This window comes from Mesorhizobium sp. B2-2-4 (assembly GCF_006442375.1).
Taxonomy (GTDB): Bacteria; Pseudomonadota; Alphaproteobacteria; order Rhizobiales; family Rhizobiaceae; genus Mesorhizobium.
Map to the genome: position 1 here is coordinate 112,032 of NZ_VFWB01000008.1, position 53,625 is coordinate 165,656.

The window sequence follows — 53,625 nt, forward strand, 5'->3', positions numbered from 1 at the left end:
CGAGAAGGTCGGGCTGGTCGGGCCGTCCGGCGCCGGCAAGACCACGCTCGCCAACCTTATCCTGCGGCTGTACGAACTCGAAGGCGGAAAGATCGCCATCGACGGCCAGGATGTCTCGCAGGTGACGCAAAATTCGCTGCGCGCCAATATCGGCGTCGTCAGTCAGGACACAGCACTTTTCCACCGTTCGCTGCGCGACAATATCAAACTCGGCATGCCCAACGCCACCGACGCGCAGGTGATCGCGGCGGCCAGGAAAGCCGAGGCGCATGATTTCATCCTGACCTTGCGCGACAATCGCGACCGACAGGGCTACGAGGCCTATGTCGGCGAGCGCGGCGTCAAACTGTCGGGCGGCCAGCGCCAGCGCGTGGCGATCGCGCGTGTCTTCCTCAAGGATGCGCCGATCCTGATATTGGACGAGGCGACCTCGGCACTTGATTCCGACATCGAGGCGGCGATCCAGGAAAACCTGACGCGGCTGATGGAAGGCAAGACGGTCATAGCCATCGCCCACCGGCTGTCGACGATCGCCGCGCTTGACCGCCTCGTCGTGCTCGACGGCGGCCGCATTGTCGAACAAGGCACGCATGACGAACTGGTGGCGCTCGACGGGCTCTACGCGCGGCTGTGGAAGCGTCAGTCCGGCGGCTTCCTCTATCACGAGGAAGCCGTGCTGGAAGAGACGCGGCCGGCGGAGTAGCGGCATGGGCGCGACGCATGAGACCGACTATCTGCTGAAACGGCTGCGGCCGACGACACCGGCCTTCGATGCGCTGATGGAAGAGAGCCGGCGGGAAGGCTACTGGATGCTGGTGCGGCTCCGCGACGGCTGGGCAGGCGGCCGCAACAAGTTCCTGAAACAGGGGGAGGCACTGTTCGGAGCATGGCACGGCGTCGAACTCGCCGGCGTGTGCGGGCTGAACATCGATCCCTATTTCGAGGGCAGGGACCATGGCCGGGTCCGGCATTTGTTCGTCGGCGCGCGCCATCGGCGCACGGGCCTTGGCCGCATGCTGGTCGAGACCGTTGTCGACAGGGCACGCCGCTATTTCGCCGTGCTCAACACCCGTGCGCCGCAGGAAGCCTTCGGCTTCTATGAGCGGCTTGGCTTCGCGCCGGTGGCGGGCGAAGAATTCGTCACGCACCGGATGATCTTCGAGAAAGGAGGTTGAAAATGTCCCTGCGCCCGCCGTCCCGTCTGACCAGCGCCTCGGCCGCCGAAGCCGCCTTCGACGCGCTCGGCCATGAAGTCCTTGCCGAGAAGGCGGCGGCACTCGGCCGCGCCGGAGAACGCGTCGAAGAAACGCTGGCCCGGCTGCGCAACAATGGCGACGAGCAGTTGCGTCCCCGGCTGCTCAAGGAGGCGGCGGTGGCGGTGCATGGCTACTTCATCCAGCGCGAACTGTGCGGCCTTCGGAAGCACGATGCCGTCATCCGCGAATACAACATCCCGAAGGCCGTGCTGGTCAGGCTTGGCGCGATGTAAGGCTGGCGCTTGCTGCACCGATCTCTCTGTGGAATCTCGCCAGGCGGGCGGCGAGCGCCTCCGGGTTCTCATCGGCGATGAAGTGCCCGCTGTCGGCAATGATGTCGCCCTCGATATTCGAAAGCCCGGCGGCCCTGAGGCCCTCGACATAGTCGCCGACATCGCCGGACTCGGCCGAGCCCCTGAGATACAGCACCGGAATCGCTGTAGGCGTCGCGGGCCGTGCAGCATTGGCTTTGGCATCTTCGGGGAAGGCGCGATACCAATCGAAACCGGCCTGGAGGCTTTCAGGCCGGGAATAGGCTCTCGCATAGATTTCCCTGGCCTGCGCCGGAATCGATGCCCGATCCTTCGAAAGCACATTGAAGAAGAAGTCGAAATAGGTGCTTTGGTGGCCGCTCACCAGCGTTTCCGGTAGCGCCGGGACGGCATGGAAGGCAAAGTGCCAGATCCGCGGATTGCGAATGACCTCTTCCCATGGCGCGACACCTGGAACAGCGACATCCATGATCGCCGCGCCGGAAAGGATCTCCGGATGATCACGCAGCAGGGCGAACACGATCTGGCCGCCGACATCATGACCGGCCGCCAAGAGGTGCCGCAGCCCGCAGGCCTCGGCAACGCCTCTCATCAGCCTCGCCAGAGTTCTCTTGTCGCCGGCCTCAGGCATGCCTTGCGAGCCGCCGATGCAGGGCAGGTCAGGTGCGACGACACGGTACTCGGCAGCCAGCCGGCCGATCACCCCTTCGAACGCATAGGAGCTTTGCGGCCAGCCGTGCAGCAGCAGGAATGCAGGCGCTTCAGCCGGGCCCGCCTCGCGGATCGCTATGCTAAGCCCTTCGATTTCGATGTTCGAGGTTTGCATGTCCTGACCCTGCCGGCTGCCTATGCCATAGATCTAGGCGGCGATCGGAAGACCGACAGGGCTGGATTGTTTGACCCGTTTGCGGACGGAAACCGTTTCATACTTTTCCAGGAATTGCGCTTTTCCAGGAATCACCTGGTCCTGGATCACTCCAGCCACTGGGTAATGAAAGTGCCGTTCTCGTGGATGTCGGTCGTCTCCAGCGGGCCGGGGCCGAGATTGGTGAATTTGTGCGGCGTGCCGGGCGGCACGATGACGATCTGGCCGGCGGAGGCCTCGATCTCCTCACCGCCGACCGTGAACAGGCCGATGCCCTGGCGGATGATAAAGATCTCGGCGTAGGGATGGGAATGCAGGCGCGGTCCGCCGCCGGTCTCCGGCAGGTAGTTGAAGATCAGGCAGGAGTTGGAACCGTAGGGGGCACATTGCAACTCGCCCTTCCAGCGGTCGGGGCGAACAGCCCATTCCTCGCGGTCTATGACATGCGACATAGGGGCAGGATAGACCCCCCGGAGCCAGGTGTCGAGGCGAAGGTGGCCCCCGGATTCGCTACTGTTTCCCGGCTGTTTGGCGGTGTTTCACGGTCATCCGCCGCCTTGTCGCGCGGTGCCGGATTTCGTCCCCGCGACAATCTGCCCTTGTGCCTTCACCCGTCTGGACAAAAACGGGCTTCACGCATAAACCGAAGTCCAAATGCCGGAGGAATTCGCTAGCCTGTTCGCCATGCGCTGTCGGGTTGGCGTGAATGAGCGGGGAACAAGGCTCGCCCACCGGCACGGAAGAGGCGAAAGGATCAGGCACCCGTGAGCGCAACCGACACCCAGGATCCCAACCGTCGAGATTTTCTCTACGTCGCCACCGGCATGGCCGCCGTGGTCGGCGCGGGCGCCGTCGCGTGGCCGTTCATCGACCAGATGCGCCCCGATGCCTCGACGCTGGCGCTCGCCTCGGTCGAGGTCGACGTCTCCTCGCTGACGCCGGGCATGTCGCTGATCGTCAAGTGGCGCGGCAAGCCGGTGGTGGTGCGCAACCGCACCGAAAAGGAGATGAAGGACGGCGAGGCCGTCAATCTCGCCGATCTCAAGGATCCGATCGCCCGCAACGCCAACCTGCCGGCCGACGCGCCGGCGACCGACGCCAACCGCACCACGCCCGGCAAGGAAGCCTGGATGGTGATGGTTCAGGTCTGCACGCATCTGGGCTGCATTCCGCTGGGCCAGGAAGGCGATTTCGGCGGCTGGTTCTGCCCTTGCCACGGTTCGCAATACGACACCGCCGGCCGCATCCGCAAAGGCCCGGCGCCCGAGAACATGGCTGTGCCGGTATTCAAGTTCATTTCCGATACCAAGATCCTTATCGGTTGAGGCAGGGGATATTTCGATGAGCGAGGGACACTCGACCTATACGCCCAAGACCGGTATCGAGCGCTGGTTCGATGCGCGCATGCCTCTGCCGCGGCTGATCTATGACAGCTTCGTGGCCTATCCGGTGCCGCGCAACCTCAACTATGCCTGGACCTTCGGCGGCATCCTGTCGATCATGCTGGTGGCGCAGATCCTGACCGGCATCGTGCTGGCCATGCACTACACGTCCGACACCAATCTGGCTTTCGATTCGGTCGAAAAGATCATGCGCGACGTGAATTCCGGCTGGCTGCTGCGCTACATGCATGCCAACGGCGCGTCGTTCTTCTTCGTCGCGGTCTACATCCATATCTTCCGCGGCCTCTATTACGGCTCCTACAAGGCGCCGCGCGAGCTGCTGTGGATCCTCGGCTGCATCATCTACCTCCTGATGATGGCGACCGGCTTCATGGGCTACGTGCTGCCGTGGGGCCAGATGAGTTTCTGGGGCGCCACCGTCATCACCGGCTTCTTCAGCGCCATTCCACTGGTCGGCGACTGGATCCAGCAGCTTTTGCTCGGCGGTTTCGCGGTCGACAATCCGACCCTCAATCGCTTCTTCGCGCTGCATTACCTGCTGCCGTTCATGATCGCCGGCGTGGTCGTGCTGCACATCTGGGCGCTGCATGTCGTGGGCCAGTCGAACCCGACCGGCATCGAGGTGAAGTCGAAGACCGACACCGTCGCCTTCACCCCTTACGCGACCATCAAGGACGCGTTCGGCATGATCGTGTTCCTGTTCTTCTTCGCCTATTTCGTCTTCTACCTGCCGAACTATCTCGGCCACCCCGACAACTACACGGTCGCCAACCCGCTGAAGACGCCGGCCCACATCGTTCCGGAATGGTACTTCCTGCCGTTCTACGCGATCCTGCGCGCCATTACCTTCAACATCGGGCCGATCAACTCCAAGCTCGGCGGCGTGCTGTGCATGTTCGGCGCCATCGCCATGCTGTTCCTGGTGCCGTGGCTAGACACCTCCAAGGTGCGCTCGGCGGTCTACCGGCCCTGGTACAAGCTGTTCTTCTGGCTGTTCGTGGCCGATGCCATCCTGCTTGGCTGGCTGGGCTCGCAGCCGGCGGAAGGCAGCTACGTGTTCATGGCGCAGATGGCGACGCTGTTCTACTTCGCCTTCTTCCTGATCATCATGCCGGTGCTCGGCCTGATCGAGACGCCACGCAGGCTGCCGAACTCGATCACCGAGGCGGTGCTCGAGAAGAACAAGGGCGGCAGCGGGCATCCGGCGGGCGCCACGGCCGCACCTGAGACCAAGGGCTGAGCGGTAGAGAATCTAAGGGGATTTGGCATGAAAAAGATTCTCACCTCGCTTGCGCTGATCGGCCTTGTGGCCGCCGGCCTTGGGGCCACGGGCACCTGGGCGATCGCGGCCGAAGAGGCGCATAACGCGGCGGCGCCGACGCATTTCCCGATCAACGAACCGAAGGAAATGGACTGGAGCTTCACCGGCCCGTTCGGCACCTACGACAAGGCGCAGCTGCAGCGCGGCCTCAAGGTCTACAAGGAAGTCTGCTCGGCCTGCCATTCGATGAACCTGGTGGCATTCCGCACGCTTTCGGACCTCGGCTATTCCGACGCACAGATCAAGACGCTGGCGGCCGAGTACACCATCCATGACGGCCCCAACGACGCCGGCGACATGTTCGACCGTCCCGGCAAGCCGTCGGACCATTTCCCGGCGCCGTTCGCCAATGAGGAAGCCGCGGCAGCCTCGAATGGCGGCGCAGCCCCGCCCGACATGTCGCTGCTGGCCAAGGCGCGGGGCGTGGAGCGCGGCTTTCCGCAGTTCGTCTTCGACATCTTCACCCAGTATGATGCCGGCGGCCCTGACTACATCCACTCGCTGCTGACCGGCTACGACCAGACGCCTCCGGCTGGAATGGTCATCCCGGAAGGCACGCACTACAATCCGTACTTCATGTCCGGCGTGTCGCTGAAGATGCCCAAGCCGCTTTCCGACGGCCAGGTGACTTATGACGACGGCGCGCCGCAGACCGTCGACCAGTACTCCCGCGACGTCGCCGCTTTCCTGGCGTGGGCGGCTGAACCGCATATGGAAGCCCGCAAGAAAACCGGCTTCCGGGTGCTGGTGTTCCTGCTCCTGTTCGGCGCACTGGTCTACATGACCAAGCGCAAGGTTTGGGAAGCAGTCGCGCACTAAGCCGCGCGGCCGGAGATTGAAGAAAGGGCGCCCGCGAAGCGCCCTTTTTGCTTGCCGAAGAGGCTGGCGCGTGAGGTGATCGCTTTGTTGTCGAACAAGCCGGTTGGCAGCGCGGCAGGCGATTGCTATTCGACGCCCCGACGGCGGCGAGGCTTTGCCGCCTATAGGGCGTTTGGGGTTCCATGATGCGGCTCAGCGACTGCCACAACTTCTCCGATTTCCGCCGCATGGCGCAGCGGCGGCTGCCGGGGCCGATCTTCAACTACATCGACGGCGCGGCGGACGACGAGGTCACCTATCGCCGCAACACCGAGAGCTTCGAAACCTGCGATCTCGTTCCCAACGTGCTGCGCGGGGTGAGCGAGGTCGACATGTCGGTGACCGTCATGGGCCAGAAGCTGGCGATGCCGTTCTACTGTTCGCCGACCGCTCTCCAGCGGCTGTTCCACCATCACGGCGAACGGGCGGTCGCCAGGGCCGCTGCAAAATACGGCACCATGTTCGGCGTTTCCTCGCTCGGCACGGTCAGCCTTGAGGAAGTGCGAAAAATCAGCAGCGGCCCGCAGGTCTATCAGTTCTACTTCCATCGCGATCGCGGCCTCAACCGGGCGATGATGCAGCGGGCACGGGAGATCGGCGTCGAAGTGATGATGCTGACCGTCGACAGCATCACCGGGGGGAACCGCGAGCGTGACAAGCGCACCGGTTTTGCGATTCCCTTCAAGCTCAACATGGCGGGAATGGCGCAGTTCGCGATGAAGCCTGCCTGGGCGATCAACTATTTCACGCATGAGGCGTTCAAGCTGCCGCAACTGGACGAGCATGTCGACATGGGCGGCGGCACGATGTCGATCAGCCGCTACTTCACCGAAATGCTCGATCCGTCGATGACGTGGGACGACGTCGCCGAGATGGTGAGGCTTTGGCCGGGACCGTTCTGCCTCAAGGGCGTCATGTCGGTGGAGGATGCCAGGCGCGCCGTCGAGATCGGCTGCAAGGGCATCGTGCTGTCGAACCATGGCGGCCGACAGCTGGACGGTTCGCGCGCGGCTTTCGACCAGCTCGCCGAGATCGTCGATGCGGTCGGCGACCAGATCGACGTCATCATGGATGGCGGCGTGCAGCGCGGCACGCATGTGCTCAAGGCGCTGTCGCTCGGCGCCAAGGCCGTCGGCGTCGGACGCTACTATCTGTTTCCGCTGGCGGCGGCGGGCCAGCCTGGCGTCGAACGGGCGCTCGAACAGATGCGCATCGAGATCGAACGCGGCATGAAGCTGATGGGGTGCAGCTCGATCGAACAGTTGACCCGCCGGAATTTGCGTTTTCGGTAGATGGCCATTGCTTCGATGCGAAAGATCGCAGCGCAGGCAGAGGCAAGCCCTTGGACCTATATGCTCCTTTCGCCGGATGCGCTTGTCTCGGCCGCCACATCGCGCTAGCCGTTGTCGGTCGCGCCGGGTTAGGATTTGGCGCTGCGCCATTTCACGCCTTTCCGCCGAAACTGGACCACCCGGAGCCGCCTCATGAAACCTTCGCTCGAAGACACGCTGCTGGCGGCCATCCGCACCATTCCGGACTATCCCAAGCCCGGCATATTGTTCCGCGACATCACCACGCTGCTTGGCAACGCGCGCGCTTTCCGCCGCGCCATCGATGAGCTGGTGCATCCCTATGCCGGCGAGAAGATCGACAAGATCGCCGGCATCGAAGCGCGCGGCTTCATCCTCGGCGGCGCCGTCGCCCATCAGCTCTCCGCCGGTTTCGTGCCGATCCGCAAGAAAGGCAAGCTGCCTTATGAGACAGTGCGCGTCGCCTACAGCCTGGAATACGGGCTGGACGAGATGGAGATGCACAAGGACGGCGTGTCGCCGGGCGAGAAAGTGATCCTGGTCGACGATCTGATCGCCACCGGCGGCACGGCGGAGGCGGCGGTGAATCTCCTGCGCCAGATCGGCGCCGATATCCTTGCCGCCTGCTTCGTCATCGACCTGCCGGATCTCGGCGGCCGCGCCAAGCTGGAAGCGCTCGGCGTGCCGGTGCGGACGCTGATCGGGTTCGAGGGGCATTGAGAGAACAGTTCTTCCTTCTCCCCCTGGGGAGAAGGAAGAGGCGCCTACTCCACCTTGACCAGCACGGCGCTCTCGAACTCCAGTACCTTGTCGCCGGTCGAATCGAAGGCTTCCGAGCGCAAGGTCAGCACCCGCCAGCCCGGACGTGAGGCGATCGGGCGGTGGGAAAGGGCGGTGCGGGTGAAGGTCACGGTCTGCCCGGCATAGACCGGCTTCAGCCATTTCAGGTTCTTGAAGCCAGGCGAGGGGCCGAATTCGGGCGTCGGGCCAGGGCCGGTCCACTCGGCGTCCATGCGGGTTTCGAGGTTGAGCTTCATCCAGGTGGCGGCGGTATGCCAGCCGGACGCACACAGCCCGCCCAGCACGCTCTTCTTCGCGGCATCCTCATCGATGTGGAAGACCTGGGGGTCGTATTTGCGGGCGAAGGCCTTGATCGCCTCGGCTTCGAACGTATGCGAGCCCAGCGTGACAATGGTGCCGACGCGGAAAAATTCGTCCAGCGTCATGCAAGGCTCCCTACGGCATTGCGCGTCAGGAACATGACGGAATTCTCGAGCTCAAACACGCTTTCGCCGCGCTGGTTGACCAGTTCGCTGCGCATGGTCACAAAGCCGAGCTGCGGCTTCGATTTCGAAGGGCGCTTGGCGAGGACGACGAGGCTGCCCTTGAGCGTGTCGCCGGCCAGCACCGGCTTCTTCCATTTGACCTGATCGACGCCGGGCGCGCCCTGGCAGGTCGAGTCCAGCAGGAAGGCATCGCACAGCATGCGCATGAACATGGCGCAGGTATGCCAGCCCGAGGCCGAGAGGCCGCCCAGGATGCTTGCCTTGCCGGCCTCCTCCTCAAGATGCATCGGCTGGGCATCGAATTCGCTGGCGAACTCGATGATCTCGGCCGCGCTCACCTGTTTGGTGCCGAGGTCGAACGAGGCTCCTTCGACGAAGTCCTCATAGGCCCATGTCTTTCCAGTCATGGCGTGGAATCCGGTTGCAGAACGCGCGATCCACATGGATCGGCAAACCCGGATGCAGGCCGGACGGCGTTTGGTCAAGCCCTTTCTGGTGAGCCAGCCGCGGGCGCCCGGCCGGCCGTTGCGATCATAACCAGCCGCGGCGGCGGAAATACCAGAAGGGCAGGATCGCCGACAGAACCATCATGGCGATCGCGAACGGATAGCCGAGCTCCCATTTGAGCTCGGGGATGACGTCGAAATTCATGCCGTAGATCGAGGCGACCAGCGTTGGCGGCAGGAAGATGACGGCGGCGACCGAGAAGATCTTGATGATGGCGTTCTGCTCGATAGAGATCATGCCGAGCGTGGCGTCGAGCAGGAAGGAGATCTTCTGCGACAGGAAGGTGGCGTGGTCGGCAAGAGAAAGCACGTCGCGCGACAAGGTCTTGATGCGGGCGCGGACGTCCTTGCTCATCTTGGCCTGGGTCGCGACATGGGCGAGGAAGCCGGCCAGCCGCTGCAAGGAGATCAGGCTGTCGCGCACGGAGGAAGCGATGTCCTCCTTGCGGCCGATGCCCTTCAAGAGCTCCTGGAAATCACGGTTGCGCTTCGACACCTTGGTCGATCGCGCCTCGAAAATGTCGCGCGAGATCGCTTCGACGTCGCGGCCGGCGCGCTCGAGGATGTCGGCGAGCCGGTCGACGATCGCTTCCAGCAGGCCGATCAGGATGGTGTCGCCGCTGGTGCAGCCGGTCGCCACCTTCTCGGCGCGCAAAGGGAAGGTCTTGAACGCTTTCGGTTCGTGATAGCGCACGGTGACCAGCCTGTTGCCGGCGAGCGCGAAGGTGACCGGCGAGATCAGGGGATCGTCGACGTCGGTCTGGGCGGGCAAGGTGGCGGTCATGAAGTAGGCGCCGTCCTCGATATAGAGGCGGCTGGAAATCTCGATCTCCTCCATCTCCTCGCGGGTCGGAACGGCGATGCCGAGCCAATTCTCGATTGTTGCCTCTTCGTCCTTGGTCGGATTGAAGAGATCGGCCCAGACGACCTTGTCGCCATTGGCCAGGAGATCGTCCGTGAGACGCAGGCGATCATTGTCCACGACGAAAGCCTTGATCATCGCCAGATCTCCCTGCCGGAAAGCGCGTTCGGATTGCTGCGTCGTATCGGATCGCACTAGCCTTCGTGCGCCGAGCCTGTGCCCGCCGCTTAGACTTGCGGCATGACAAAATCAAGACAAGCCGGACTTGGGGCCGACACCAGGGGCGCTCAGAAAATTCGTCGAGCAGCCGGCAGCATGAAAGCTTCGACGGGTCGGGTCATCGACCGCGCTTCGGGCTTATCGTGGAGAGCTGGCCGGACCCGCGGGGGCCGGCCTGCGAATCCCCTATCGGGCGCTCGGCAGGATCTGGTGCAGCACGATGGCCCAGACGGCGCCAAAGGCGATGGACGAGCCCAGAATGTACTGCACGATATCGGGAAGCGTCTTGACGAAATCCGGCGGCGCAAGCGTAGCAAACAGGGCCATCAGGATCGGCAGGCCGACGACCAGCATGTTCCTTTCCGTCAGCGGCGTGCCGCGCACGACGCGGAACCCGTTCATGGCGATGACGACGCAGAGCACGCCGAACACGCCGCCGATGACCGGGCCCGGGATCGAGGCGATCACCGCCGACAGTTTGCCGATCAGTCCGAACAGGACCAGGAAGATGCCTGCCGCGGCGAAAGCGGCGCGGCTGGCGATGCCGGTGATGGCGATGATGCCGGCATTCGACGAATAGCCGGTGACCGGCGTGCTGCAAAGCAGTGCGCTGACCAGGCAGCCGAGGCCTTCGCCGGTGGCGCCCCTGTCGAGCTGTTCGTTCGACAGGGGCTTGTCGATGACGGCGCCGACCGCGAACCAGGTGCCGGTGGTTTCGGCGAGGACCACGATATAGACGATGAGCATCGTGAGCGTCGCCGAGAGCGAGAACGTCACGTCAAGATTGAGGAAGGCGATGCGCGGCATCGAAAACCAGGTCGCCTCGGAGACCGCTCCCATGTTGAGTTGGCTCATGGAGGCGGCGGCCACGCAGCCGGCCACAAGTGCGATGATTACGGAGAGCAGGCGCAGCCAGGCGCCCTTTGCGCCGAGTGCCATGCCGGTCAGCATGCAGCCGACGAGCACCGCCGCCGCAACAAAGGCAAGGATGATATTGCCGCCGACGGTGGCCGTGCCGTGGACTGCGAACACGCTTTCGCGGAGTGCGACCGGCATCAGCGCGATACCGACGACGATGATGATGGCGCCGCCGACGATGGGCGGAACAAAGCGGTCCACCAAGCGATGGAAGATTCCCGTGGGCGAACCGAGCAGCATGACCAGTATGGCGCCGGGAATGAGCGCTCCGATCACCGCGGAAAGACCGGCAATGCCGCCGCCGGCGCCGAAGGCGATAGCCAGCACCGCGCCGATCGGCACAAAGGACGGCCCCTGCACCACCGGCAGGCGCATCAGAAGCTGCGACTGGATCAGGGTGGCGATGCCCGCCGCGACGAAAGCCGACTGGATGAAGGCGCCGGCATCGCCCGCGCTGAAGGCCAGGACCGATGCGATGATGAACGGCACGATGTAAACATCCATCGCCAGCACGTGCTGGAGGCCGAGCAGGGCGGCCTTGCCCAGTGGCAGCGGATCGTCCGGCTGAGCAATCAAAGTGATTTCCGGTGCAGTGCGTTCCATGATGTCCCCTCTGGAATTTCCCGGCCGATCATGGGATCAGTCGGTGCCAAAGGACAGCGGCGCAAAGGTTTGCCAACTGTTTTCTTGCGCGCCATGCAATAACGGCCACACGCGCCAGCGCAACCGGAGCGATCCATGACAAGAGAGGCCTTCACGCTGCTTGGCACCGCCTTCCACACGCCGGAGCGCGGCCGGCTGGAGGTGCTGAAGGACCATCTGTTCAGCATCGATGCACAGGGACGGATCGCGGAGATTCTCGCACCCGGCCATCCCGAATACGCGGCGAGGAAGAGCGATGCCCGCCAGGCGGGCAGCCTAGTGGAGCTCGGCGAAGGCCAGTTCCTGCTGCCCGGCCTGATCGACCTGCACATCCACGCGCCGCAAGGGCCCCAAATGGGCAAGGCACTGGACGTGCCGCTCGAGGTCTGGCTGCAAAAATATACGTTTCCGCTCGAGGCGCGCTATGCCGACACCGGCTACGCCCGCGAGGTCTATGCCGACCTGGTCGACAATCTTCTCGCCAACGGCACCACCACGGCGCTCTATTTTGCCACCGTCCATGTCGAGGCCAGCTTGGCGCTTGCCGAGATATGCCTCGAAAAGGGCCAGCGCGCTTTGGTCGGCAAGGTGGCGATGGACGATCCCGAGCAGTGCCCGTCTTTCTATCGCGATGCCGACGCGGCAAGCGCGGTGTCGGACACCAGGCGGTTCATCGAGGCGGTGAGGGCGATGGCTTCGGGCGAAAGGCCGCTGGTCCGGCCGGTGATCACGCCGCGCTTCATCCCAAGCTGCACGGATGCGGCGCTGCAAGGCCTGGGCGAACTCGCTTCCGAGTTCGGCTGCCACGTGCAGACACATTGCTCAGAGAGCGATTGGGCGAAAAAATTCGTCGAGACGCGCTTCGGCCGCACCGACGCGGCTAGCCTGGACGATTTCGGCCTGCTGACGCGCCGCACCATTCTGGCGCATTCAAACTTCATCGACGGGCAGGATATGGACCTCATCAAGGGGAAGGGGGCTGGCGTCGCGCATTGCCCGCTTTCCAATTTCTATTTCGCCAATGCGGTGTTTCCGCTGCGCGACGCGCTTGACCGGCACATGCATGTCGGGCTCGGGACGGACATTTCCGGCGGCTACAGCCCGTCGCTCTTCGACGGCTGCCGGCATGCGCTGTCAGCCTCGAGGACGCTGCAGAGCGGTGTCCATGCCGGCCTGGACGCAGCGCAGCGCGGCGCGCCCGGCGCGCCGATCACGCATCAGGAGGCGTTCTGGCTGGCCACCGCCGGCGGTGCCGAAGCGCTCGACCTGCCGACGGGCAGCTTTCGCGTCGGCCATGAATTCGACGCGCTGCTGATCGACACGACGGCGAAGGCCTCGAACATTCATGTCAGCATGGCGGACGACACGCTCGACGATGTCTTCCAGAAGATCGTGCTCAACGCGGCACGCGCCAACATCGCTGCTGTCTGGGTGAGTGGACGGGCGGTGGTGGGGCAGTAGCCACGTCGCAGTCTCAGATCGGGCCCTATGCGCGCGATGGTTCCTCGGTAAGAGGTTGTTTTTGCGACTTCAGCAACACGTCCTTGGCGGCGATCACCGCGCCGACCGTGATCAGGACGCAAGCGAGCGCAACAGACCAGTGGAAGACGCCGAACCCGGCCAGCAGCAGCACGATCACCGAGAACAGCGGCGCGGCATAGGAAAGCGCGCCCAGGATCATGATGTCTCCACGCTTGCAGCCATGGTCCCATGCGTAGAAGCCGGCGCCGAGCGGTATCATGCCTAGAATGACGATAGCGCTCCATTGCGTCATCGTCTGCGGCCAGACAGTGATCTCGAGCGCGAGATGGAGAGTGAAGGCCACGGCCGCGGTGATCAGGCAGTACACCGCCACCACATCGGTCGGCACCTGGCCGAAACGGCGCGACAGGACGGAATAACCGGACCAGACGAAGGCGCAGAACAGGGCAATGACGTGGCCCGGCTTCACGCCGTCAGCAAGCCCCACGCTGCTGCCCTTGGTGATGACGACGATGGCACCCGCCAGGCCGAGCATCACACCGGCTATGTGGTGAGACCTCAGCCGCTCTCCCGGCAGGAAGGCGGCGAAGACGACGATCAGCAATGGCCAGAGATAGGCGATCAGGCTCACCTCGACGGGCGGGGCGGACTGGATGGCGAAAAAGTACGCGCAGTGATAGATGCACAGCCCTGCCGTGCCGATTGCCCAGACCTGCCATGGCTGCCGTAGCGACTTGAGCGCCGACGGGCGGACAATCCAGCTGGCCGCCCCGACTGAGCCTCCCAGCAGAAACGTCATTGCCGCCAATTGAAAGGGCGGGATCGGCCCTGCGGCGGTCGACAGCAGCGCGAGGAACGACCAGGTCAGAATGGCCGAGAAGCCGATCAGGGTCGGGATGGTCCTTTTCATATGGTCCCCTTCCGCGTTCACTGAGCCAATAGCGGAAAGGCCTAGCGAGGGCAGCCCGTGCACGGCCTTACCCTGTCGGGAATGCGACCCGGCTTGGTCTGTTCACAGTCCGGCCTGTGGTCCCTGCGGAGATGACCGAAGGATCACGTGTTGAACTTGAACAGCATGATGTCGCCGTCCTGGACGACATACTCCTTGCCTTCGTCGCGCGCCTTGCCGGCTTCCTTGGCCGCTACTTCGCCGCCCAGCGTGACGAAATCATTGTAGGCGATGGTCTGGGCGCGGATGAAGCCGCGCTCGAAATCGGTGTGGATGACGCCGGCGGCCTGCGGCGCCTTGGCGCCCTTGTGCACAGTCCAGGCGCGCGTCTCCTTCGGCCCGACGGTGAAATAGGTGATGAGCTGCAACAATTCGTAGCCGGCGCGGATCACCTTGTTCAGGCCGGGCTCGTCGAGGCCGAGCGAGGACAGGAATTCCATCTCTTCCTCGTCGGAGAGCTGCGCAACCTCGGCTTCGATCGCGGCCGAAATAACGACGGTGCGGGCGCCCTGCGCGGCGGCCATCTGCTCCACGGCCCTGGTGTGCTCGTTGCCGGTGGCAGCATCCGCCTCGGCGACGTTGCAGACGTAGAGCACGGGATGCGAGGTCAGAAGGTTCAAGCCCTGCAGGATGCGCAGGTCTTCCGCCGAGATGCCGTCGAGCAGGATGCGGGTCGGCTTGCCGGCCTGCAGAAGCTCAAGCGCTGCCTCCATCATCGGCAGCACGGTCAAGGCTTCCTTGTCCTTGCCGGACGCGCGCTTGCGGAATTGCGCGATGCGGCGTTCGAGGCTCTCGAGGTCGGCGAGCATCAGTTCGGTCTCGACCGTCTCGGCGTCGGCGACCGGGTCGATGCGGCCCTCGACATGGGTGATGTCGTCATCCTCGAAGCAGCGCAGCACATGCACGATGGCATCGACCTCGCGGATGTTGGCGAGGAACTGGTTGCCCAGGCCTTCGCCCTTCGAGGCGCCGCGCACCAGGCCGGCGATGTCGACAAAGGAGATGCGGGTTGGGATGATCTCCTTCGACTTGCCGATCGCGGCGATCTTCTGCAGACGCGGATCGGGCACCGCCACCTCGCCGGTGTTCGGTTCGATGGTGCAGAACGGGTAGTTGGCGGCCTGCGCGGCGGCCGTCCTCGTCAGCGCGTTGAAAAGCGTCGACTTGCCGACATTGGGCAAGCCAACGATGCCGCATTTGAAACCCATTTTGTCCGGTCCTATCGGGAATTTGAGATTTGGTGAGGGCTATGGGCGATAGGGGTGATGAACGTCAAGCCCTGTAACGCCGTATGGACCCGAGCTCAGTCCTTGTTGCCGAACAGCTTCTTCAGCATGGCGGCCATCGGGCCGCTCTCCGGCAGCTTGGCGGGCGCCTGTTGCGGCCGTGCCTGGCGGATGTGGCTTTGCTGCTTGGGCGCCGGCTTTTCCGGTTCCACGCCGGCCTTGCCCTGAACGGCGAGGGCGGCCTTGTTCATGAAGCCGGATTCGTCGCCCTTGACGATCATCGCCGCGTTGTCGGCGACCGTGTCGAGCAGCGGGTCCAGCCAGTCGCGGTCGGTCTTGCCGAAATCGCCGAGTACATGATGCTGCACCATCTCCTTGACGCCGGGATGGCCGACACCGATGCGCACACGCCGATACGCGTTGCCGACATGGCCGTCGATCGAGCGGATGCCGTTGTGGCCGCCGGCGCCGCCGCCGGTCTTGATGCGCAGCTTACCTTCGGCAAGGTCGATCTCGTCGTAGAAGACGGTCAACGCCCCGGGGCCGAGCTTGTAGAAGCGCAGCGCTTCGCCGACCGACTGGCCGGACAGGTTCATGAAGGTCTGCGGCTTGATCAGGATGATCTTTTCGCCGCCGAGCGTGCCCTCGGCGATCAGGCCCTGGAATTTCTTAGACCAGGGCGAAAAGGAGTGGCGGCGGGCGATCGCGTCCACCGCCATGAAGCCGACATTGTGCCGGTTGTTCATGTATTTCGCGCCCGGATTGCCGAGGCCTGCAAAGACAAGCGGCATCGTCAGCTCCGGGCGTGAAAAAGTTACTTCTCTTCGGCGGCGGGAGCCGCCTCAGGTGCAGCCTCGACCGTCTCTTCCGTCTCCGGCTTCATCGCCGATGAACCGGCGACGGTCGCGATGGTGAAGTCGCGGTCGGAGATGACGGGCTTGACGCCGGCCGGCAGCTTGACCGACGAGATATGGATCGAATCGCCAATGTCGGCGCCGGTGAGATCGACGGTAATGAATTCCGGGATCGCATTGGCCGGGCAGTGGAACTCGACCTCGTGACGCACGATGTTGAGCACGCCGCCGCGCTTGATGCCGGGCGACTTGTCCTCGTTGATGAAGTGGACAGGCACGTCGACATTGACCTCGGTGTCCTTGCCGATGCGCAGGAAGTCGACATGGACAGGGAAATCCTTGACCGGGTCGAGCTGGAAGTCCTTCGGCAGGACCTGGATCTTCTTGCCGTCGACATCGATCGTGGCGATCGTGGTCAGGAACCCGCCGCCGTGGATCTTGTAGTAGATGTCCTTGTAGGTGAGAGCGATGGCCAGGGGAGGCTGCTTGTCACCGTAAATTACTGCAGGCACTTTACCGTTGCGGCGAACTGCACGGGCGGACCCCTTACCGACCTGTTCGCGCGCTTCGGCCTTGAGCTCGTAAGTATCGTGGCTCATGGCACTTCCTTTCGCGTTGTTCTGGAGCGTTTGCGGTTGGCAATGGGCCTGGACCGTAAACGTCGAAAGCCGCCGGGTGAGGCGGCCTTCCGCCGCGTTGCCTCCAAGGGTGTCTACGCGGGTGGCGGCTCTATAGCGGAAGGCGGCCGGAGGTGCAAGCCAAAGGCAGTCATCCAAAGGCAATGGTCCGGGACGGGACGCCTCGCCCGGCCGAAAGCGCTCGAGGCTTCACGCCGGCGCCGGTCCAAGGTTGTCACTGGAGCGGTTCAGCGTCGACAGGATCGCCGACCCGCTCCAGTTCTTTGTCTTAGGCAATTGCCCGGGAAGGCGCTACGCACTTTCTCCGGGAAAACCGCTGCACATTTTTCCTGGAATTGCCCTATCCGCGCTTTTCGATGACGCCATACAGCACGTTGCGGTTTTCGCCAAAGAACACCTGCGCCTCGACGGTGTTGCGGTCGACGCTGGCATTGATGATGTTCCACATGTCGGCCTCGGAGCGCAGCAGCAACACCCAGTCCATGAACGTTTCCCTATAGCCGGCGTCGGGATTGCCCTCGGCGTAGTTGGCAAAAAGGAACCTGCCGTTCGGCTTCAGCATCTGCAGGCAAGTCTTCGTGAGTTTCACGGCGACGTTGTGCTGGAGGTAGTCGTAAAGGCCGGAGGCGTAGATGAGGTCGAACTTGCCCAGCTTGTGGCCCCTGGTGAGCACGGTCCGCACCGAGCCGTCGACGGCCTCGACCGCGGTGCCCTGGAAGTCGCGCGCGATCAATCCAACGCTCTGGGGATCCTGATCGAGCGCAACCCAACGCTTGAGGCGGCCCTCAGCCAAGGCGGTCGAACGATTGGCCTCGCGCAAATGACCGGCGGCGATCGCCAGGACCTCGGCTTGCGGTCCGCTCTTGTCCGCCGTCTCGTCGACATACCGGGTCAAGAGATCGCGCCGTTCCCGCGCCGCCACGCAGGACGGTACGTCCTTGGTATGGCTGTAGAGTGCCTTCCCTGTGTCCGAGGCGCTCGCCACGCTTTCGGCCACGTGCGGATCACAATAGATGTAGTCAAGCAACTGCGCGTCGCCGGAATAGCCCCTGGGCTTGGTGAATGACCACCGGGTGAGCGGGTCCTGGAGAAAGTAGTCAAGGATCGGATGGTTCTGCGCCACCGGTATCAACGACTGCCAAACGTCGGGGTGAATCTTGGCCCGCAGGGCGTTGAGATAGGACAGCAGGCGACGAACGATCTCGGCAGGGTCTTTCTCTTCCTCGACCTGCTGGTGTGTCGCGTGGAGAATGAGCGCGAGTTCCGCGCGGGCGGTTTCGAACGCCTCGCCGTGATGCTCGGGCTTTCTTCGAGGAAAACTGCCGGCAATCATCTCGGCAGTAATCAGGCTTTTGCCATCAAAGACACTTTGCACTCGAGCACTCCATAGTTAACAGTCAGTTAACTTATTGCGTACAATGCTCGATTTGCCAATGTCGTCCCGAACGCATTTTAACGGTATGCTTAATTTCCCGCCAACCATGTTCGCGCGTTAAAACCCGCCGCATTGGATTCCCGGCCCGAATTAACCGAAATTTGTTTCGCGCCGTTGCATTGTCGTGTGAGGTGCGCAGTCGCCGTCGCGTCCAGGGAGTTGGCCCGCGTGGGGGCAGAAGCCAAAAAAGAACTTGGAACGCAAAATCCCCTTCAACCAGGATTTGTCGAGAGCGAACGCGTGTCATCCAGACTGGCCGACATGGCGCATGTAGAGCCGTACGAAGCCCGCTACGAGCCGGGGTCCGACGAGCTCCGCGTCCTTTACCGGAGGGAAGCCCAGGCGAAGCGAAGACTGGAAGCCCGGCCTGGGCTTTGGATCGCCGTGGCCATCTATCTCCTGTTTTCGGCAACGGATCTGCTGCTGATCCCGGACGTGGCGGCCTATACGATCATGGCGCGCTTCGCCGTCGGCGTGACCGCGCTGTCGATCCTGGAGGCGCAACTTCGCCGGGGAGTGGCCACGGAATGGCTCGACGTGACTTGCGCCGGGGCCATCATTTTCGGCTACATCGGCTGGTTGTTCCCGGCCTTTATGAGCGCGGACAAGGAAAGCGTCGCCTACTATATGGTATTCGGCACCATTTTCATGATGAGTGCAAATCTATTCTTTACATTCAGTTTCAATCTATCGATCGTGACATCAACCATCATCATGTGTGTCTTGTATGCCGTGAATTACTTTGTGCCTGCCACGGTAACATACAAGATGGTATTTGGCGCCTTCTACGTTTCGTGTTTCACATTCACGTCCTATGTGAACTGGAAGCTGAACGAGGAGCGTTACAACGTCTTCCTGAACGCGCTGGAAGCCAAAATCCAGCACAGGGAAGCCACCGAACGCGGCAAGGCCCTGCTGCGGCTGTCGCGGACCGATCCGCTTACGGGTCTGGAGAATCGACGGGCGATCGACGAGAAGCTCAGGGACTACTGGGGGGAGTGGCAAAGGGTCGGCACCAGTTTCGTGGCGATGCTCATCGACGTGGACTTCTTCAAGAAGTTCAATGACTGCTACGGCCACCAGGAAGGCGACCGTTGCCTTATCCATGTCGCCAATGCCCTCCGGGATATGATCAGGGAATACAATGGCTCGATCGGCCGCTACGGCGGTGAAGAATTCATCGTCCTGGCCCGCATGGAGAACAAGGATCAGATCATAGATATCGCGGAAGCCATCTGCCGCACCGTCGAGAACCTGGCGCTTACCCACGAACTGCGGCGCGACGGTATCTCGGTTGTGACGGTAAGCGTTGGCGCCGCATTCACCAGGACGCAGACCGGTGCCAAGCTGGAGAAGATCATCCACGAGGCCGATCGCGCACTCTATCTGGCAAAGGCAGGCGGTCGAAACTGTGCCCGGCTGTTCGACCCAACCGATCCCCAGAGCAGCGACGAGAGCGAGAACATTGCGGCTTTGCTGAAGATCGCGATCGGCCAGGATCTCGTTTCACTCGTCTATCAACCGATCCAGGATGTCGCGACGGACCGGGTTGAAGCGGTGGAGGCCCTGATGCGCCTCAAAATGCTGGACGGCACATCGGTTCCGCCGAGCCTGTTCATCCCTGTAGCGGAGCGAACCGGCGCCATCCTGGAACTCGGGCGCTGGGCCATCAGGACTGTGTGCGCCGAGCTCCTGGCGCACGATCATGTGCGCGTGGTCAGCGTCAACGTCTCTCCGATCCAGCTCAAGACGCCCGGCTTCGCGGCGTCGGTCGCGACCATCCTGGGCGAGACCGGCGTAACCGGCAACAGGCTGGCCTTCGAGATCACCGAGGGGCTGGAGATGGAGATGCATTCGGACATTCTTCGCTGCATCAGCGACCTGAAGCTGCTGGGGATCAAGATCTGGCTTGATGATTTCGGCACCGGCTTCGCTGGCCTCTCGTGGCTTCGCCTGATCGATTTCGATACGGTGAAGATCGACCGCTCCTTCCTTCACGACTGCGCCACCCCGAACGGCAAGGCAATGCTCCAGGACATTGTCGCCCTGGTCCGAAACCGCGGCCACAAAATCCTGGTCGAAGGGGTGGAAACGGACGAGCAGATGGCTCTCATGCGCGAATTCGGCATCGACAAGGTCCAGGGTTTTCATGTCGGCCGTCCCGCTCCGGCCGGGAGTTTCCAGGCCAAGCGGACCGTCAAGCGCCCATTCACCGTGCTGAAATCCGCCTGATCAGGCTTGGCTCAGGTCCCGCCGACCCGCACGGCGGGCCGTCGATTTGATCCTCGCCCCGCACAATCCATCCTTCGGGACGGCTGCCAGGCGCGGGTGTGGCTAACGATCGCTCGTCAACGCCGCGCACAGCGGCTGGATCTCTCGGTTCAGGCATCGAGTTCGGCCAGCGTCCGGTCGGGGTCTCATTCGAGCGTTGCAGTGGACGGGCAGCTTGCGGCGGCGGTCGGGTCGACCTGGATCTGTCGCTCGTCGGCCTGGCGTCCGAGAATGGCGACGCCCTTGGCCGGAACCGCGCATCTGCCGAACCACTGAAGGGCGCTGCGGCGCAAACTCAATCTCTCTATTCCGCCAGTTTTGAAATCTTCTCGCTAATTTAATTCTACAAAATCGGTAGTCTTAATGAATAAGGACCGCGAGGAGAGCCCGATGACGAACAAGCTGGTGGTGGGAATATCCGGCAACCTGACCCGCCCATCGAAGACCAAGGCCTTTATCAGCCACATCGCCGGCGAGACGGCGAACCGCATCGGGGCGACCTCGGCTATATACGACATTGAAAATCTCGGTCCGTCGCTGCCGGCGGCTCGGCGCCTCGGCGATCTCGATCCTGCGGCCCGCGCCATCATCGAACAACTGGTCGGCGCCGACGTGCTGGTCGCGGGGTCGCCGACCTTCAAAGGCAGCTATACCGGGCTCTTCAAGCATCTGTTCGATCTGCTCGATCCGTCGTCGTTGCGCGGGAAACCGGTCATCCTTGCCGCGACGGGCGGCGGCGAACGCCACTCGCTGATCGTCGAACATCAGCTGCGGCCGCTGTTCGGTTTTTTCGAGGCGCTGACCGTGCCGACCGCAATCTACGCATCGGACAAGGATTTCGCCGACGGCGTCCTGGTGTCGGAGGCCATCCATGCCCGCGCCCGGCAGGCGGTTGCCGAGGTTTCCCGCGTCGTCGGGACGGCACGCAGCGTCGGCCTCGCCGCCTGAACTCCAAATGGTTTTCGAACAAAGGGACCCAGCCATGACCATCAAATCAAGACAGATCAAGCTCGGCGCCTTTCTACCCGGTGGCGGCCAGCATGTCGCCGCCTGGCGCCATCCCGACGCTCCGGCCGACGGCGCGACCAATTTCGAGTTTCACAAGCAGCTCGCGCTGACCGCCGAACGGGGCCTGTTCGATGCCTATTTCCTCGCCGACAACCTGACGGTCGGGCTTGGCGCCCGCGAAGGCGGCAACGCCAAGATCGCGGGTTTCGAACCGGTGACGTTGTTTGCGGCGCTGGCGCCGCTGACGACGCATCTCGGATTCATCGCCACGGCCTCGACCACCTATGAGGAGCCCTACACGCTTGCCCGTAAATTCGCCTCGCTCGACCTCTTGTCGAATGGCCGGGCCGGCTGGAACGTCGTCACCTCGGCGGGCGACGACACGGCGCGCAACTTCAACCGCGACATCCAGCCCAACCATGCCGAGCGCTACGCACGAGCGCATGAGCATGTCGAGACGGTCAAGGCGCTGTGGGACAGCTGGGAGGACGACGCCTTTATCCGCGACAAGAAAACGGGCCGCTTCTACGACAAGGACAAGCTTCACGACATCGACCACAAGGGTGAGCATTTCAGTGTCAAAGGGCCGCTCAACGTGCCCCGCCCGGTGCAGGGCCACCCCGTGGTCGTGCAGGCGGGCCAGTCCGAGGATGGGCGCAAGCTCGCGGCCGCCTCGGCCGAGGTCATCTTCACCGCGCATCAGAACCTTGCCTCCGCGCAGGAATTCTATCGCGACATCAAGGCCCGCGTGGCGGCGGCCGGCCGCGATCCCGAACAGGTGCTGATCATGCCGGGCGTGGCGCCCTTTGTCGGCCGCACCGAAGAAGAGGCGCGAGCCAAGTATCAGCAATTGAACGACCTGATCCTGCCCGAGGACGGCGTCGCGCTGCTCAACGGACTTGCCGGACAAACGCTCGATCTCAGGGGCTATCCGCTCGACGGACCGCTGCCGCCGAGCCGCGAAACCGAAGGCATGAAGAGCCGCCAGGCGCTGATCCGCCAGATCGCCGACGAGCATAACTTCTCCATCCGCCAGCTCTATCAATGGGTCGCGACCGCACGAGGCCACTACACCGTGATCGGCAGCGCCACGCAGGTCGCGGACCAGTTGGAGGAATGGTTCAGCAACGAAGCCGCCGACGGGTTCAACATCCTGCCGCCATGGCTGCCCGGCGCGCTGGACGATTTCGTCGACCTGGTGGTCCCCGAATTACAGCGGCGCGGCCTGTTTCGTACTGCTTACGAGGGCAGGACGCTGCGCGAGAATCTTGGCCTCAAGCGGCCGCAGAACCCCTGGACGGTTGCCCGTTCGACCGTGCTCGCCGCCGAATGATGCGTTGAAGCGAAAGGCATGACGATGACTTTGCAGCACATTGAACGGCCGACCGGCATCGGCGCGCATGAAAACGGCAACGGGCTCGGCGCCGATATTCTGAGCCTGGCTGGCCGAACCCTCACGCGTCTGCTGTCGCGCTATGGCGTGCTTTTGGGGTTCCTGGCGCTCTGGCAGGCGGCGGCGAGTGGCGGCTGGGTCAATGCCGCGGTATTGCCGCCGATCGACATGATCGTCGTAGCGCTCTGGAAGGGCCTCGCCGGGGGCAGCCTGCTCGGCGACATCGCCATCAGCCTGCAGCGCGCCGGCCTCGCCTTCGCCGCGGCGGCTACGGTCGCCATCCCGCTCGGCCTCGTCATGGGTCAGACCCGCAGCGTCGAGACGGCGCTCGATCCGATCCTGCAACTGTTCCGGCAGACCTCGGCACTGGCGCTCTATCCCGTCTTCATCCTGCTCCTGGGTCTGGGTGAGGCCTCCAAAGTGTTCGTCATCTTCTGGGCGACGCTGTTTCCGCTGCTGCTCAACACGATCAGCGGCGTCAAGGAGGTCGATCCGAAGCTGCTCGAAATGGCGCGCGTCTACGGCGCCCGGCGGCTGACCATATTCCGGCGCGTCGTGCTGCCGGGCGCCGTGCCTTCGATCTTCGTCGGGTTGAGGCTCGGCGCGACCACCGCGCTGCTGCTGCTGATTGCCTCGGAAATGATCGGCGCCAACAAAGGCATCGGCTTCCAGGTGATGAACGCGCAGTACAATTTCCAGATCCCGCTGATGTTCGCGTCGATCGTCATCCTGGCCGCGCTCGGCCTGATCGCGAACCAGGTGCTGGTCAGCCTGCAGCGGCGGCTTTGCCGCTGGAGCAGTTCCGCCGGCTGAACAGCCGCCCCCATCATCGTCATTTTTGAAAAGTGAAAGGCCGGATCATGACCATCACACGCCGCTCGCTGCTTCTGCGCGCCCCTCTTGCCGCCGGCATCATCGCCGTCGGGCTACCATCGATCGCGCGCTCGCAGGCCGCTTCCGTCAAGATACGCTATCTCGCCAGCCGCGGCAGCATCTCGCCGCATGAGCTTGCCGACCAACTCGGCTACTTCAAGGGCCTCGGCATCGAGCTCGAGAATGTCGGCTATGCCGGCGGCGGCCCGGAATCGCTGTTTGCGCTCGCCTCCGGCAGCGTCGACCTGGGTTCGGCCGCCACGCCGGCCGTGATCAACTCGATCGCCGGCGGCAACGACTTCGTCGCCGCCTATCCGAGCAACGGCATCAACAGCCAGGTCAAAAGTGTTTTCTATGTGCTGGAGGACAGCCCGATCAGGTCGATCGCGGACGTCGCCGGCAAGACGATCTCGGTCAACACGCTCGGCGCCCATCTCGACTACGCGGTGCGTGAAGCGCTGCACAGCGTCGGCCTGCCGCCGGACGCCGCCAAGCTCGTCGTGGTGCCCGGGCCGCAACTCGAGCAGACGTTGCGCTCGCATCAGGTCGATGTCGCCGGGCTCGGCTACTGGCAGGCGACTTTCGCCGGTGCCCTGGTGGCCAATGGCGGTGTGCGCGGCGTGTTCAACGACGCCGACGTGCTGGGCGAGATCGCGGGCGGCTTCATCGTGCTGCGGCGGGATTTCATCGCCGCCAATCGCGACGCCGCCAAGAACTTCGTCGAACAGTCCGCGCGTGCGGCCGACTGGTCGCGGCAGAATCCCGACGAGGCCCGCAAGGTGCTGGCCGAAATCCTCGACAAACGCGGCGAGAACGGCGAACTGGCGCGCTACTGGACGGGTTTCGGTCTGCGCGAAAAGGCGGTGGCGACCGACCGCGACATCGACTTCTGGGTGGCTGTGCTCGAGCGCGACGGCCGCCTGCCGAGAGGCAAACTCAAGGCTGCCGACATCCTCTACCGGCCAGGCGAAAGCAAGACCAATTGAGCAAGGAGGCACCCAGCATGGCCACAGCACGCGGCGAGGTCACGATCCGCGACCTGTCGAAGTCCTTTGCACTCGGCGGGCGCTCGCTCGCCGTGCTGCGTTCGCTCAATCTCGACATCCGCTCCGGCGAGTGTCTGGTCATTGTCGGCGCCAGCGGATCGGGCAAGACGACATTGCTGCGCATCCTTGCCGGGTTAGAGATCGCCGATGAAGGCGCCGTTGCGATCGACGGCAAGCAAATAAAAGGCGTCGGCGCGGAGCGGGCGGTGATCTTCCAGGAACCGCGCTTGCTGCCGTGGCTGAGCGTACTTAGCAATGTCGCCTTCGGCCTCGAAGTTCGCGGCGTGCCCAAGGCGCAGGCCGAGCAGAGGGCGCGCTTCTACATAGCATTGGTCGGTCTTGCCGAGTTCAGCGATGCTTACCCGCGGCAGCTTTCGGGCGGCATGGCGCAACGCGTCGGCATCGCCCGGGCGCTGACGGTGCAGCCCGAAATCCTGCTGCTCGACGAGCCGCTCGGCGCCCTCGACGCCATGACCAAGATCTCCATGCAGGAGGAACTGGCGCGCATCTGGAGCGAGGAAAACGTCACCATGGTCATGGTCACCCACGACCTGGAGGAGGCGATCTATCTCGCCGACAGAGTGCTGATCCTGCCGAAGGAGAAAGGCGGCGCGGCGCGGCTGATCACTGTCGACCTGCCGCGCCCCCGTGATCGCAGCGAAAGCCGCTTCGTGCGCCACCGTGAGGAGTTGCTGCGCGAATTCGGCCTGCACTAACGCCTCGACGCGCTCGCACGTGTCGAGGCGCTTTCCCAGGCTAGGCCTTCCGCGCTTCCTTCATATTGGGCAGGAACACCGTCAGCAGGCCCAGGAACGGCAGGTACGAGCAGATCTGGAAGACGAAGTCGATGCCCTTCATGTCGGCCACGATGCCGAGCACGGCCGCCGCTATGCCGCCGACGCCGAAGGCGAAGCCGAAGAAGATGCCGGCGATCATGCCGACGCGGCCCGGCACCAGTTCCTGCGCGAAGACGACGATGTTGGAGAAGGCCGACGACAGGATCAGGCCGATCAGCACCGTCAGCACCATCGTCCATTCCATGTTGGCGTAGGGCAGCGCCAGCGTGAAGGGCAGCACGCCGACGATGGAAAACCAGATCATCGCCTTCTGTCCATAGCGGTCGCCGAAGGGACCGCCGAGCAGGATGCCCAGCGCCGAGGCGCCGAGGAACAGGAACAGCATGACCTGCGACATCTGCACCGAGACGCCGAACTTATGGATGGCGTAGAAGGTGTAGTAGCTGGAGAGGCTGGCGATGTAGGCGTTCTTGGTCAGCACCAGCAGCGTCAGCACGGCCAGCGCGCCCATCACCTTGCGGCGCGGGAAGGGCGAGACGAAACTGGACGTCTTGCGGTTCGCCTGTGTGGCGCGCAAGCGGCTGTACCACCCGCCGACCTGCCACAACACGACGATGCCGATAAGCGAGCCGACGGCGAACCATGAAATGCTGGTCTGGCCGAAAGGCACGACGATGAACGCCGCCAGCAGCGGTCCCATGGACTGGCCGAAATTGCCACCGACCTGGAACAGCGACTGCGCCAGGCCGAAGCGGCCGCCTGAGGCGAAGCGGGCGATGCGCGAGGATTCCGGATGGAAGATCGCCGAGCCGATGCCGATCAGCGAAGCGCCGATCAGGAGCAGCGTGTAGTGGCCGGCATAGGCAAGCACGATCAGGCCGATCAGCGAAGAGGCCATGCCGTAGGGCAGGGAATAGGGCATTGGCCGCTTGTCGGTGATCATGCCGATCACCGGCTGCAGCAGCGACGCAGTCACCTGGAAGGTGAAGGTCAGAAGGCCGATCTGCCAGAAATCGAGGCCGTAATTCTCCTTCAACAGGGGATAGATGGCCGATAGCAGCGACTGCATGATGTCGTTGATGCAATGGCAAAAACTCACCGCCAGGATGACGGTGAAGGCCGTCGCCTGGGCTGAAGCATGGCTGGCGGTCGCGGGAGGGGCGACGGCTGTCGTATCGGTCAAGGCAGGCTCCGTAGTCTTTTTGGCGGGCATACCCGCGGGCAAGCTGGCGGACGCTCCTGCGGCCGCCTTGGGAACGGATGGCTTATAGGCCGCTTGCAGGACGACTTCTTTCGTGGTTTGGTCCAATAGTTTCGCAAGTGGGCCATAGCTTATGCCGCATGGCAGGGAAATTTTTCACGCTGGCAATGCCGACCTCGAGCAGTTGCACGAGCGTCGCTGGCTATGGCTGGAGCAAGTGGCCGGGCCGGCGGTGGCGTTGCCGACCGAATATCCCGACGGCTACCATGTGCCGCGGCACCGCCACAGCCGCAGCCAGTTGCTACATGCGCTGGTCGGCGTCGTGCTGGTGACGACGCGGCACGGGCGCTGGATGGTGCCGCCCGATCACGCCATGTGGATCCCCGCGGGCACCGAGCATTCCGTCGAGATGCTGGGCGATGTCTCGATGCGCTCGGTCTATGTCATGCCGGGAGCGATCCCCGGACTGCCGGAAGGCTTGCGCGTCGTCGGCGTCACCGACCTGATGCACAGCCTGATCGTTGAATCGGAAAAACTGCCGCAAGGCGGCGTGCTGGAAGGGCGTGGCGGGCTGATCATGAATCTCCTGCTGCACGAAATTCCGACTTTGCCGGAGCGGCCGCTTGGCCTGCCGTTCCCCTCCGATCCCAGGCTGGCGGCGCTGTGCCGGCGTTTCGTGGCGGCACCGTCGCCGCGCGCGACGATCGACGAGTGGGCGGACGCCGCCGGCATGAGCCGACGCTCCTTCACGCGCGCCTTTCATCGCCAGACCGGACTGTCGCTATCGACATGGCGCCAGCAAGCATGCCTGTTCGCGGCGCTGCCAAGGCTCGCCGATGGCGAGCCGATCACCCGGGTGGCGCTCGATCTCGGCTATGACAGCGTGCCGGCCTTCATCACCATGTTCAAGCGCATGCTGGGTGCCTCGCCGCGCGGCTATATGCGCGGCGCGCGAGATGCCGGCGAAAACCCGCGGCGCATAGGCGGTCCGATCGCCGCTTGAGGCATGCCGATGGCATCAAGCTGATGCGGCAACCCTCGGTCTAAGGTCCATTGCAGGAGCACTGATTGCACGTTGTAATCTGTTTTGCTGCGCTACGCGCCCGCCGGGATCGACAATTAGTCGAACAGGCTCGACACCGATTCCTCGGTTGCCGTGCGCGAGATGGCTTCGCCCATCAGGTCGGCGATCGAGATGACGCGGATATTGGGGGCGTCGAGCACGCCCTGGGTCGGCTGGATGGAGTCGGTGATCACCAGTTCCTGCAGCTTGGAGCCGCTGATGCGGGCGACCGCGCCGCCCGACAGCACACCATGAGTGATATAGGCGGTGACGCTGGTGGCGCCGTTGGCCAGCAGCGCATCGGCGGCGTTGCACAGCGTGCCGCCGGAATCGACGATGTCGTCGATCAGCAGGCAGTCCTTGCCGGCGACCGCGCCGATGATGTTCATGACCTCCGATTCGCCGGGACGCTCGCGGCGTTTGTCGACGATGGCGAGCTGTGCGTCGAAGCGCTTGGCCAGCGCGCGTGCACGCACCACGCCGCCAATGTCGGGCGACACCACGACGACGTTGCCGAGCTGCTTGTATTTCGCTTTCACATCGCGGGCCATGACCGGCACCGAGAACAGATTGTCGGTCGGAATATCGAAGAAGCCCTGGATCTGGCCGGCGTGGAGGTCGAGCGTGAGCACGCGGTCGACCCCGGCGCGGGTGATCATGTTGGCGACCAGCTTGGCCGAGATCGGCGTGCGGCCGGAGGCGCGGCGGTCCTGCCTGGCATAGCCGAAATAGGGGATCACCGCCGTGATGCGCTTGGCCGACGAGCGCATGAAGGCGTCGATCATGATGAGCAGTTCCATCAGGTGATCGTTGGTCGGAAAGGAAGTCGACTGCAGGATGAAGACATCCTCGCCGCGCACGTTTTCCTGGATCTCGACGAAGATTTCCTGGTCGGCGAAGCGCCTGACACTGGCTTTGCCCAGCGGGATGTTGAGATAGCGGGCGACCGCCTCGGCCAGCACCCTGTTGGAATTGCCCGCGAAGAGTTTCATGCACCGTTCCTGGTGGAGGATGGAGAGCCCCAACAGACTCGCCTACGCCCTTTAACCGGGCTTTTAGCGGCCCGCGCGGCTATTGCAAGCACCGTGATTGGAAATCCGCCGGCTAATCCTGGGAAATGTTCGCGCCATCGCGTATGGGCAACACCGGGCAGCGGACCCGGCGCCGCTGCTCCTTCCCCTTGTTCGAGCATCGGATTTCCCCTCGACCGTTTCCATTCGGGTCCGATGGTCTAGCCCGCCTTGCCGCCGAGCCATGCCGCGAACTGGTCGATGGTCTGGTCGGCGATCGCCTGCATGGTGGCTGGCGCCACCGCTTTCCAACTGTCGCCGCCCCCGCTGGCGCCGGAATTGGCCGAAGCCGCCTTCTGCTGGCCGTTGATGCGATGCAGGCGGTTGCCCGAGGGATCGTAGACGTCCCACACATAGATGACGGTGGTGTCCTTGCCTTCGGAGATCACCGAGAAATAGCCTTTGAGCACATGGGTCGCGGTCTGGTCGGCGCTGCCGGCCAGCGTGATGCCGCGCTGCCTAGCGCGCGTCTGCAACTCCGCCGTCAGCGGCGTCGCCGCTTCCACCGAAGCGCCGACGATCGGCGCGATCTGCAGGCGCGTCCTGGCAAGGATTGCGGCGGTCTGTGCGGGCGTGGCTGACGTCGTGGTCGTTGCTGGAGCGCCCGCCGTGGTCGTGGCAGGGCCAGCGGGCGCCGGGGTGGCGGCGCTGCCCTGGGTTGCCGGCGTGGCCGGCGCCGCGGCCGTGGGCGGGGTGATGGCGGAGGGTTCGAGGACGTCTTTTGCGTTGGTGCAGGCGGCGAGCGCCAGGACCACGAGCAATGACACGGTCGTCAGCTGCGATCGTCTCATTTGCCTTCTAACTCCTTGGCGAAGAACGCCTCCCATCGTGGATTCACTGTACGATCAAGTCGAGATCATGGCGGGAAAGCGGCTTCGGCTGTGATTCGGTCGTGAGATAGGTGCGGCCAAGCGTCATCGCCGTCTCGGTTTCGGAATCCATGATGATCATGTGGGCGAACAACGTCATGTTCGGCGCGATCGGCTCGGGATTGCCCTGGTAGAACATCGGCATGTCCATCCAGGACGGGGTGAAGCGGGCGCCGACCGAGTAGCCGCAGGCATTCAGCCGATGCTTGGTCAGTCCACGTGCCTCCATGACACGGGCATGCGCGTCGAACACGTCGCCGAAACTGTTGCCCGGCGTCATCGCCTTCTCGACCGCCAGCAGCGCGGCACGGGCCGCGTCGAACAAGTCCTGGTGACGCTTCGAGGCCTTGCCGGTCAGCACCGTGCGCATCATCGGCGCATGATAGTGATGAAAGACTCCCGCCCATTCGAGCGTCAACTGGTCGTTCTTGGTGAGCTTGCGGCGGCCGGCCTTGTAGCGGCACAGCAGCGCGTCGACGCCGGAGCCGATGATGAATTCGTTGGCCGGATAGTCGCCGCCGCCGGCAAAGATCGCGCCTTGCATGGCGGCAAGGATCAGCGCCTCGTCACCGCCCTGCTTGATCAGCGGCAAGGCCGCATCCAGCGCGTCGTCGGCCAGGTTCGCCGCCTTCTCGGCCTTGGCGATCTCGGCCGGGCTCTTGAACAGGCGCAGCCGGCCGACGATGCCGGATGCATCGGCGATCTGGCCGAAGGTCTGCAGCTGCTCGTCGAGGCGGCGGCCATTATAGGCGGTCAGCCCATGAGTGTCGTATTCGACCCCGATGCGGGCGCCGAGCAGGTCGAGCTCGTTCAGCAGATTGCGCAGGTCGACGGCCGGATTGGCGCCATCGCGATCGGTCCACAGCACGATGTTGTCGATGATTGAGGTGTGGCGCGCCTGACGCAGGTCGGCCGAGCGGGTCAGCAACACCATGGACCCGTCGGCTTTCACCACCAGGCACTGGAAGAAGCAGAAACCGAACGTGTCGTAGCCGGTCAGCCAATACATGCTTTCCTGCGCGAAGAGCAGGATGGCGTCGAGCTTCTTCTCGGCCATCTCGATCACCAGCCGGTCGCGGCGCGCGTCGAATTCGGATCGTTCAAAATGCAGCGCCATTATTCACTCTCCAAAACGATTGCCGATATCTGCCGGCCGTAATCGGGTTCCTTGCGGTGCGTCGTGCGCCGGTAGGAGTAAAACAGATATTCCTCGGCATAGGTGCAGCGGCCGAGACCTTGCGCGGTCACACCCGCCCTGTCGAGCCGGTCCACCGTGTAGCGGTTGAGGTCGAACATCGAATGACCGGGATTCGCCGAAGGCGCGAAATATCTGTCATTTTCGCCATCGGCCTCGACGAAGCGGGCGACGAATTCAGGCCCGACCTCGTAGTTTTCCGGGCCGATCGAGGGGCCGAGCACGGCGACGATGTTTTCACGCCTGGCGCCGAGACTTTCCATGGCGGCAATGGTGTTCTCGAGCACCCCCGTGAAGGCGCCTTTCCAGCCGGCATGCGCCGCGCCGATGATACGCGCCGCGGCATCCGCGAACAGCACAGGGCCGCAATCGGCGGTCGAGGCGCCGATGGCGATGCCCGGCCGGTCGGTGACGATGGCGTCGGCCTTGGGACGCTCGCCTGCAAAGGGTCCCCTGGCGACGACGACATCAGGCGAATGGATTTGCCAGGCGGTCAGGAGATGGTCCGCCGGCACGCCCATCCAGGCGGCGACACGGCGGCGGTTCTCGGCGACCAGCGCCTGGTCGTCATCCGAGCCGGTGCCGATGTTGAGGCCCTGATAGATGCCGGTCGAGACGCCGCCGACGCGGGTGAAATAACCGTGGCGGATGCCTTGTGCCTGCGCCAGGTCCAGCAGCGGCGACCGCACGGGATCCAGTTTGGTCTGATTCAGCATGTGGGCGTTGTTGTCCGTGTGGGCGGTTTCGTCAAGAAAAAGTCCGAAGCGAGACGGCCGGCGTTCAGCCGCTCTTTTACCGGACGGGAGATTGGGAGGGGTGACGGTGAAAAGTCAATCCGGCGTGGCGAAGGGGCAACGCAACCAATCCGGGGTAACGGTTCCTTCGCCGCTGCGCGGTGAGGGAGCATTGAACGGAAAAACCCGCCTGTGCGGCGGGTCCCTGGCGCAACTCAGCACCATAACCAAATATCTACCATAGTTGCCTTCACCCTGTCAAGAAAAAATTCCTATCATGAGAAGTTGCCGGCCATGAAAAGCTACCGACACAACCGGACTGGCCGTCGTCACGCCTTGTCAATCCGAGCTCGGAGCCTGGGCAAAGGGGCGAACGGCAACGCCGCGCGGCACTATGGCAAGCACCTTGAACAGGTCGCCCATGGCCTGCGGCCCGGCGAGGCGTTCGACATCGCCAGCGATCTTGTCGCGAGCCGCCTGGCTGGCATCGGCGCCAAGCCGGCCGGCGCGCTCCAGAATGCCCAGGCCGAGCAGGAAATCGCCCTGCGTCGACAGATGGGCGTCGAGACCATGCGCGCGCACCACCCCGGCAAGGGCGGCGAAATCGACATGGGAGGTGAGATCGGCTTCGCCGGGATTGGCCAGCACATCTTCGTGATCATGACGACGCAAGGCCTGCAACGTGTCGCCGACACCCGGCCGCAGATGGCCATAGTCGACAAACAGGCCGGAGCCGCCGTGAGCCGCTATGCGCTCGGCGATGGTCGCCATCAGGGCGCTGCGCGCCGGCGCCACTTCGACGATCGCGCCTTGCGGCGCCTCGCCGGCATCGGCGGGCAGCAGCGTCGGGTCGAGCGAGCCGGCGCCGGCGAAGAAGCAAAGATTGTCAGCGCCGTCGAGGCCGATCACGCGCTCGCGCCAGCCGGTGCCGGTGCGGACGAACTGGCGGATGGGGATGGCGTCGAACAATTCGTTGCCGACGATGAAAAGCGGCTGTGGCGGCAGCGTGTCGATGGTCTCGTGCCAGCGAATGGAGAACGGTGTGGCGCCGAGCGTCTGTTTCTGCACCTCGGTCAGGCGCGGGCTGGTCTCGATCATGGCGAACGCAGCGTCGTTGGCCAGTGCCGGTTCGAGCCGCGACAGGGTGCGCAGCACGTCCTTCATCAGCGTGCCGCGGCCGGGGCCGATCTCGCCGATGGTGACCGGCGTCGGCCGGCCGACCGCCAGCCAGGCCTGGTAGAGCCAGACGGCGACGAGCTCGCCGAACATCTGGCTGATCTCCGGCGCGGTGACGAAATCCCCGGCGGCGCCGAACGGTTCGCGCGTGGTGTAGTAGCCCGCTTCGGGATCGAACAGGCACAATGCCATGTATTCGTTGACGGGGATCGGCCCTGTTGCCTCGATCAGATCGACGATGCGTGCCTTCAGCCGCGTCATGTCGCCTGCGGCCGTGACTGCGGCACCGGCTTGGCTGTCGTCATCGCCCAAATGCCGGCCAGCACCATCGGCGAGGACAGGATCATGCCCATCGTCAGCCAGTTGGTGCCAAGGAGATAGCCGAGCTGCTGGTCGGGCTCGCGGAAGAATTCGACTGCTATGCGCGACAGGCCATAGCCGCAGATGAAGGCGCCGCCGACGAAGCGCGGCGTCTTCAGCTTGAGGCGCGAATGGGTGAGGAAGCGCAGCACGAGAAAGAGCACCAGGCCTTCAAGCAGGGCCTCGTAAAGCTGGCTCGGATGGCGGGTAAACGGCCCGCCATTGGGAAACTCGATCGCCCACGGCACGTCGGTTGGCCGGCCCCAGAGCTCGGAGTTGATGAAGTTGGCGACGCGCACGAGGCCAAGACCGACCGGCACGCCGGCGGCCACGACGTCGAACAGCGACCAGGTGCGGATGCCGCGCTTGATCGAAAACAGCGTCATGGCGAGGATGACGCCGAGCAGGCCGCCATGGAACGACATGCCGCCCTGCCAGACGGCGAAGATGTCGAGCGGGTGCGCGATATAGCGCGGCAGGTCATAGAACAGCACGTAGCCGGTGCGTCCGCCCAGCACGACGCCGATGGCCGCCCAGATGATGAAATCATCGAGGTCCTCCGGCTTCATCGGCAGGATGCCGTCGGCCCAGAGTTTCGGATTGGCGGCGAGCCGCTTGGCGTACCACCAGGCGAACAGGATGCCGACGATGTAGCCGACGCCGTACCAGTGCACCGCCAGCGGCCCGATCTGAATCAGCACCGGGTCGATGTTGGGAAAGGGCAACGAGGCCAGCGGCAGCAGGAAATATTCGTTCAACGGGAGCTCTCGGTTGCGTTTGGCGCGGACCATGCGGCAGGGTTTTGGCGGGGTCAAGGCAAGGTGGTCGGCCTCAAAGATCGGATCGGATCACCGCTTGCAGGCCCATCGCGCCGTGCGGGCGGTGAGCTCAGTCCCTTGGCTTGGCGGCCACCAACTGCCGCAACGCGTCGTTGATCCTGTCCTGCCAGCCGGGGCCATCTTCCTGGAAATGATCGAGCACGGCCCGGTCGATCCGGATCGAAACAAGCTCGCGGACGTTCGGCGCGGCCGAAGCTTCGCGAATTGGCGGTGCCGGCTTCTTCACCGGTTTGAAGGCAGCTTCGGCGGCTGCCATCGGATTGGTCGGTCGGCGCGGAGGGGTTGCCATTGGTGACCTGACTGAAGTGTGCTTGAGGCAATACGAGACGAGAACACAATAGGCGAGCTTGCGCCCTCAAGTACAGCTCTGGCGTCGTCCGGGAGCTTCTTACAGGAATGGCACCGCCATGCGCCACAGCAACGCAGATGGAACGGCAACCCTCAACGTTCTTGCATTCGGCGCGCGGCACTACTAACTCAATTTCAGCAACCGAGGATTTGCCATGTCGACCGGACCGAACCGCATTCTCGACGAATTCGCCAAGCTGATGACCGATGCCGCGGGCGCCGCGCAGGGCGTGCGGCGCGAGGTGGAGACCGCCTTCAAGGGACAGGCCGAACGCATCCTGAATTCGATGGACGTGGTGCAGCGCGAGGAGTTCGAGGCCGCGCGCGAGATGGCCGCCAAGGCCAGGGAAGAGAATGCTCGCCTTGCCGACCGCATCGAGGCGCTTGAGGCCAGGCTTGCCGAACTGACCGGGCAGGCCACACCTGCGGCTTCCGCAAAGCCCAGGCCGAAAAAATAATTCGTTAAACTTTTCCACAAAGCACCAGCCTGAAAAGCGCTTTGCCGTGAATCGCTTACCGGCATTGCGTGACTCTGTGTGACAGTGCCTTTCCACATGCGAATGACGCAGCGCGAAAAATTGGGCTGTTCACGCGACTCCCGATCAATAGACTGAATTTGTTGCATGATTCGGAGCAGGGTCATGCGCCGGGCGGTGGGGTCCGGTCTGGGGTCTTTGCGTCGAGAAGTCCTGGCCGTCCGAGTTCTAGATCAGATTGTTCGTCGTGTGTGCCCCGCGGAGCGTGTGGCGCTCCCCTGAACACAGGAAGCATTCCATGGAACTTCTCGAACTCGAATTCTCCCGCGAAATCCATCCGGTGGATGTCATTGAGCAGGTGGCCCACAACAATGACTGGTCCTTCGAACGGGCCGGCGACGACGAAATCTCGATCTCGGTCGCCGGAAGCTGGACCGACTATCACGTCTCCTTCTCGTGGATGGAGGATTTCGAGGCGCTGCATCTGGCCTGCGCCTTCGACATCAAGGTGCCGGAGGCGCGCGCGCTGGAAGTGATGCGGCTGTTGTCGCTGATCAACGAACAGATGTTGTTCGGCCATTTCGACCTGTGGGAGCAGGAAGGCGCGATCATGTTCCGCCAGTCGCTGCTTCTGGCCGGCGGGGTCGAGCCTTCGAGCCAGCAGGTCGAGGTGCTGCTGTCGTCGGCGCTGGAGGCCTGCGAATGCTACTTCCAGGCGTTCCAGTTCGTCGTCTGGTCCGGCACATCGGCCAAGGACGCGCTGGCCGGGGTGCTGTTCGAGACTTTCGGCAACGCCTGACCAAGATGCCTTCGACATGAGTTCAAGCAGCGAGCGCAAGCCCGAGATCAGTTTCGCCGATTTCGATCGTGTCGACATCCGTGCCGGCACGATCATCGAGGCCGAACCGTTTCCGCAGGCGCGCAAGCCGGCGTTCAAGCTCAAGATCGATTTCGGCCCCGAGATCGGGGTGAAGAAATCGTCGGCGCAGATCACCAAATATTATACGCCCGAGACGCTGATCGGCCGGCAGGTGTTCGCGGTGGTCAATTTTCCGCCGCGCCAGATCGGGCCATTCATGTCGGAAGTGCTGACGCTCGGCTTTCCCGACGAGGAGGGCGCCGTGGTGCTCGGCGCCATCGAGCGCAAGGTGCCGGACGGCGGGCGGCTGTTTTAGCCGAGAGGGAGCGTCAGGCGGCCAGCTTCCGCGTCGTGCCCAGCGCCTCCTGGACCGTATCGAGAAACATTTCCGCACAGGCTTTCCAGCTGTAGCGCATGGCGCGTTCGCGCGCCTGGGCGCGGTCGACATCGAGGGCGGCGAGCGAGGCTTCGCGCAGGTCGCTGGAGACCGCGCCGCCGAAGCCGTCGCCGACGATGTCGATCGGTCCCGTGACCGGAAAGGCGGCGACCGGCGTACCGCTGGCCAGCGCTTCGATGATGACGTTGCCGAAAGTGTCGGTGCGGCTCGGAAAGACGAAGACGTCGGCCGAGGCGTAGATTTCGGCCAGTTCGTCGTTGGGGCGGTGGCCAAGGAAATGGGCGGCGGGGTAGCGCGCCTTGAGCTTCGCCAGTTCCGGGCCCTCGCCGACAATCACCTTGCTGCCGGGCAGGTCGAGATCGAGGAAGGCGGAGAGGTTCTTCTCGATGGCGACGCGGCCGACACAGAGGAACAACGGGCCGGGGAAGCCGAGATCCTTCCTCTTGTCGGGCCGGAAATGATCGGTGTCGACGCCGCGCGTCCATGGCCTCAGCTTGTTGAAGCCGCGCGCTGCAAGATCATCCGCCAGCGACTGCGTCGCGACCAGCGTGCCTTGGCCGGAATTGTGGAAATCGCGCAGCCAGCGATAGGCCCAGCTTTCCGGCACCGGCAGCCGGGCGCTGAGATATTCAGGAAAGCGTGTGTGGTAGCTGGTCGTAAACGGCCGGCCGGCATTGCGGCAGTAGCGCCGCGCCATGATGCCGAGCGGACCTTCGGTGACGATGTGGATGTGGTCTGCCTTGTAGGCCTCGATCAGGCGCGCGACATGACCTGGCGTGGTCAACGCCAGGCGGATATCGGGATAGGTCGGCAAGGGCAAAGTGCGAAAGATGTTGGGCGTCAGGAAATCCACCGCGACATCGAACGATTTCAGTGTTTCGGTGAGCCGCTCCAGCGTGTGGACGACGCCATTGACCTGTGGGCGCCAGGCGTCGGTGACCATCAATATGCGCATGACGGGCCTTTGCTAGAAAGGTCGGCGGTTGCCTCGGCCCGATGCCCGGACGGCGACCAGCCTGCTGCCCTCGCTTCGCTCCAGCACACCCGGGCGGGTACGGGATCGAAGTCAGACGGCGGGCTCGAATCAAGTGAGGTCGCGCGCTTCATGCGCGCTCTTCAGCATGGTTTCATGACGGGCCAATGAAATCGGCCGAGCATGACCTCGTCCGGAAACGGTTTCCGCTTCCCGCGATAAAAATCCCTGTCAGGCCGGAACCTTGATCACGGCGCGCAAGCCGCCGAGCGGGCTGACGTCGAGCGTGATGTCGCCGCCATGGCTGCGGGCGATGTCGCGGGCGATCGACAGGCCGAGGCCAGTGCCGCTGGCATCGAGATTGCGGGCCTCGTCGAGCCGCATGAAGGGTTTGAACACCTCTTCGCGCTTTTCGGCCGGAATGCCCGGACCGTCATCGTCGATGGTGACCACAAGCGAGCCGCGGCCATGATTGGCGGCCACGTCCACCGTCTTGGCGTAGCGGAAGGCGTTGCCGATGACATTCGACATCAGCCTGGCGAAGGCGTTCGGCCGCACATGCACGGTCGGATCGCCGGAAAGCGTCGTCGACAATTTGCATTTGCGCAACCGAGCTTCCTCGCTCAGCTTCTGGAAATAGGCTTCGAGATCGAAGCGCCCGGTGTCTTCCGAGGCCTCGCCGCGGGCGAAGGCAAGATAGCCTTCGAGCATCGACTGCATGTCGTCGATGTCCTGGTTGAGCGCGGCCTTGGTCTCGGCCTTGCCGCCCGCCAGCGCCAGCTGCAGCTTGAAGCGGGTGAGGATGGTTCTGAGGTCATGGCTGACGCCGGTGAGCATGGCGGTGCGCTGTTCGATCTGGCGCTCGATGCGCTCGCGCATCTGGATGAAGGCAAAACCGGCGCGGCGGACCTCCTCCGCGCCGCGCGGGCGGAAATCACGCGGCATCGGCCGGCCCTTGCCGAAGCTTTCGGCGGCTTCGGCCAGCGTCAGGATCGGCCGGATCTGGTTGCGCAGGAAGGGAATGGCGATCATCAGCAGCACCAGCGAGGTACCGACCATCCAGATCAGGAAGATGTGCGTGTTCGAAGCATAGGCCTGGCTGCGGCGCACGAAGACGCGCAACACTTTGCCTTCGAGCTGGACGCGCACCTCGATGATGTTGGAATTGCCGACCGTGTCGATCCAGAACGGCCGGTTGATCTGGCGGGTGATCTCGGCGGAGAGAACGTCGTCGAGGATGGAGAAGAACGGCTTTGGCCCAGGCGGCGGCAGCGGGTCGGGCGGCAGGAGGTCGACCTTCAACTGCATACGGTCCTGGGCAATGCGGATGATGTTGGCGTAGTCGGCGTCGTGCGGATAGGTCTCGATCAGGTCGATGATGGCGGCGATGTCGCGCACGGTCGCCTGCGACAGGCGCTGCGTCACGGTCGCCCAATGCCGCTCCATGAAGACGAAAGCGACCACCGATTGCAGCAGGATCATCGGCGCGATGACGATGATCAGCGAGCGCGCGTAGAGGCGCTTGGGCATGTAGAGCGAAACGAGGCGCCAGAACCGGTTCCAGACGCGCGGACCCCTCTTGAGCAGCCGTGTGGAGCGGGTGCTCAAGCCGTCAGATTCCGGCTGTTCCAGTTCCGTGGTCGCCATTCACCTTTCGCTCGCTCCGTGGCCGTCAGGCAGGCCGAAGGCGGTAGTCTATTCGACGCTGAGCCGATACCCAATACCGCGGACCGTCTGCAGCCAGACCGGATTGGAGGGATCGCGCTCGATCTTGCGGCGCAACCGATTGATCTGGACGTCGATGGTGCGCTCGCCGACATCCGATTCGTCGCCGACCAGTTCGTGGCGCGGGATGGTTTCGCCGGCGCGCGCGGCGAATATCGCCAGGATCTCCTGCTCGCGATCGGTCAGCTTCAGCGCCTCGCCGCCACGCTTCAATTCGCGCCTGGCGATCTGGAATGTGTAGGGACCGAAGACGAGCTGCTCCACCTTGGGCGTGGTCGCGGGGCCGCCGCGGCGCAGGATGTTGTTGATGCGCAGGATCAATTCGCGCGGATCGAAGGGCTTTGGCAGGTAATCGTCGGCGCCGGCCTCCAGGCCGGTGATGCGGCTGTCGGTTTCCGATAGCGCCGTCAGCATCAGGATCGGTACGTTCTTCTCGGCCCGCAGCGCCTTGGTCAGGTCGACGCCGCTTTCGCCGGGCATCATCACATCCAGCACAAGAAGATCGAAGTCGAGGCCGGCGAGCTTGCGCCGGGCTTCGCCCGAATTGCCGGCGACGGTGACGCGAAAACCGTTTTCGGTCAGATATTGCTTGAGCAGGTTGCGGATGCGGGTGTCGTCATCGACCACAAGCAAATGCGGCGCATCGTCGTCCGGTGCGGCCGCGTGATCAGCGCGTTCAGTGCTCTCCATGGCTTTTCCCTGACATTTTTGCGGACCCAACGTCGATCTGGGCTCTCAGTTCCGGATTGACCATTGCTTCGAGGAAGCGTTCCACCTGGGTCCGTTCGGCGGCTCCGGAATCTTCCAATGCAGCATGGATGCGGCGCGACTGTGGCCGTGCCAGCGCCAGCGCCAGCGCGCGGCCCTTGGCGGTCGGATACAGTTCGCGCTGGCGACGGTCGCGCGGCCCTTGCAGCTGCACGACATGGTCGGTGTCGATCAGTTGCTTCAGCACGCGCGCCAGGCTCTGCTTGGTGATCTTCAAGACATCGAGCAGTTCGGCGACCGTCAGGCCCGGCCTGCGGTTGACGAAATGCAGCACCCTATGGTGGGCGCGGCCGAAGCCATAGTCGGCCAGGATCTGATCGGGATCCGAGGTGAAATCGCGATAGGCGAAGAAAAACAGCTCGATGAGGGCGAAATCAATGCCATCCTCGATTGACATCGCGGTCCTGATCGGTGTCCCGGCTGCTCGGCTTCGATCCGTCATCTTTTCTCCATGGGCAGGGAAGATTATGTCAGTACTATTGACGTAATTTCCCTGCAATGGTAATTTTTGACAAGGTTTTGGGCGGATTGCGAACGAAAAGGCAAGACAGGCCGGGTTTTCCGGAACTTCCTGAGTTTGCCAGAGCACGATTATCCGCCTACCTTTCCAGACAGCGGCAGGCGCCCCAACCAGATGGCGCGGCCGACAAGAGCACGCAACGAACAACGATATGCGGGCTGCCGCCCGCGGGAGGTTACCATGGCATCCGTTCCCTTTGATCAACTGGACGGCTTCATCTGGATGAATGGCGAGTTCGTGCAATGGGGCGAGGCCAAGATCCATGTGCTGACCCACGGCCTGCACTATGCCAGCGCGGTGTTCGAGGGCGAGCGCGCCTATGGTGGCGAGATCTTCAAGCTCAACGAGCATACCGAGCGCCTGCATGAATCGGCGCGGCTGCTCGGCTTCAAGATCCCCTATTCGGTGGCCGAGCTCAACGACGCCTCCAGTACCCTGCTGAAGAAGCAGGGCTTCAAGGATGCCTATGTCAGGCCGATCGCCTGGCGCGGCAGCGAGCAGATGGGCGTTTCGGCGCAGAACAACCGCATCAATTGCGCCATCGCCATCTGGCAGTGGCCTAGCTACTTCGATCCGGCGCAGAAGCTGAAAGGCATACGTCTCGATATGGCTGAGTGGCGCCGGCCCGACCCGCGCACGGCGCCGTCCAAATCGAAGGCTGCCGGCCTCTATATGATCTGCACCATGTCCAAGCATGCCGCCGAGGCCAAGGGCTATGCCGACGCCATGATGCTCGACTGGCGCGGCCAGGTCGCGGAAGCCACCGGCGCCAACATCTTCTTCGTCAAGGACGGCAGGATCCACACGCCAAAGCCGGACTGCTTCCTCGACGGCATCACCCGCCGCACGGTCATCGGCCTCGCCAAGGGCCGCGGCCTGGAGGTGGTGGAGCGCGCCATCATGCCGGAAGAACTCGAGGGCTTCGAGCAGTGCTTCCTGACTGGAACGGCAGCGGAAGTGACCCCGGTTTCGGAGATCGGGCCGTACCGATTCGAGGTCGGCGAGATCGCCAAGACTCTGATGAATGACTATTCTGCGGCCGTTCAGCCGAAGCACGCGATCGCCGCAGAATAACGAAAGTCACAGCTTTTCACGCAAGCAGGGGCGGTTTTCGGGCCGCCCCTTTTATTTCAGCGTTTCTGCATTTGACTTTCGCCGAATTCAGCGTCTCCATGATGGTGTCGGCCCGGGAGGCTGGCAGCTATGGAGGGACTGGTAAGATGGACATGAATACGCTTCTTCCGATCATCGTTCAGATCATTACAGGCATCATCGGTGGTCAGGCGGTCGGCGCGGCGATCAAGACGGCGGCGCTGGGGCAGCTTCCCAAGATCCTGGGCGGCGCCATTGGCGGCGTCGGCGGCGCGGCGATCCTCGGCAGCCTGCTCGGCGGCACAGTCGATCCGGCAGCGGCTGCGGCAGCGACGAGTGGTCTGGGCAGCGCGCTCAACCTGCAGAACATCGTCGGCGGCGCCGGCGGCGGCGCGATCCTGACCGGCATTATCGGCGCGGTCATGGGCGCCATGAAGAAGTAAGCCTGCGATCTCGGGCTGGCCAAATGGGCGGCTTCGGCCGCCCATTTCTGTTTCCAGAGCGCGCCGCATGAATGCGTTTCGACGCGACGCGCTTTGGAACGACCGATCCCAAGGGTGGACGCCCTTCGCTCGCGCCTCTACATCACGGCGTGAACATCGAAAGGACGATCATGGGTCAGCTCAATGCCGGCATCGTGCCGGTCACGCCTTTCCAGCAGAATTGCACGATCCTGTTCGACATGGACGACAAACACGGTGTCGTCGTCGATCCGGGCGGCGATATCGACAAGGTGCTGGCGGCGCTGAAGGACAATGCGATATCGGCCGGCGCGATCTGGATCACGCATGGTCATATCGACCATGCCGGCGGCGCGATGGAGTTGAAGGAAGCGCTCGGCGTCGAGATCATCGGCCCGCACGAGGCCGACAGGATGTTGCTCGACAATCTTGAGAACCAGGGCGAGCGCTATGGCATTGCCGGCGTGCGCAACTGCGTGCCCGACCGGTTTCTCACCGAAGGCGAGACGGTCTCGTTCGGCTCGCATCTCTTCGAGGTGCTGCATTGCCCCGGCCACGCGCCCGGCCATGTCGTCTATTACAACCGCGCGGCCAAATTCGCCCATGTCGGGGACGTGCTGTTTCGCGGCTCGATCGGGCGCACCGACCTGCCGGGCGGCGATCATGCGGCACTCATCGCCTCGATCAAGGACAAGCTTTTGCCGCTCGGCGACGACATCGGCTTCATCTGCGGCCACGGTCCGGGCGGGCGTTTCGGCGAGGAGCGGCGGAGCAATCCGTTTTTGACGTGAAGCGCGTCGCGCCGAAGCCGGTGCCGGCTTGACAAAAAAAGCGCCGGCCTTGCGGTCAGCGCTTTTTGTTGAGGCAGGGAAGCCCTTGATCAGTTAGCGGTGCAGAAATGCTGCTCGCCGTCATTGCCGGTGAAGGTGCCGGTGCGGGCGTTGAAGGTGCGGTACCGGTCGGAGCAATAGTCGTACCAGCCGCGCGTCCACGGTTCGGCATAGCGGTCGGCGTAGACCACTTGCGGTTCGGCATAGTAGCGGCGGACCGGCGCCGGGCGAATCCGCACATCGCGATCGTAGTAACCGTCATCGTAGTAGTCGCGGGGCGGCGGCTGCTGGTTGGCCAACGCACCGCCGATCAGCGCGCCGGCCGCGAGGCCGAGGACGCCGGCGGCAACGGCATCGCCATGGTCATGATGGCGGCGGTGACGCCAATCGCCCGCATTGGCCGCGGGCAAGGCCGCGAACGTGGTGGCAACCACTGCGGCGGACAGCACGGCTGTCTTGAAAATTCGGTTCATGTCGATCTCCTTCGTGCCGGCCCGTAAGAATTCCGGGGATGCGGTCCGGCTTTACGAAAGATTAATATGAGACCGTGGCTGAACGGGGGCTGAACGAATTTTTGCCTGACCGGAGGGCACGGGCATCAACTATCGAACGCTCCAGGGAGCGAAGCTGTCCTGCCAGAACAGCCGCCGTTCCGGAGCAGGCTCAGCCGATCGACAGGTTGACGGCCTTGGGACCCTTGCCGCGCTTGTCAGGCTCGGTGTCGAATGTCACTTTCTGCCCATCCTCAAGACCGGGAAGACCCGACGCCTGCACGGCCGAAATATGAACGAAGACATCCTTCGCGCCATCATCCGGTGTGATGAAGCCGAACCCTTTGGCATGGTTGAAGAATTTGACGGTGCCGGTCTGCGGCATGGGAAGCTCCTTTGATCCCATAAACTCCAGTCTCGGGCCGGCAAATGCCCGAATGGAAATTTGTCCTTTATTTTAGCGTCATCGGCAAGAGAAAGTTTTGCGGGCACTTAAAGCGCGTCGCGCTTTAAGTTTTCATTATGATGCATGTCGTTGACCCGACACCGGATCCACTTTGGGGCGACAGCATTTTTGCTGCGCTGCGACATGAAAAAGGCGCGACGAAAATCGCCGCGCCTTCAAAATTCGTTTGCCTCTTCCGAAGTCATTCAAGCTTCGGAGCCTCAGTCGCACGGCTAGGAAGGGCGTGCTGCTGGCCGATGGCTCAGGCGGCGCGGAGGTTGACGGCCTTGGGGCCTTTGCCCATCCGATCCGGCTCGACGTCGAAGGTGACCTTCTGGCCGTCGACGAGCGTGCGCAGGCCCGAGGCCTCGATCGCGGAAATGTGGACGAATACGTCCTTGGCGCCACCGTCGGGCGTGATGAAACCGAAGCCTTTGGTCGCGTTGAAGAATTTAACGGTGCCGGTCTGGGCCATTGGGGAAACTCCTTCACCCGTTCAGTCTTGATGGTCCTGCCCGCCACCTCGCGTCGAGGGCAGTTCCCGGTGGTAGCTTTCGGCAGTCATGCATTGGCGCATGGTCAAACCCCCCGCCGAAAAACGGGGCCGTCAGAGATTCACAGTATCGGGGAAAGGTCGTCCAAAACGTTCCGCTCTCCGGGTCGCAAATGCCCGAACACGGAATTTATCGCACGGAAAAGTGAAGGTTGCAAGATAGCGCCGCGGGCCGCCCCCGATGGGCGCGTCCCGACGCATGAATCGACCAATCCGAGCATCGACGCGCCGCAAATAGGCCTCGTTGCCTGAGGGGTCATCGGCCACAGCCCCGTCACGCATGGGCCAGCGGCGGCGACGGCTGGCGGTGCGAGGCGCCGGGATAATCCAGGCGACGTTCTTTTTAGCAGCCGGCTGCAAACGAGGGTTGCAATCGGCGATGGAATGCGGAGGATCGCAACAGCGCGACTGGTTTGAGCCTTTGCTTCGTGAATATCATTGTCCCGAACAGCTGCGTACTTGGAGCGGCACGCAGCGAGGCGAGGATCGAGGGAGAGACGATCATGAGGTTTCTTGCGGCAATCTTCTCGCGACAGGGTTTTGTCGTCCTGTTCCTGTCGGCTGTTCTTGCCGCCTGTACAGTGGTCGTCGACGACGGCCCGGGACCGCGGCCACGGCCGCCGCGGCCGGGACCGCAATTCTGCACCAAGCAGTACGAGCCCGTCTGCGCCAGGCGCGGTGACGACCGCCAGACCTTCGCCAATGCCTGTCTTGCCGACCGGGCGGGTTATGGCATCGTGCGCGACGGTCCCTGCCGTGACGGCGGCGAGGGTGGCGGCGAGCAGACTTTCTGCACCCGCGAATACGCGCCGGTCTGCGCCCGGCGCGGCGGAGAGTTGCGAACCTTCCCCAACGCCTGCGAGGCACGCGCCGCCGACTACCGCATCGTTGGCGGGGGCCGCTGCTGAAAGGCCGGGTGTTCGTCTTTTCCGCACCTTGGGAAAACGCGGATGCCGTCTAAAACAAATTTCGGGGACGTGTGACGGTCACAACGCGGATGGATAGGCGCCGTCGGCCGGCCCGGAGTAAAGCTCGCTGCCGTGCTCATCGCAGATGCGCACGCGATCGGGGATTTGCGGCATTGCGAGCGTATGGAAGAGCGCGGTGGCGCCCTGCCAGGCTGCGCGCAGGGTAGGGGCTTCCAGCGACACCTTGTCGAGCGTCGCTTCCTCGGCTTCGCGCGATCGGTAAAACTCGATGACGAAATTCAAGGACGCCTCCATGATGCGTTGTTCCGCCAGGGAGATTCTCCGGCAGGAGATTCTGCGGCAGGGATGGGCGCGGAAGAAGTCGTCCGCGATCAGCTCTTCGATTTCGGCTTCAGGCCGCTCTCGGCCTGCTTGACCGACGAGCCGAACGGGGAGGCGGGCTTGGCCACCACCTTGTCCTTCTTGGGCTTTCGTGTTTCGCGGTTGCTGCGCTGTTGACCCTTGGCCATCTTGTCTGCTCCTCGTGCTGGTGGTCTGGCGGCGCCGGGGTCTCAGACCGCCGGATTGTTGCCAACAGTCGGATTGTCACCAATCGGATTGTCGGCTGGTTCGAGATTGTCTTCCGTGGTGACCCGCTCGTGGGTCTCCTGCTCGCTGCGGATGCGGTACTGCGGGGAGCCGTCCTTGACCGGCAGCCTGCTCTTGATCTCGAACAGTTCCGTTGTCTTGTTGAGGAGCCCTGTGCGGCTCTTCATGCGCACGGTCTGGCCGACGGCGAAGAGATGCGAGGGCGTGTCGGTGCGCGGACGCGCATTCTGCTGGAAACGGATCATGCTGCATTCTCCCTGTCGCGCTTCAGCGCTGTTTCGAGGTCCAGGTAATCGATGGCGACGAGTTGACTGGTGGTCGGGTTTTTCACCGCCCTTGCCGGCAAATGGATGAAGGTGGCGACGCGGCGCCAGGCAAGCCGCGACATGCCCTCGATCAGCTCTTCGTCGTGATCGATGTCGTAGTCGCCCGCCGGCAGTTGCCCTTCCAGCCCGCCGAGTACGAAAGGAGCCATGAAATGTGCGACGGAATGGGTCGTGCGGTCCGGCATTGTCCTGCCTTGATGTTTTAAGCCCTGTGGCGACATGCGAGGCGGAGAGCCTCAAAGCAAAAAAGCGGGGACGAGCCCCGCTTTCCTATTTCCGGCAATCGCTGGAAATAAGCCATTTTCGAGAGCTGCCAGTACATCCGTGGTCAGCGGTCATCGAATTCGGCCGGATCAGATCAGTTGCAAATTGGCGGCCGACTCGCGGCCCTTGGCATCACGCTCCAACTCGAATTGCAGCTTCTGGCCTTCGGCGAGGCCAGGAAAGCCCGCGCGTTCCAATGCGCTGACATGGACGAAAACGTCCTTGCCGCCGTCGGTTGGTTGAATGAAGCCAAAACCCTTCTGGCCATTGTAGAATTTCACGGTTCCGGTGTTCATGGGTATCTTTCGAAGAATGAGAACGGTCGCGGAGCAAATGCGCCGCGCTGCCGATATCGATGATTTGGAGTGAGATTGGCGGGTCGAGAACCTCTGACGCCGCGAAATGCCAATTCTGGCCCAAACGCTTATATATATGTAGCTCGACTTTGCATGGGTTTCAAGAAGATTTGGAAAAATAAGTAAGCCAAAGGAAAAAGATCGCTGCGTCCATTTGAAAAACTCTGCTATGGTTTGGTGATATTTTCCAAAAATTCTCAAAAAATCATTTTGGGGTCCGCTCCCGAAATTTGCGTTTTATTTCTCCAAAAAGGACAAAAACCATGGTTTCTGCGAGAAGCTCAAGAGGCAATACCACAGCGATCAACCCGCCTATCAGGCCGGCCACCGCATATGCCGTCGCCATCGGGCGTACCGGCAAACCTATGATCGTCAAGTCGGCGCGGCTGACCATCAGAAGCGACGAGGCTGAAAGGCGGACGATCGCCGATACTGACGGAACGGTTCGGCGCGCCAGGCAGACGGCTGAGACCAACCGGCTGATTTGATCTTGTCCGCGCCGATGGCAAGCGCAAGAAACCAAGCAAAGCCTTGAACCCGCCGCGCCAATGGCCTAGATCGCGGCAGGCGGACAAACACGGCAGGTTTCCCATTAACAGAGATCAGAGACGAGCGGCGGGTGCTGGCGCCAACTCCGGCTCGGGCGGACAGCCGCCGTCGAGTCTCGACCAGCATGTGCAGAGGGCGCTGCAACTGCATCAGGCGGGGCGGCGGCAAGAGGCCGAGGCGCTCTATCGGCAAGTGCTGACGCACAAGGTCAACCATGCGGCGGCTGCGCATTTTCTCGGTCTTTTGCTGCACCAGACCGGGCGCAGCGCCGAGGGGCTCGGTCTCCTCGAGCAATCGGTGCGCTTGCAGCCGAAGAATCCGGATTTCCTCAACAACCTCGGCACGGTGATGCGCGATCTCGGCCGTGTCGCGGCGGCCGCCGACTTCTTCCGCGGCGCGGTGGCGCTGCGGCCGGACCAGCTCGCGGCGCGCGACAATCTCGGCTCGTCACTGAAACAGCTTGGGCAGTTCGAGGGCGCCGAGGAGATCTATCGCGGCACGGTCGCGCGCAATCCCTTCCATTTCCGCGCCCGCATCGGGCTTGCCGAAACCTTGCAGGAAGCGGGGCGCCTGGACGAGGCGCTGGCCGTCTTTCGCGGGGCGCTGTCGATCCGTCCAAAGGACGCCGAACTGCTGCACGGGCTGGGCGTCGGGTTGATGGAAAAAGGCGAGCTCGACGAGGCGGCCGACCTGTTCCGGCAGGCGCTGGCGGCCGATCCCGGCATGGCGCGCGCCTGGCTGATGCTGACGCAGGTCAAGCGTCAGAAGGAGCGCGATGCCGAATTGACCGGGATGGAGGCCCAGCACGCCAAGGCGCTGCCGGACAGCCTGGCGCGCATGCAGCTTGCCTTCGGCCTCGGCAAGGTCAATGACGATCTGAAGGATTATAACAGAGCCTTCGACTATTTCGCCGAAGGCAATGCCATCCGCCGCAAGGGCATCGACTACGACGCGGAAAGGACACGCGCCGAATTCGAGGCTATGAAAACGGTGTTCGACAGGGATTTCTTCCAGAAGCACAGGCCCAGCGCGATCTCCGACGATACGCCGATCTTCGTCGTCGGCATGCCTCGTTCGGGCACGACCCTGGTCGAGCAGGTCATCGCCAGCCATCCGCAGGTCTACGGCGCCGGCGAACTCGGCATCCTGAAGACGGCGGTCGGCAGGCAGTTCCCGGCGACCATGCCCGGCGGCTTCCCCTGGGGCGTTTCGGATGCGCCCGATACGGATTTTGCCGAGGCGGGACGCGCCTATCTCGACATGCTGCATGCCCGCTATCCGCACATGCGCCACGTCACCGACAAGATGCCGGGCAACTTCCTGCTTGTCGGCTTCATCCACATGATGATGCCAAAGGCCAGGATCATCCATTGCGCCCGCGATGCGGCGGCAACCTGCCTTTCGATCTACAAGGTGCATTTCCGCGGCGACAGCCACCGCTACGGCTATGATCTGGGCGAACTCGCCGATTTCCACAATCTCTACACGGACATCATGGCGCATTGGCACAAGGTGCTGCCTGGCGTCGTGCACGATGTGCGCTACGAGGATTTCGTCGCCGACCAGGAAGGCCAGAGCCGGGCGCTGATCGACTATCTCGGGCTGCCATGGGACGATGCCGTGCTGTCGTTCCACCAGACCGACCGGCCGGTGCGCACGGCTTCCGCCGCGCAGGTGCGCCAGCCGATGTATCAAGGCTCGGTCGACCTGTGGAAGCGCTACGGCGACAGGCTGAAGCCCCTGCTGGACAGACTGGCTTAATGCGGCTCGGCATTTCCGGCGGAGCGCTCCCGCTCCGCCCAATTGCGTTGCCTACAATTCCATGAACGTCTGGAATCCGCCGAAGATCATGCGCTTGCCGTCGAACGGCATTGTCGACATATCCGGCTGCAATCGTGGATCGGCCATCACCTTGGCCATGACCGCGTCGCGGTCCTGCCTGGATTTGTAGACGATCCAGGAAAAGATGACGACTTCGTCGTCCTTGGCCTGCACGGCGCGTGGAAACGACGTGACCTCGCCATAAGGCACATCGTCGCCGACGCACTCGACATAGGCGAGCGCGCCGTGTTCCTTCCAGACGGCGCCGGCGGTGTTGGCCAGCTTCTTGTAATCGTCGAGTTTTGCCTTTGGCACGGCAAGCACGAAACCGTCGACATAGGACATGGCAATCTCCTTGTTTGCTGCATCCGGCGCCGGGCCGGCAGGGATGCGACCCGGGGCAGGTGGGCGCGCACTTCTCGCCGAGAGTGCTGACGCCCGCTATCGAATTGCGACGGTTATTGCTCCACTGGAGCGTTCATCGCCCATGCGACTCCGAAAGGGTCCTTCACCTGGCCCCAGCGGTCACCCCAGAACATCACCTGCAGCGGCGTCACGATCTCGCAGCCGGCGTCGACCGCGCGCTGCCACCAGCCGTCGATCTCGTCGCTGCCGAGATGAAGCTGGAGCGTATAGCCCTGCGGCGCCTGGTGCGGGTGGCCGTGCTCGGGATAGGCGTCGCCCAACATCAGCGTCGAGCCGTTGATGTGGAGGTGGACATGCATCGTGCGGCCTTTTTCGTCCGCGGGGTAGGCAAAGACCTGTTCGGCGCCGAACGCCTTCTGGTAGAATTCGGCAGCCTTGAAGGCGCCGTCCACCTGCAGATAGGGGGTCAATCCGCCGAGCACTTTCGCCTTGGGCTGAACAGGGGTCTGGTCGGTCATTGCGTGTTCCTCTTCACGTTTGATTTGGCCTTGCGGACATAGGACGCGTGAGGTGACGGCGGTCCTACATGGGCTTGAAATTTTTCTCGTGGGCCGGGCCCGGACTGGCCGGGCGACCGGCGAACTCCAGCAATAGACGCATGGCTCGGCCGTTCATATGACCCTGGCCGGGACGGCGGCTGAGCGGCGGCTGTTCTGCGCGTCGAAGAGTTCCGGAAAGCCGATGTCCTTGCGCAGTTCGACGGGCAGCGAAAGCAGGATGCGCTCGCTGCGATGGCGGGCACGCGCCGCCGCATATCGGGTTGCGATGCGGCCGATGGAGGAAAGGACGGACATGATGCATTCTCCCTGGGTTGGCGCCGGCATCATCGTGTCGGCATCCCAAGGACGAGGCAGGTTCAGGCGATCCGACAGGTCGTCGATTTTTCTCGCAGCGTTTAATTTCTCATTCGAGCGCCACCGCCTACGCGACCTTGAGCGTCGGAATAGCCGAAACATCCACCTCACGTTCGGCATGCCAGGCATCGAAAGCTGCCTGCATGCGAAGCCAGATCGCGGCCCCGTCGCCGAACAGCTTCCCAAGGCGGGCGGCTACAGCCGGTGAAACCGGCTTCTTTTCGCGGATGATGTCATAGAGCTGCTGCCGGGAGATGCCGAGCAGCTTTGCAATTTCCACCTTGGTCTTTCCAGTTGCCGGGATAATGTCCTCAAGCAGCGCTCCCGGGTGGGAGGGACAGCGCTCGATAGGACGCGTCGGCTCGTGCACGCTCATAGGTCGAACTTCTCCAATCTGGCCGCCTCAGTGGTATTGCTCGAAATCGACGCGGGCGGCGTCTTTGCCGTCGAATTCAAACGTGATGCACCACGGGACGTTGACGTGGACCGTGTAACGGATGGGATCGAAGCCTCTCAGCGCATGGAAGGCAAAGCCAGGAAGGTTCATCTCCTCCGGCTTTTCTGAAGCTTCCAGGCGGTCAAGCCGGACAAGAACGCGCTTGTGCATCTTGGCGTCGATCTTGCCGGTTTTCCCGGTTTGAAAGAGCTCTGACAGGGCCTTGTTCCTGAAAGACTTGATCATGAGGTATGTAAACAGATCGCTTACAAGATTCAAGGACCTGTAAGCGAATAATTTACAATCCGATCTATCCCGCCCCTTCAGCCACGGAGCGGAAGAACTCCTCGGGATCGTCGACTTCGGTCAGCCGCCGCCTCTCGATCAGCCAGAAGCGGTTGCCGATGGCACGGATGAAGGAGCGATCGTGCGAGGCGAGCACGCAGCTTGCCTGGTGCTTGAGCAATTCCTCCTCCAGCGCTTCCTGGCCGTCGATGTCGAGATGGTTGGTCGGCTCGTCGAGCAGATAAAAATTCGGATTGGCGAGCCTCAGCGCAAGCATCATCAGCCGCGCCTTCTGGCCGCCGGACAGCACACTGATCCTGCGCTCCTGCATCTCGATGCCGACGCCGGCGCCGGCAAGCAGAGAGCGGGCGCGCTGTTCGCCGACATCGTAACGGCGCGACACCATCGCCAGTGGCGTATCGTCGCCGCCGATGCCGGACAGGGCCTGGTCGCTGTAGCCGAGCACCGTCGACGGCGTCACCTTCACGTTCTGAACCGTGTCGGGTTCGATAATGGCGTTGCGGATCAGCGTGACGAAGCGCGACTTGCCAACGCCGTTGCGGCCAAGCAGCACGATGCGGTCGCCCTGGCAGATGTGGCGCTTGCCGGTCCTGAACAAGAGCGTGCCGTCGGGCGTTTCCACCGCCGCGTCGTCGAGCGTGATCAGCACCTTGGCGTGCGTGCCGCGATTGGCCAGCCGGATCGCCCCCGCCGATTTCTCGTGATGCGCCGGGGCCGCCGCGTCCTCAAGTCGCTCCGCGCGCTGCTTGAGCTGCTTGGTCTTGACCGTGAGAAGGTCGCTGCCCGAATTGATGCCGATATTGTTGAGCTTGGCGGCCTGGCGTCGCAATTGCTGCGCCACCTTCATGTCGCGCTGGAATTTTCGCTCGGTCGAGGCATCGACCTCATCGAGGGCCTGCCGGGCGCGGGAGTAGGGAAGGGAAAACACCGGCGACTGGTCCGGGCGCAGGAACAACGTGCGGTTGGTGGCGGCGTCGAGAAAGGCGCGGTCGTGGCTGGCGATCACCACCGGCACCTCTCGCGGTAGCGCGTTCAGCCAAGTTTCGAGCTGGCTGATGCGGGCAAGGTCGAGATGGTTAGTCGGTTCGTCGAGCAGCAGCATGTCGGGATCGGTGACCCAGACACGCGCGATCAGTGCCAGCCTCTGCCAGCCGCCGCTCAGCGCCTGCATCTCTCGCTCGCGCATCGCCTCAGGAACGTCGAGCGAATCCAGCACCACATTGACACGCCATAGTTCGCTTTCGGCTTGCTCGGGCGGCAAAGCGTCAGCCACCACCTGATGAAAGCTGCGGCCAAGCAGGGCAGGGGAAACGGACTGCTCGACATGGCCGACGCGCAAGCCGCGCGTGCGGCTAATGTCGCCGGAGGTCGGCTCCATCTCGCCGGCCAGGCATTTGAGCAAGGTCGACTTGCCGCGACCGTTGGCGGCAACGATGCCGAGCCGATCGCCGCTGCCGATGGTGAGGTCGAGATTGGAAAAGAGCGGCGCACTCATCGTGACGCCGAGGGATTTGAGGCTGATCAGGGCCATGTCGATTTCTCTGGTCTATCCGGAAAGTCCGGCTCAATGCACTTTGTCAGTGCGCAAGCGGCCATCAGGCTCGGCAATGCGCACCACGAAGGGCAGACCAAAAAATCGAAGCGGGAAAAACCCGGACCGTCCCTGGTCAGCCCTGCAAGCAAGCTCGCAGGGCGGAAATCGGGCCACGCTGACGATGGTGATCGATAAACACGCAGCCCTCCTTTCAAGACGTTTGGGTGTGGGGACTGAGTACACCAAAGGTCATGCGCTGGGCAAGAGGAGGGTAGCGTCGAGCGAGGCGCTGAAGCTGCCAATCTCCCCACTCGTGGGGAAATGTCCGGTCCACCCTCCGCAGCTGCAGCGCAGCTGCTGTGGAGGACGGGCAGGACAGAGGGGGCGCTGTCCAGCCGGCATTTCGAACGAACTACTTTCCGGGCCTTCCTGTCTTTGCGGGCCGGCGCTTTTCGCGGCGGGCGTCGCCGGGGGCTTCGTAAGAACCAATGCCGGCGCGTTGGCGCACGATTGGTTTGTCCTCGCGTTCCTTCGCGCCCCCGTCTGTCCTGCCGGCCCCAACAACGGGGGAGATCGGCTGTGGCTTCGCCGGCACTTTTCCCTCGACCGGTTTCTCGGTGCGACGCACGGTCATCTCGTCGAGAGAGTTTTTCTTGAACAGTGGTTTGGTCGGCTCGCCGGGGATGCCGAAATCCGAGCCGTGTGCTTCGGACGCCGACTGTTTCTTGAACAGCGAGCGCGACACGGCACCGGCCGGCGTCGGCATGTCGGTGCCTGGGCCCATGTCGTCGATCGACGGTTTGGCGAACAGGGGCTTCTTCACCGGCACCGCGCCATCGGCGCCCATCTCGTCGAGATCAGGCTTGCGGAAGAGATTGGGCCGGGCAGCCTTGGCTGCCTCTTCGGCGGCGCGTGCTTCGTCGAGCTTGCGGAACCGCTCCTGTTCCTCCGATGTACGATGCCTGGCCACGCCCTTGTTGTGCTTGCCTTTTTCGCGGCCCGAGACCGGGCTTTCCATATCGGCGTATTTGGCCAGCGGATCGTCGGAGATCGACATCTCCATCTCACGCAGCCGCTTGATCTCGTCGCGAATGCGGGCCG

At 63.3% G+C, this 53,625-nt stretch carries 64 protein-coding genes (2 of these 64 running past the window's edge); 25 read left to right on the forward strand and 39 right to left on the reverse strand.

The features are described 5' to 3' along the window. The 3 genes in view from FJ959_RS21225 to FJ959_RS21235 are tightly spaced (at most 4 nt apart) and all read left to right on the forward strand, a layout consistent with a single transcriptional unit that may run on beyond the window. Nucleotides 1-703: the final stretch of an ABC transporter ATP-binding protein gene (locus FJ959_RS21225; protein WP_140624168.1), read on the forward strand. Its footprint begins 1,181 nt before the window's first position; the window shows 703 of its 1,884 coding nt (coding positions 1,182-1,884); its start codon lies off the left edge, out of view; it ends in the stop codon at nt 701-703. A gap of 4 nt (nt 704-707) precedes the next feature. Beyond that, nucleotides 708-1,175: a GNAT family N-acetyltransferase gene (locus FJ959_RS21230; RefSeq protein ID WP_140561394.1), complete on the forward strand. Its 468-nt coding sequence runs from the start codon at nt 708-710 to the stop codon at nt 1,173-1,175. A 2-nt stretch (nt 1,176-1,177) separates the two neighbouring features. Continuing rightward, nucleotides 1,178-1,489 (forward strand): DUF6665 family protein, encoded by a 312-nt coding sequence (locus FJ959_RS21235; protein WP_140631811.1) that lies wholly within the window; start codon nt 1,178-1,180, stop codon nt 1,487-1,489. On the opposite strand, the gene FJ959_RS21240 is transcribed toward FJ959_RS21235, so the two are convergent. Together FJ959_RS21240 and FJ959_RS21245 are read right to left on the reverse strand one after the other, a co-directional pair. Beyond that, nucleotides 1,470-2,354: an alpha/beta hydrolase gene (locus FJ959_RS21240; protein ID WP_140631813.1), complete on the reverse strand. Its 885-nt coding sequence runs from the start codon at nt 2,352-2,354 to the stop codon at nt 1,470-1,472. The genes FJ959_RS21235 and FJ959_RS21240 overlap by 20 nt on opposite strands. Nucleotides 2,355-2,500: 146 nt before the next feature. Next, nucleotides 2,501-2,845, reverse strand: a complete 345-nt coding sequence (locus FJ959_RS21245) for a cupin domain-containing protein (protein WP_140631815.1) — start codon at nt 2,843-2,845, stop codon at nt 2,501-2,503. A gap of 312 nt (nt 2,846-3,157) precedes the next feature. On the opposite strand from FJ959_RS21245, the gene petA reads away from it, so the two are divergent. From petA to FJ959_RS21270, 5 genes are all read left to right on the forward strand, one after another. After that, complete coding sequence (gene petA / locus FJ959_RS21250) at nt 3,158-3,718, forward strand: ubiquinol-cytochrome c reductase iron-sulfur subunit (RefSeq protein ID WP_140496036.1); 561 nt, start codon at nt 3,158-3,160, stop codon at nt 3,716-3,718. Nucleotides 3,719-3,734: 16 nt separating this feature from the next. Further along, entirely contained in the window at nt 3,735-5,036 is a 1,302-nt protein-coding gene (locus tag FJ959_RS21255; protein ID WP_140496035.1) for a cytochrome b N-terminal domain-containing protein, read from the forward strand. Nucleotides 5,037-5,063: 27 nt separating this feature from the next. Next, complete coding sequence (locus FJ959_RS21260) at nt 5,064-5,936, forward strand: cytochrome c1 (protein WP_140496034.1); 873 nt, start codon at nt 5,064-5,066, stop codon at nt 5,934-5,936. 185 nt (nt 5,937-6,121) lie between these two features. Continuing rightward, nucleotides 6,122-7,267, forward strand: a complete 1,146-nt coding sequence (locus tag FJ959_RS21265) for an alpha-hydroxy acid oxidase (protein WP_140631816.1) — start codon at nt 6,122-6,124, stop codon at nt 7,265-7,267. 192 nt (nt 7,268-7,459) lie between these two features. Continuing rightward, a complete protein-coding gene (locus FJ959_RS21270; RefSeq protein WP_140496033.1) occupies nt 7,460-8,005 on the forward strand; it encodes an adenine phosphoribosyltransferase in 546 nt (181 codons plus the stop codon). Between the two features lie 44 nt (nt 8,006-8,049). Here the strand turns inward: FJ959_RS21270 and FJ959_RS21275 are convergent, their stop codons facing one another. The 4 genes from FJ959_RS21275 to FJ959_RS21290 all read right to left on the reverse strand — a co-directional run bounded on the left by FJ959_RS21275 (nt 8,050) and on the right by FJ959_RS21290 (nt 11,679). After that, nucleotides 8,050-8,511 carry a MaoC family dehydratase gene (locus tag FJ959_RS21275; RefSeq protein ID WP_140631818.1) on the reverse strand — a complete coding sequence of 154 codons (462 nt, stop codon included), beginning with the start codon at nt 8,509-8,511 and terminating at the stop codon, nt 8,050-8,052. Beyond that, nucleotides 8,508-8,978, reverse strand: a complete 471-nt coding sequence (locus FJ959_RS21280; RefSeq protein ID WP_140631820.1) for a MaoC family dehydratase — start codon at nt 8,976-8,978, stop codon at nt 8,508-8,510. The genes FJ959_RS21275 and FJ959_RS21280 overlap by 4 nt, the downstream gene beginning before the upstream one ends. A gap of 124 nt (nt 8,979-9,102) precedes the next feature. Further along, nucleotides 9,103-10,077: a magnesium/cobalt transporter CorA gene (gene corA / locus FJ959_RS21285; protein ID WP_140631822.1), complete on the reverse strand. Its 975-nt coding sequence runs from the start codon at nt 10,075-10,077 to the stop codon at nt 9,103-9,105. Nucleotides 10,078-10,344: 267 nt separating this feature from the next. After that, nucleotides 10,345-11,679: a solute carrier family 23 protein gene (locus tag FJ959_RS21290; RefSeq protein WP_140516904.1), complete on the reverse strand. Its 1,335-nt coding sequence runs from the start codon at nt 11,677-11,679 to the stop codon at nt 10,345-10,347. Between the two features lie 135 nt (nt 11,680-11,814). Between FJ959_RS21290 and guaD the strand changes: the two genes are divergently transcribed. After that, nucleotides 11,815-13,179 carry a guanine deaminase gene (gene guaD / locus FJ959_RS21295; RefSeq protein WP_140631824.1) on the forward strand — a complete coding sequence of 455 codons (1,365 nt, stop codon included), beginning with the start codon at nt 11,815-11,817 and terminating at the stop codon, nt 13,177-13,179. Nucleotides 13,180-13,204: 25 nt separating this feature from the next. Here guaD and FJ959_RS21300 read toward each other — a convergent pair whose 3' ends face one another. The 5 genes from FJ959_RS21300 to FJ959_RS21320 all read right to left on the reverse strand — a co-directional run bounded on the left by FJ959_RS21300 (nt 13,205) and on the right by FJ959_RS21320 (nt 18,242). Then, entirely contained in the window at nt 13,205-14,110 is a 906-nt protein-coding gene (locus FJ959_RS21300) for an EamA family transporter (RefSeq protein WP_140582143.1), read from the reverse strand. 143 nt (nt 14,111-14,253) lie between these two features. Then, nucleotides 14,254-15,357 (reverse strand): redox-regulated ATPase YchF, encoded by a 1,104-nt coding sequence (gene ychF, locus FJ959_RS21305; RefSeq protein ID WP_140524909.1) that lies wholly within the window; start codon nt 15,355-15,357, stop codon nt 14,254-14,256. Nucleotides 15,358-15,452: 95 nt separating this feature from the next. After that, nucleotides 15,453-16,166 carry an aminoacyl-tRNA hydrolase gene (gene pth, locus FJ959_RS21310; RefSeq protein ID WP_140631825.1) on the reverse strand — a complete coding sequence of 238 codons (714 nt, stop codon included), beginning with the start codon at nt 16,164-16,166 and terminating at the stop codon, nt 15,453-15,455. A gap of 23 nt (nt 16,167-16,189) precedes the next feature. Continuing rightward, nucleotides 16,190-16,828: a 50S ribosomal protein L25/general stress protein Ctc gene (locus tag FJ959_RS21315; RefSeq protein ID WP_140496025.1), complete on the reverse strand. Its 639-nt coding sequence runs from the start codon at nt 16,826-16,828 to the stop codon at nt 16,190-16,192. Nucleotides 16,829-17,207: 379 nt separating this feature from the next. Then, entirely contained in the window at nt 17,208-18,242 is a 1,035-nt protein-coding gene (locus FJ959_RS21320) for a class I SAM-dependent methyltransferase (protein WP_140631826.1), read from the reverse strand. A gap of 321 nt (nt 18,243-18,563) precedes the next feature. Here FJ959_RS21320 and FJ959_RS21325 point away from each other — a divergent pair, with 321 nt between their 5' ends. After that, a complete protein-coding gene (locus FJ959_RS21325) occupies nt 18,564-20,534 on the forward strand; it encodes an EAL domain-containing protein (protein ID WP_140632126.1) in 1,971 nt (656 codons plus the stop codon). Nucleotides 20,535-20,719: 185 nt separating this feature from the next. Here the strand turns inward: FJ959_RS21325 and FJ959_RS31880 are convergent, their stop codons facing one another. Beyond that, entirely contained in the window at nt 20,720-20,872 is a 153-nt protein-coding gene (locus FJ959_RS31880) for a hypothetical protein (protein ID WP_181169643.1), read from the reverse strand. Nucleotides 20,873-20,963: 91 nt separating this feature from the next. Here FJ959_RS31880 and msuE point away from each other — a divergent pair, with 91 nt between their 5' ends. The 5 genes from msuE to FJ959_RS21350 are packed head-to-tail and all read left to right on the forward strand — an operon-like array spanning nt 20,964 to nt 25,609. Next, a complete protein-coding gene (msuE, locus tag FJ959_RS21330) occupies nt 20,964-21,521 on the forward strand; it encodes an FMN reductase (protein ID WP_140556085.1) in 558 nt (185 codons plus the stop codon). A gap of 34 nt (nt 21,522-21,555) precedes the next feature. Continuing rightward, on the forward strand, nt 21,556-22,914 hold the full coding sequence (locus FJ959_RS21335) for an LLM class flavin-dependent oxidoreductase (RefSeq protein ID WP_140560610.1): 1,359 nt from the start codon (nt 21,556-21,558) through the stop codon (nt 22,912-22,914). Between the two features lie 24 nt (nt 22,915-22,938). Then, complete coding sequence (locus tag FJ959_RS21340) at nt 22,939-23,787, forward strand: ABC transporter permease (RefSeq protein ID WP_140496422.1); 849 nt, start codon at nt 22,939-22,941, stop codon at nt 23,785-23,787. Between the two features lie 47 nt (nt 23,788-23,834). Next, nucleotides 23,835-24,833 carry an ABC transporter substrate-binding protein gene (locus FJ959_RS21345; protein ID WP_140496021.1) on the forward strand — a complete coding sequence of 333 codons (999 nt, stop codon included), beginning with the start codon at nt 23,835-23,837 and terminating at the stop codon, nt 24,831-24,833. Between the two features lie 17 nt (nt 24,834-24,850). Beyond that, complete coding sequence (locus FJ959_RS21350; RefSeq protein WP_140516892.1) at nt 24,851-25,609, forward strand: ABC transporter ATP-binding protein; 759 nt, start codon at nt 24,851-24,853, stop codon at nt 25,607-25,609. Between the two features lie 40 nt (nt 25,610-25,649). Here the strand turns inward: FJ959_RS21350 and FJ959_RS21355 are convergent, their stop codons facing one another. Continuing rightward, nucleotides 25,650-26,873, reverse strand: coding sequence for an MFS transporter (locus FJ959_RS21355; protein ID WP_140666080.1), 1,224 nt, complete (start codon nt 26,871-26,873; stop codon nt 25,650-25,652). Nucleotides 26,874-27,024: 151 nt separating this feature from the next. Here FJ959_RS21355 and FJ959_RS21360 point away from each other — a divergent pair, with 151 nt between their 5' ends. Beyond that, nucleotides 27,025-27,894, forward strand: coding sequence for a helix-turn-helix transcriptional regulator (locus FJ959_RS21360; protein ID WP_140496018.1), 870 nt, complete (start codon nt 27,025-27,027; stop codon nt 27,892-27,894). 116 nt (nt 27,895-28,010) lie between these two features. On the opposite strand, the gene FJ959_RS21365 is transcribed toward FJ959_RS21360, so the two are convergent. The 7 genes from FJ959_RS21365 to FJ959_RS21395 all read right to left on the reverse strand — a co-directional run bounded on the left by FJ959_RS21365 (nt 28,011) and on the right by FJ959_RS21395 (nt 34,486). Continuing rightward, nucleotides 28,011-28,946, reverse strand: a complete 936-nt coding sequence (locus FJ959_RS21365; RefSeq protein ID WP_019860650.1) for a ribose-phosphate pyrophosphokinase — start codon at nt 28,944-28,946, stop codon at nt 28,011-28,013. A gap of 239 nt (nt 28,947-29,185) precedes the next feature. After that, the gene (locus FJ959_RS21370) at nt 29,186-29,815 is read right to left on the reverse strand and encodes a hypothetical protein (RefSeq protein ID WP_140631828.1); all 630 of its coding nucleotides are present in this window, start codon (nt 29,813-29,815) and stop codon (nt 29,186-29,188) included. Nucleotides 29,816-29,858: 43 nt separating this feature from the next. Further along, the gene (locus FJ959_RS21375) at nt 29,859-31,010 is read right to left on the reverse strand and encodes a Xaa-Pro peptidase family protein (protein ID WP_140516886.1); all 1,152 of its coding nucleotides are present in this window, start codon (nt 31,008-31,010) and stop codon (nt 29,859-29,861) included. Next, the gene (pgeF, locus tag FJ959_RS21380; RefSeq protein ID WP_140631830.1) at nt 31,010-31,804 is read right to left on the reverse strand and encodes a peptidoglycan editing factor PgeF; all 795 of its coding nucleotides are present in this window, start codon (nt 31,802-31,804) and stop codon (nt 31,010-31,012) included. The genes FJ959_RS21375 and pgeF overlap by 1 nt, the downstream gene beginning before the upstream one ends. A gap of 357 nt (nt 31,805-32,161) precedes the next feature. Next, nucleotides 32,162-33,259, reverse strand: coding sequence for a class I SAM-dependent methyltransferase (locus FJ959_RS21385; RefSeq protein WP_140631831.1), 1,098 nt, complete (start codon nt 33,257-33,259; stop codon nt 32,162-32,164). Next, on the reverse strand, nt 33,256-34,116 hold the full coding sequence (gene lgt, locus FJ959_RS21390) for a prolipoprotein diacylglyceryl transferase (protein WP_140631833.1): 861 nt from the start codon (nt 34,114-34,116) through the stop codon (nt 33,256-33,258). Before lgt ends, FJ959_RS21385 begins: the two co-directional genes overlap by 4 nt. A gap of 130 nt (nt 34,117-34,246) precedes the next feature. Continuing rightward, entirely contained in the window at nt 34,247-34,486 is a 240-nt protein-coding gene (locus FJ959_RS21395) for a BrnA antitoxin family protein (RefSeq protein WP_031250360.1), read from the reverse strand. Between the two features lie 214 nt (nt 34,487-34,700). On the opposite strand from FJ959_RS21395, the gene FJ959_RS21400 reads away from it, so the two are divergent. From FJ959_RS21400 to FJ959_RS21410, 3 genes are all read left to right on the forward strand, one after another. After that, nucleotides 34,701-35,003: an accessory factor UbiK family protein gene (locus FJ959_RS21400; RefSeq protein WP_140496011.1), complete on the forward strand. Its 303-nt coding sequence runs from the start codon at nt 34,701-34,703 to the stop codon at nt 35,001-35,003. 316 nt (nt 35,004-35,319) lie between these two features. After that, a complete protein-coding gene (locus FJ959_RS21405; RefSeq protein ID WP_127855850.1) occupies nt 35,320-35,820 on the forward strand; it encodes a YbjN domain-containing protein in 501 nt (166 codons plus the stop codon). A 16-nt stretch (nt 35,821-35,836) separates the two neighbouring features. Continuing rightward, entirely contained in the window at nt 35,837-36,196 is a 360-nt protein-coding gene (locus FJ959_RS21410) for a tRNA-binding protein (protein WP_140496010.1), read from the forward strand. Nucleotides 36,197-36,209: 13 nt separating this feature from the next. Here the strand turns inward: FJ959_RS21410 and FJ959_RS21415 are convergent, their stop codons facing one another. The 4 genes from FJ959_RS21415 to FJ959_RS21430 all read right to left on the reverse strand — a co-directional run bounded on the left by FJ959_RS21415 (nt 36,210) and on the right by FJ959_RS21430 (nt 40,185). Continuing rightward, complete coding sequence (locus FJ959_RS21415) at nt 36,210-37,232, reverse strand: glycosyltransferase family 1 protein (protein WP_140516878.1); 1,023 nt, start codon at nt 37,230-37,232, stop codon at nt 36,210-36,212. 249 nt (nt 37,233-37,481) lie between these two features. Then, entirely contained in the window at nt 37,482-38,897 is a 1,416-nt protein-coding gene (locus tag FJ959_RS21420; RefSeq protein ID WP_140631836.1) for an ATP-binding protein, read from the reverse strand. 48 nt (nt 38,898-38,945) lie between these two features. Beyond that, nucleotides 38,946-39,665, reverse strand: a complete 720-nt coding sequence (locus FJ959_RS21425; RefSeq protein ID WP_140631839.1) for a response regulator transcription factor — start codon at nt 39,663-39,665, stop codon at nt 38,946-38,948. Next, entirely contained in the window at nt 39,652-40,185 is a 534-nt protein-coding gene (locus tag FJ959_RS21430) for a MarR family transcriptional regulator (RefSeq protein ID WP_181165219.1), read from the reverse strand. The genes FJ959_RS21425 and FJ959_RS21430 overlap by 14 nt, the downstream gene beginning before the upstream one ends. Nucleotides 40,186-40,443: 258 nt before the next feature. On the opposite strand from FJ959_RS21430, the gene FJ959_RS21435 reads away from it, so the two are divergent. From FJ959_RS21435 to FJ959_RS21445, 3 genes are all read left to right on the forward strand, one after another. After that, a complete protein-coding gene (locus FJ959_RS21435) occupies nt 40,444-41,337 on the forward strand; it encodes a branched-chain amino acid aminotransferase (protein ID WP_140631841.1) in 894 nt (297 codons plus the stop codon). Between the two features lie 146 nt (nt 41,338-41,483). Next, the gene (locus tag FJ959_RS21440; RefSeq protein ID WP_140496005.1) at nt 41,484-41,798 is read left to right on the forward strand and encodes a hypothetical protein; all 315 of its coding nucleotides are present in this window, start codon (nt 41,484-41,486) and stop codon (nt 41,796-41,798) included. A gap of 170 nt (nt 41,799-41,968) precedes the next feature. Then, on the forward strand, nt 41,969-42,607 hold the full coding sequence (locus FJ959_RS21445) for an MBL fold metallo-hydrolase (RefSeq protein ID WP_140496004.1): 639 nt from the start codon (nt 41,969-41,971) through the stop codon (nt 42,605-42,607). An 89-nt stretch (nt 42,608-42,696) separates the two neighbouring features. Here the strand turns inward: FJ959_RS21445 and FJ959_RS21450 are convergent, their stop codons facing one another. The 3 genes from FJ959_RS21450 to FJ959_RS21460 all read right to left on the reverse strand — a co-directional run bounded on the left by FJ959_RS21450 (nt 42,697) and on the right by FJ959_RS21460 (nt 44,057). Continuing rightward, nucleotides 42,697-43,119 carry a BA14K family protein gene (locus FJ959_RS21450; protein ID WP_140631844.1) on the reverse strand — a complete coding sequence of 141 codons (423 nt, stop codon included), beginning with the start codon at nt 43,117-43,119 and terminating at the stop codon, nt 42,697-42,699. 190 nt (nt 43,120-43,309) lie between these two features. Then, nucleotides 43,310-43,522, reverse strand: a complete 213-nt coding sequence (locus tag FJ959_RS21455; protein WP_006202521.1) for a cold-shock protein — start codon at nt 43,520-43,522, stop codon at nt 43,310-43,312. 322 nt (nt 43,523-43,844) lie between these two features. After that, nucleotides 43,845-44,057, reverse strand: coding sequence for a cold-shock protein (locus FJ959_RS21460; protein WP_006202520.1), 213 nt, complete (start codon nt 44,055-44,057; stop codon nt 43,845-43,847). 581 nt (nt 44,058-44,638) lie between these two features. Between FJ959_RS21460 and FJ959_RS21465 the strand changes: the two genes are divergently transcribed. Next, nucleotides 44,639-45,043 (forward strand): Kazal-type serine protease inhibitor, encoded by a 405-nt coding sequence (locus FJ959_RS21465; RefSeq protein WP_140631846.1) that lies wholly within the window; start codon nt 44,639-44,641, stop codon nt 45,041-45,043. Between the two features lie 78 nt (nt 45,044-45,121). Here the strand turns inward: FJ959_RS21465 and FJ959_RS21470 are convergent, their stop codons facing one another. The 5 genes from FJ959_RS21470 to FJ959_RS21485 form a co-directional block, all read right to left on the reverse strand. Then, complete coding sequence (locus tag FJ959_RS21470; RefSeq protein WP_140496001.1) at nt 45,122-45,346, reverse strand: hypothetical protein; 225 nt, start codon at nt 45,344-45,346, stop codon at nt 45,122-45,124. An 89-nt stretch (nt 45,347-45,435) separates the two neighbouring features. Then, on the reverse strand, nt 45,436-45,573 hold the full coding sequence (locus tag FJ959_RS31885) for a hypothetical protein (RefSeq protein ID WP_181165218.1): 138 nt from the start codon (nt 45,571-45,573) through the stop codon (nt 45,436-45,438). A gap of 42 nt (nt 45,574-45,615) precedes the next feature. Beyond that, nucleotides 45,616-45,897, reverse strand: coding sequence for a hypothetical protein (locus FJ959_RS21475; RefSeq protein ID WP_140496000.1), 282 nt, complete (start codon nt 45,895-45,897; stop codon nt 45,616-45,618). Continuing rightward, nucleotides 45,894-46,163, reverse strand: coding sequence for a hypothetical protein (locus FJ959_RS21480; protein ID WP_140516870.1), 270 nt, complete (start codon nt 46,161-46,163; stop codon nt 45,894-45,896). The genes FJ959_RS21475 and FJ959_RS21480 overlap by 4 nt, the downstream gene beginning before the upstream one ends. Before the next feature lie 168 nt (nt 46,164-46,331). Continuing rightward, the gene (locus FJ959_RS21485) at nt 46,332-46,538 is read right to left on the reverse strand and encodes a cold-shock protein (protein ID WP_140495998.1); all 207 of its coding nucleotides are present in this window, start codon (nt 46,536-46,538) and stop codon (nt 46,332-46,334) included. Between the two features lie 323 nt (nt 46,539-46,861). On the opposite strand from FJ959_RS21485, the gene FJ959_RS21490 reads away from it, so the two are divergent. Together FJ959_RS21490 and FJ959_RS21495 are read left to right on the forward strand one after the other, a co-directional pair. After that, complete coding sequence (locus FJ959_RS21490; protein WP_140495997.1) at nt 46,862-47,086, forward strand: hypothetical protein; 225 nt, start codon at nt 46,862-46,864, stop codon at nt 47,084-47,086. A 187-nt stretch (nt 47,087-47,273) separates the two neighbouring features. After that, on the forward strand, nt 47,274-48,908 hold the full coding sequence (locus FJ959_RS21495; RefSeq protein ID WP_140631849.1) for a tetratricopeptide repeat-containing sulfotransferase family protein: 1,635 nt from the start codon (nt 47,274-47,276) through the stop codon (nt 48,906-48,908). A 51-nt stretch (nt 48,909-48,959) separates the two neighbouring features. Here FJ959_RS21495 and FJ959_RS21500 read toward each other — a convergent pair whose 3' ends face one another. The 7 genes from FJ959_RS21500 to uvrB all read right to left on the reverse strand — a co-directional run. Next, a complete protein-coding gene (locus tag FJ959_RS21500) occupies nt 48,960-49,313 on the reverse strand; it encodes a DUF1428 domain-containing protein (RefSeq protein WP_140495995.1) in 354 nt (117 codons plus the stop codon). A gap of 113 nt (nt 49,314-49,426) precedes the next feature. Next, on the reverse strand, nt 49,427-49,852 hold the full coding sequence (locus tag FJ959_RS21505) for a glyoxalase/bleomycin resistance/extradiol dioxygenase family protein (RefSeq protein WP_140495994.1): 426 nt from the start codon (nt 49,850-49,852) through the stop codon (nt 49,427-49,429). Nucleotides 49,853-50,005: 153 nt separating this feature from the next. After that, entirely contained in the window at nt 50,006-50,188 is a 183-nt protein-coding gene (locus FJ959_RS21510; protein ID WP_140495993.1) for a hypothetical protein, read from the reverse strand. Nucleotides 50,189-50,315: 127 nt separating this feature from the next. Next, complete coding sequence (locus FJ959_RS21515; protein ID WP_140516860.1) at nt 50,316-50,624, reverse strand: HigA family addiction module antitoxin; 309 nt, start codon at nt 50,622-50,624, stop codon at nt 50,316-50,318. A gap of 27 nt (nt 50,625-50,651) precedes the next feature. Then, a complete protein-coding gene (locus FJ959_RS21520; RefSeq protein ID WP_140567047.1) occupies nt 50,652-50,930 on the reverse strand; it encodes a type II toxin-antitoxin system RelE/ParE family toxin in 279 nt (92 codons plus the stop codon). Between the two features lie 64 nt (nt 50,931-50,994). Then, the gene (locus tag FJ959_RS21525; RefSeq protein WP_140631852.1) at nt 50,995-52,521 is read right to left on the reverse strand and encodes an ABC-F family ATP-binding cassette domain-containing protein; all 1,527 of its coding nucleotides are present in this window, start codon (nt 52,519-52,521) and stop codon (nt 50,995-50,997) included. A 415-nt stretch (nt 52,522-52,936) separates the two neighbouring features. After that, nucleotides 52,937-53,625: the 3' end of an excinuclease ABC subunit UvrB gene (gene uvrB / locus FJ959_RS21530; protein ID WP_140631855.1), read on the reverse strand. It continues 2,473 nt past the right edge of the window; 689 of the gene's 3,162 nt are visible here — the last part of the coding sequence; its start codon lies off the right edge, out of view; its stop codon occupies nt 52,937-52,939.

Bases quoted from the DNA above. Each gene is read 5' to 3' on its own strand.
- FJ959_RS21395 (WP_031250360.1), bottom strand. From the start codon at position 34,486: ATGGCAACCCCTCCGCGCCGACCGACCAATCCGATGGCAGCCGCCGAA.
- FJ959_RS21440 (WP_140496005.1), top strand. From the start codon at position 41,484: ATGGACATGAATACGCTTCTTCCGATCATCGTTCAGATCATTACAGGC.
- FJ959_RS21505 (WP_140495994.1), bottom strand. From the start codon at position 49,852: ATGACCGACCAGACCCCTGTTCAGCCCAAGGCGAAAGTGCTCGGCGGA.
- msuE (WP_140556085.1), top strand. From the start codon at position 20,964: ATGACGAACAAGCTGGTGGTGGGAATATCCGGCAACCTGACCCGCCCA.
- FJ959_RS21405 (WP_127855850.1), top strand. From the start codon at position 35,320: ATGGAACTTCTCGAACTCGAATTCTCCCGCGAAATCCATCCGGTGGAT.
- FJ959_RS21460 (WP_006202520.1), bottom strand. From the start codon at position 44,057: ATGGCCCAGACCGGCACCGTTAAATTCTTCAACGCGACCAAAGGCTTC.
- FJ959_RS21265 (WP_140631816.1), top strand. From the start codon at position 6,122: ATGCGGCTCAGCGACTGCCACAACTTCTCCGATTTCCGCCGCATGGCG.
- FJ959_RS21350 (WP_140516892.1), top strand. From the start codon at position 24,851: ATGGCCACAGCACGCGGCGAGGTCACGATCCGCGACCTGTCGAAGTCC.
- FJ959_RS21315 (WP_140496025.1), bottom strand. From the start codon at position 16,828: ATGAGCCACGATACTTACGAGCTCAAGGCCGAAGCGCGCGAACAGGTC.
- FJ959_RS21245 (WP_140631815.1), bottom strand. From the start codon at position 2,845: ATGTCGCATGTCATAGACCGCGAGGAATGGGCTGTTCGCCCCGACCGC.
- FJ959_RS21475 (WP_140496000.1), bottom strand. From the start codon at position 45,897: ATGATCCGTTTCCAGCAGAATGCGCGTCCGCGCACCGACACGCCCTCG.
- FJ959_RS21420 (WP_140631836.1), bottom strand. From the start codon at position 38,897: ATGGCGACCACGGAACTGGAACAGCCGGAATCTGACGGCTTGAGCACC.
- FJ959_RS21230 (WP_140561394.1), top strand. From the start codon at position 708: ATGGGCGCGACGCATGAGACCGACTATCTGCTGAAACGGCTGCGGCCG.
- FJ959_RS21370 (WP_140631828.1), bottom strand. From the start codon at position 29,815: ATGAGACGATCGCAGCTGACGACCGTGTCATTGCTCGTGGTCCTGGCG.
- FJ959_RS21300 (WP_140582143.1), bottom strand. From the start codon at position 14,110: ATGAAAAGGACCATCCCGACCCTGATCGGCTTCTCGGCCATTCTGACC.
- FJ959_RS21235 (WP_140631811.1), top strand. From the start codon at position 1,178: ATGTCCCTGCGCCCGCCGTCCCGTCTGACCAGCGCCTCGGCCGCCGAA.
- FJ959_RS21490 (WP_140495997.1), top strand. From the start codon at position 46,862: ATGGTTTCTGCGAGAAGCTCAAGAGGCAATACCACAGCGATCAACCCG.
- FJ959_RS21430 (WP_181165219.1), bottom strand. From the start codon at position 40,185: ATGACGGATCGAAGCCGAGCAGCCGGGACACCGATCAGGACCGCGATG.
- FJ959_RS21260 (WP_140496034.1), top strand. From the start codon at position 5,064: ATGAAAAAGATTCTCACCTCGCTTGCGCTGATCGGCCTTGTGGCCGCC.
- FJ959_RS21510 (WP_140495993.1), bottom strand. From the start codon at position 50,188: ATGTCCGTCCTTTCCTCCATCGGCCGCATCGCAACCCGATATGCGGCG.
- FJ959_RS21485 (WP_140495998.1), bottom strand. From the start codon at position 46,538: ATGAACACCGGAACCGTGAAATTCTACAATGGCCAGAAGGGTTTTGGC.
- FJ959_RS21240 (WP_140631813.1), bottom strand. From the start codon at position 2,354: ATGCAAACCTCGAACATCGAAATCGAAGGGCTTAGCATAGCGATCCGC.
- FJ959_RS21385 (WP_140631831.1), bottom strand. From the start codon at position 33,259: ATGACGCGGCTGAAGGCACGCATCGTCGATCTGATCGAGGCAACAGGG.
- FJ959_RS21340 (WP_140496422.1), top strand. From the start codon at position 22,939: ATGACTTTGCAGCACATTGAACGGCCGACCGGCATCGGCGCGCATGAA.
- FJ959_RS21500 (WP_140495995.1), bottom strand. From the start codon at position 49,313: ATGTCCTATGTCGACGGTTTCGTGCTTGCCGTGCCAAAGGCAAAACTC.
- FJ959_RS21275 (WP_140631818.1), bottom strand. From the start codon at position 8,511: ATGACGCTGGACGAATTTTTCCGCGTCGGCACCATTGTCACGCTGGGC.
- corA (WP_140631822.1), bottom strand. From the start codon at position 10,077: ATGATCAAGGCTTTCGTCGTGGACAATGATCGCCTGCGTCTCACGGAC.
- FJ959_RS21280 (WP_140631820.1), bottom strand. From the start codon at position 8,978: ATGACTGGAAAGACATGGGCCTATGAGGACTTCGTCGAAGGAGCCTCG.
- FJ959_RS21410 (WP_140496010.1), top strand. From the start codon at position 35,837: ATGAGTTCAAGCAGCGAGCGCAAGCCCGAGATCAGTTTCGCCGATTTC.
- FJ959_RS21400 (WP_140496011.1), top strand. From the start codon at position 34,701: ATGTCGACCGGACCGAACCGCATTCTCGACGAATTCGCCAAGCTGATG.
- FJ959_RS21270 (WP_140496033.1), top strand. From the start codon at position 7,460: ATGAAACCTTCGCTCGAAGACACGCTGCTGGCGGCCATCCGCACCATT.
- FJ959_RS21365 (WP_019860650.1), bottom strand. From the start codon at position 28,946: ATGAAACTCTTCGCGGGCAATTCCAACAGGGTGCTGGCCGAGGCGGTC.
- FJ959_RS21520 (WP_140567047.1), bottom strand. From the start codon at position 50,930: ATGATCAAGTCTTTCAGGAACAAGGCCCTGTCAGAGCTCTTTCAAACC.
- FJ959_RS21345 (WP_140496021.1), top strand. From the start codon at position 23,835: ATGACCATCACACGCCGCTCGCTGCTTCTGCGCGCCCCTCTTGCCGCC.
- FJ959_RS21450 (WP_140631844.1), bottom strand. From the start codon at position 43,119: ATGAACCGAATTTTCAAGACAGCCGTGCTGTCCGCCGCAGTGGTTGCC.
- FJ959_RS21445 (WP_140496004.1), top strand. From the start codon at position 41,969: ATGGGTCAGCTCAATGCCGGCATCGTGCCGGTCACGCCTTTCCAGCAG.
- pgeF (WP_140631830.1), bottom strand. From the start codon at position 31,804: ATGCTGAATCAGACCAAACTGGATCCCGTGCGGTCGCCGCTGCTGGAC.
- FJ959_RS21480 (WP_140516870.1), bottom strand. From the start codon at position 46,163: ATGCCGGACCGCACGACCCATTCCGTCGCACATTTCATGGCTCCTTTC.
- pth (WP_140631825.1), bottom strand. From the start codon at position 16,166: ATGCCGCTTGTCTTTGCAGGCCTCGGCAATCCGGGCGCGAAATACATG.
- FJ959_RS21515 (WP_140516860.1), bottom strand. From the start codon at position 50,624: ATGAGCGTGCACGAGCCGACGCGTCCTATCGAGCGCTGTCCCTCCCAC.
- FJ959_RS21415 (WP_140516878.1), bottom strand. From the start codon at position 37,232: ATGCGCATATTGATGGTCACCGACGCCTGGCGCCCACAGGTCAATGGC.
- FJ959_RS21375 (WP_140516886.1), bottom strand. From the start codon at position 31,010: ATGGCGCTGCATTTTGAACGATCCGAATTCGACGCGCGCCGCGACCGG.
- FJ959_RS21435 (WP_140631841.1), top strand. From the start codon at position 40,444: ATGGCATCCGTTCCCTTTGATCAACTGGACGGCTTCATCTGGATGAAT.
- FJ959_RS21290 (WP_140516904.1), bottom strand. From the start codon at position 11,679: ATGGAACGCACTGCACCGGAAATCACTTTGATTGCTCAGCCGGACGAT.
- FJ959_RS21465 (WP_140631846.1), top strand. From the start codon at position 44,639: ATGAGGTTTCTTGCGGCAATCTTCTCGCGACAGGGTTTTGTCGTCCTG.
- FJ959_RS21255 (WP_140496035.1), top strand. From the start codon at position 3,735: ATGAGCGAGGGACACTCGACCTATACGCCCAAGACCGGTATCGAGCGC.
- FJ959_RS21525 (WP_140631852.1), bottom strand. From the start codon at position 52,521: ATGGCCCTGATCAGCCTCAAATCCCTCGGCGTCACGATGAGTGCGCCG.
- FJ959_RS21325 (WP_140632126.1), top strand. From the start codon at position 18,564: ATGGCGCATGTAGAGCCGTACGAAGCCCGCTACGAGCCGGGGTCCGAC.
- FJ959_RS21455 (WP_006202521.1), bottom strand. From the start codon at position 43,522: ATGCCGCAGACCGGCACCGTCAAATTCTTCAACCATGCCAAAGGGTTC.
- FJ959_RS21335 (WP_140560610.1), top strand. From the start codon at position 21,556: ATGACCATCAAATCAAGACAGATCAAGCTCGGCGCCTTTCTACCCGGT.
- ychF (WP_140524909.1), bottom strand. From the start codon at position 15,357: ATGGGTTTCAAATGCGGCATCGTTGGCTTGCCCAATGTCGGCAAGTCG.
- FJ959_RS31885 (WP_181165218.1), bottom strand. From the start codon at position 45,573: ATGGCCAAGGGTCAACAGCGCAGCAACCGCGAAACACGAAAGCCCAAG.
- FJ959_RS21425 (WP_140631839.1), bottom strand. From the start codon at position 39,665: ATGGAGAGCACTGAACGCGCTGATCACGCGGCCGCACCGGACGACGAT.
- FJ959_RS21360 (WP_140496018.1), top strand. From the start codon at position 27,025: ATGCCGCATGGCAGGGAAATTTTTCACGCTGGCAATGCCGACCTCGAG.
- guaD (WP_140631824.1), top strand. From the start codon at position 11,815: ATGACAAGAGAGGCCTTCACGCTGCTTGGCACCGCCTTCCACACGCCG.